Source organism: Candidatus Tisiphia endosymbiont of Ditula angustiorana, assembly GCF_964026425.1.
Taxonomy (GTDB): Bacteria; Pseudomonadota; Alphaproteobacteria; order Rickettsiales; family Rickettsiaceae; genus Tisiphia.
The window spans coordinates 2,018,501-2,076,171 of the sequence record NZ_OZ032143.1 but is presented as its reverse complement, the minus strand read 5'-3'; the positions used below and the strand labels follow the sequence as shown (position 1 = coordinate 2,076,171).

Sequence of the window (57,671 nt, the reverse complement as noted above, 5' to 3'; positions counted from 1 at the left end):
TTGACCTGATATTGATATTTGCATAAAATCCCCTTTAATTTAGTTAAGTCAAATATTATATGTAATAGAAAATATCTATCACACACCCAACTACCTATCTATACAACTAATGTATAATCATGTGAATTTCAAGCCATTATTTTGAAATTTTTATAATGGCTTGATAATTGCTTTAGATAGAATATAAGCTTATAACTCTTACTTCAAATTGTTTTTCAGTTAAAAAGCGATTCTTTGCCCGTAATTTTACCTAAATTGTAACATTTTATAGCTAACTTAAATAAGGTTATAATTTTGTTCTAAATAACGTTTTTTTTGTTTTTACTATCTACCGGGTTTTGTTGTGATGGCTTTCTAAGCCTAGATTTATCCTTATGTAGCTTTATAATTGCTTTGGTTACTCTTACTACAAAAGATGGCTCAATCCCACCTTCTAGACAAGTTTCTTTAAAAGATTCACTACCACCAAAAATCCATGATTTTGCTTCTTGTTCTAGCTTTTTTGCTGTGCGGAATTTTGATATATTGGTTGCGTCAATAATTGCCTGAGTAATATAGTAAAATACATTGAATTAGGTGACAAAGAACATAGAAATAGCTTCGAATAATTTACTAGTTTCTGTTATCTTATTTTTAATCCATTTTTTCATATTAGCCCAAAATTTTTCTATTGGATTTAAGTCTGGTAAATATGGGGGTAAAAAAATAACCTTACAACCTACTGATTCTATTAATTCTTTCGTCTTCTTTGATTTATGGAAACTAGCATTATCCAGTACTACAACCTGTCCTGCTTTTAATTCTTTAATTAAAAACTTCTCAACCCAATTATTAAATAGTTCTGTATTACAAGTTCCATTAAACACAAAAGGGGCTATCGGCTTATTATTTACCAAACCAGCTATGATATTAGTTCTTTGATACTGTTTACCACTTTTTTGTCCTAGCAACAATTCTCCTATCTTACCCCAACCTCTATCTTGGCAAATAGTCCTATCTATACCACTTTCATCAAGATATACTATTTGCTCTTTGTCATATTTACTGACCTTTTCTAAATATTCAGATCGTTTCTCTGCACTTGCTTCCAAATAGCTAAAGGTTTTTTTTTATAACTATAGCCTAACTTCTTTAATATTCTTCCAACTTGAGTGCCTGTAATCCCAAATTTCTTACCAATATCTTTTAGCGTAATATTTGAATTATTTTTGACAAAATCTTCTAATTGTTGCTTGTCAACTTTACTTTTAAATCCTAATCTTACTTTTGCTAATATTGTTCCTTCTTTTTTCTTCCTTACCTTCCAACGACTAATTGTATTCTCGTGTATATCAAATATCTTAGCAGCAGATCTTTGACTATTACCTTTTTCTATATAATTTATTACTTTTTCTCTTAAATCTTGACTATATGGGCTTGTTGACATTTTTTCTCTTATTTATATCATATAAACTCATCTAATTCAATGTGTTTCACTATAATAGCTTTACGTAAGATAACATCAGGTGAATTAGTGTATGATTTAAGACGTTCAAATGGGGATTGGAATTTAATAACATTATATATATTTACTTTGTTGACCATAAATTTATTACCATATATTGATTCTAATTAAGTTCTGCGTGCAGAACCTAAGAAGTATAATGATTTTTATGCGTGTACTAATAGTTTCAGGGTAAAAATGTATAAATATTTTAAACTATCTTAATAATTTAACCTGAATTCGATGTAACAAGTTAATATTACGCATACATGTCAACTATTGGTTTTGACTTTTAAATTACCCTATCACACTACAGGGCAATTTAAAAGTCACGCTTTAAAGTTGAAAAACTGAAACAATTTTAGGTAGATATGTGCTTACAAACGTCATTGCGAGGAGGTTGCTTGCTGCAACCGACGAAGCAATCCAGCAAAAATACGATAATTTTATTTTTTTGTTTCCTGGATTGCTTCGGCGGCGCTTCACGCCTTCTCGCAATGACGTTTGATGTTCTTAATAATTACTTATTTCAACTCTAGAGTGTGACTTTTAAATTGCCCTATCACACTAAGCCAATGCACACACTGTCAATAACATTCTAAAATGTCCGGGTTTTGTAACAAGGTAATTGTCCGTTTTATTGTGAATCTTTTTTTTAAATTCTTAAAAAATATTTTTTAAAATTTAGATGGTTGTGGTTGTGGAATTGTGGGAAACTTCGTTAGAAGTTATCCATAATTCCACAACCAGTTAAAGTTAGTGATTCACAATAACTAGCTCACTTTAGGCTGCAATATTGACGCTATCAGCCTTTTTGCTTAACTTCACAATTACCTTGCCACTTGCATCATATTTTGCTACTCTCCTAGCACCATGGAAAATAGCCAGTTCTCCATTGGTGTATTCATGTATCATTACTCTACATTTTACATAATGATACCTCTGGTCATTACTTGGGATTTGCAAGAGTTTTTTGTTATAGGAAACAGTATTATCTTTTGCTACTACTCTTTCCTCTTGAATCGATAATATATCTTGTAAATCCCTTCCAGTATAGGGGATAAACGCACTCTCCTTAAGCTCTGGGGTCACGCAAAACTGCTCATTATATTCTGGAACAAAAACTTCCTTAAGATAACAATTTGCCTCTCTAATCGTTCTAATACCAGCTACTCTGAATTCTTGTGGTAACCGCTTCTGAAGAGAGCCAAACATCCTCTCTGACCTACCTCTCGCCTCTGGGGAATAGGCATGGATAAGCTGAATGCCAAGTTGCTTGCACGCTCTTCCTACTTGTGTCGGGTTATTCTTATCTACCTTACCACCGGCTATTGCCGTGTAAGCATAATGGCTACCTCTATCCACATACAGAGAACTAAATAACCCTTTAGCTTCTATGACTTCTGTCAGGGCTATAAAACAACTTGCTGTTCCTTCTTCTTCTATTAAAAATGCTGAATATATTTCATTGCTAGCATCGTCCATTGTCACTATCAAATCCGGATGATACCCTAGTCCATAAATCCACTCATGTGTAGAACCATCCTGATGCAGCATCATGCCAACCATGGGCTTCCTAGGTCTTTTAAGACGATGGTGAGGTTTCTTATTAGTAAGTTTAGTTACTAATCCACATCCTTGCAGCGATATCCTAACAAAATTATAACTATGCTTAAATTTATGTTTCTTTACTAGCTGTTCATGAAAATGCTTAGATGTAAAATCATAGTATGTTTCTTCGTATAATTTTAGCATTTGCTCTACTTCATCTACTGCTACTTTGTTAGGTGGCATATGACCTATCCTTCTATCTAACAGACCAAAAAATCCACTTTCTTCATACCTCACTTTCTTTCGTCTAAATGTTCTCTCACTACATCCTAATAAATCTGCTGCAACTTCGTTGCTAATTTCTCCTCTATCGTATCTGTCGTATATTTCTTCAAATCGCATTTTTATAACCTCTTGTAATATGTTTGTCTTACTTGGCATAACCTCTCTCTTCTAATTGAGAGAGACTTATACTCTATTTACGGACAATTACCTTGTTACCAAATACGGTCATACACCTTGTTATCGACATAAGCCAATGCACACACTAGACTCATTGGTTATTTTGTGGTACAATGTAAATGTTTTGGTATACTCGAATGTGACTTCCGAATTGGATTTGAAAATGAAGGACGAGCGAACTAGGTGTACATGAGTACGCGAGTTCCTGATATTTTCAAAAAACAATTCGTAGGAGCAGAAGAGTATAAATAATCTATGGTTTTAAAGTATTATGTCTGTGTTACCTATTGTGACTGCTCCAGATTCAAGATTAAAACAAAAATCTTTGCCAGTAAGCATAATCGATGATAACATAAGAAAGTTGATGGATGATATGGTTGAAACTATGTATCACGATCATGGTGTGGGGTTAGCTGCCATTCAGATTGGAATAGCTAAGCGTATATTGGTAGTTGATTTGCAGAATAATGATGATACAGAAAGACCAGTTGGTTTTTATCCATTATTTGTCGCTGACCCGAAGATAATAGACAAATCTAAAGAATTAGTTGTGGCAGTAGAAGGATGTTTATCTTTACCGGAACAACGGGTCGAGGTAGCAAGGTCTGAGTCTATAACTATAAGATTCTTAGATTATAATAATAGCCAGCAAGAATTAAAAACTGATGGTTGGCTTGCTAGGGTTATTCAGCATGAGATGGATCATTTAGATGGTAGGCTACTAATTGATTATTTAAGTAATATGAAAAAGGACGTAGCATTACGTAAATTAAAAAAGCTAAAAAATAATATTTTGTGAAAGTAATTTTTATGGGTACGCCAGAATTTGCTGTACCTACTCTTAAGAGTTTAATTAATAGCAAAGATCACCAAGTAGTTGCTGTATTCACTCAAGCCCCAAAATCTAAAGGAAGGGGGCTAAATGAGGTAGCATCACCTATCCATAGTTTGGCATCAAAATATGATATTCCAACTTATACCCCTAAAACCTTGAAAACCGAAGAAATAACTAATTTAATTAATTCAATTGATGCGGATATAATAGTAGTAGTTGCTTATGGGTTTTTGATACCACAAATTATCCTACAAGCCAAGAAATATGGATGTCTTAATATTCATCCCTCAAGTTTACCACGTCATAGGGGAGCCGCTCCATTGCAGCATACTATTATAGAAGGAGACCCTGAAACTTCTGTATGCATAATGCAGATGGATGAGGGTTGGGATACTGGTGATATTATATTGCAGCATTCGTTTTCACTCTCTCCTAGAATAACCTTACCAATTTTGCATGACCAATGTGCAGAAATAGGGGCTGATTTATTGGTTAAAACTCTAGATAATATTGATAACTTACCAAGGATTGTCCAAGATAAAGATGGAGTAACTTATGCTCATAAACTCAAGAAAGAAGAAGGGAAGATAGATTGGTATGAGACTGCTTACAAAATAGATTGTAGAATTCGAGGTATGAATCCATGGCCTGGAACATATTTTGAATATAGAGGTAAAGTTATAAAGATCCTAGAAGCGTATTATAATGATTTGGATGTTAAATTGCCGCCTGGTACTGTAGTTAATAATAGTGTCTTAGAGATAGCTTGTGGTAAGGGTACTTTGATTATCAAAAAATTACAGCAAGAAGGAAGAAAAGCTTTAAACGTTGAAGAATTTATACGTGGGGTACAAATCCCCCTAGGTATACTTAAATGATCCTACGAATTGGATTTGAAAATGAATGGTGAGCGTGCTAGGTGTACATATAATCATATCTTTACCCACATCTTTTAAAAGTGGCATACTTATTAGGCTTTAAAAATACATCTTTGATATTAAAACCTGATATGTATAACCTCTTCAGAAAGATGTGGGTAAAGATATAACTCTTCATTTACGAGCAGTATATAGCTAAAACTCAATAAGTATTTTAAAGAGAACTAATGTGGTAAATTTTAAGATAATAATTTTGCTAGCCGTGTTATTGATGAAAGCAAGTATCGTTAATGCTTCTGGTTTTACCTATGAAAAGAGAACGAAAGGGAAGCATATTATTCATATCGTTACTATTAATCCTAAAGATTATATAACTGCAATTGTAAAAGCTAATGATGGGGCTATTGGTCGTGAGACTGTTCCGGCAATTGCCAAACGATCTCAGGCTACAATAGCAATTAATGGGGGATTTTTTGAAATTGGTGGTAATAAAGATGGCATGCCAAGTAAAACTTTAATTATTAATGGGCATCAATATAACATAATAGATGAAAAACAATCCATTATTATGGTAAATTCAGGAGTAATGTCCATTATGGTATTAAATCCTAAAAATTATCAAACAAGTGAAGTATCTATTCTTTCTGGTATCCCATTGTTAATTGATAATAACAAAATTCCACAATTCCTTAATGATAAAAATAGTGATAATTTTATGTAAAACCTAATGCACGCACGGCTATAGGAATAAAAGCTAATAATACTATTGTTGTGGTGATAGCAGAGCATAATTATTCTAGGGATATACTTGACATTACTATAGGAGAGGTACAATCTCTTATGAAAAAAAAGGGATCGGTATTTGCTAATAAATATCATCATCAAAACTATGGATCTCTCACTTTTGATCAATTGAAAAAAGTTCTTAAAGAAGAATTCTCATCAGATGATGGGATACAAGGGCTAACTATTTTAGAGCTTGCAACATTAATGAAAAATCTTGGTTGTCAACATGCTATTAATTTAGATGGTGGTGGTTCTTCTACTTTATGGATTAATGGTAAGGTAGTAAATTTAACTATTGGGGATAAAGATGAAAAAGAAGGAGTACAAACAGTACGCCCAGTTTCTGATGTTATCATTTTTAAAAAGAAATGATATATCGTTTTAATTTATTAATTATACTTATTAAGTTTTACCGGTTCTTTATCTCCCCCTTACTTGGAGATAATTGTCATTTTTATCCATCATGTTCAGAGTCATATCTTTACCCACATCTTTTTGAAGAGGTTATACATATCAGGTTTTAATATCAAAGATGTATTTTAAAGCCTAATAAGTATGCCACTTTTAAAAGATGTGGGTAAAGATAACACTAGTACATGAGTACCGCAGGTCTTGGACAACGACAACACAATTGTTGATTTTCATCGAGTATATGTACGCTCCGGTGTTCGACACTCGTACCATAGTACCCTACATTTTTTATATAACCACTATTAAAATGGCTGCTGATCGTCATTGCGAGGAGTCGCTGAAAGCGGCGACGCGGCAATCTAGGATACGCGAAGCGTACTAGAAAAAACAGCTTCGCTGTTTATACTACTCATAAATGAAGAGTTGCAAAGATAGGAGAGATATTATAAAGTTTAGGACATTATGAGTAAGAATGTATTGACAGAAGAACAAAGAGAAAAGTTGAAGGAACGTCATAAGACAGAACGAGACGGACGCATACGTGATCGTATTAAGGCAGTTTTGATGTATGACGATGGGTATAGTAATGTAGAGATTGCTAAGGTACTACTCTTGAGCCACGAAGCGATAAGAAAACATATTGTTGATTATCAAAAAGCCAATAAGCTTAATACCGACAATGGGGGTAGTGCAAGCAAATTAAGTGATGGTGAGAAGACAGAATTAGTGACTCACCTAGAAGCAAATAATTATGTTTATGCGAAAGATATTATGCATCACATTGAGAACAAATATGGTGTGACATATACGATAACGGGAGTAACAAAATTACTATACAAACTGGGATTTGTTTACAAGAAGCCGAAAATAGTACCGGCTAAGCTGGATTTTGACAAGCAAGAATTATTTAAGTTAAACTACAGTTTGCTAAAAGGGAATCTCAGAGATAAGGAAGCTATATATTTTATGGATGGTGTTCATCCTCAGTATCAAGCAAGGGCAAGGTGTGGTTGGATAAGAAAGAACCAAGATAAAACCTTACCAACATTCAGTGGCTGGAAAAGAAAGCACATGATTGGTGCTATTAACCTAGCCGATTTGCAGTTAGTAAGTACAGAGAACCCCAAAATAAATGGGGAGCAGATAGTTAATTTTTTACAAAAGTTAGAAGAGGAGAATAGTGACAAGGAGAGAATATATTTAATCTGTGACAATGCTAGTTACCACAAATCCAAGAAAGTCAAGGAATACCTAGTAAATACGAAAATAGAGCTAGTATTTTTGCCACCATATAGTCCAAATCTGAACCCAATTGAGAGATTATGGAAGTTTATGCACCGTATTACAACTAATAATAAATTTTATCATAATTTTGAACAATTTTCGGAAGCAATAAACAAATTTTTTAGCAACATCGGTGATTATAAAGATAGGTTACGTACCTTAATAAACGATAATTTCCAAACTATTACCGTTAACCATTTCTGCAACTCTTCAGGTTAATTGAGTATACCTGGATCGCCACGGCATCTTTAGATGCCTCGCGATGACGATTATAGAAAAATGTAGGGTACTATGCACTCGTACTCCTAGTGCTAATTTAGTTTTGGGAATTGGTATAACTCTGACCACTCATCTTCATCAATAATTTTAATTCCAAGCTCCTTAGCTTTTCTGAGTTTACTACCGGCATCAGCACCAGCTACCACTAAAGCAGTAGCAGACGAAACACTACTACTTACTTTAGCTCCTAACTTCTCTGCCTGAGATTTTGCTTCTGCTCTTGAAAGAGTTAGTAGAGAACCGGTAAATACCACAACTTTGCCAGTTAATGCGGTTTTAAGGGCTTGATCACTATAGTCTTGAATTTCTAAAATTTTACTTAGCTGATGAATAATTTGTAGATTTTCTTTAATATCAAAGAAGTCGATAATATCCACCAAAATCTTATCTCCTATTCCTTCTAGATCATTTAACCTTTGGTACATAGGCTGATCACCTTTTAATAAAGATTCCATAGCTTCTATAAAATTACCATAATTCTGAAATTCTCGAGCAAGTAATTTGGCATTTTGTTCGCCAATATGCCTAATTCCTAAGGAATAAATGAATCTGTTTAAGGAAACATTTTTGGCTTTGTCGATATTTGCGAATAAGTTTTCTACAGACCTTCGCCCCCATCCTATCATATTTTCAAGCTTGACTAAGCTTTTTTCATTATTATTTTGCAAATAAAAAATATCCACTGGATTTTTTATTAAAGACTCTTTCAGTAGAAACTCTATTTGCTTTTTTCCTAAACCGTCTATATCTAAAGCATTTTTAGAGGTAAAATGACAAATTCTTTCATAATTCTGAGCAGGGCAATTTAACCCATTATCACAACGAATTATTATTGTCTCTTGATTATAATGTAAATTAGAACCACAAGACGGGCAAAGTTTTGGCATATCGATTTTTTGTGATTCACTAGAACGCCGAGTAAAATCTACGGCAGTAATTTGAGGTATGACATCACCTGCCCTCTGCAAAAACACATAATCATTAATCCTTATATCTTTTCTTATGATTTCCTGATAATTATGTAATGTAGCTCTTGATACCCTAACTCCCCCTATAGAAAGCGGCTCTAACTCAGCAACAGGCGTTAATACACCTGTCCTACCTACTTGTAGAGTAATATTAATTAGTTTAGTTTGACCAACTATTGCAGGGAATTTATGAGCAATAGCAAATCTTGGACTTCTTGCAATAAACCCCATCCTTTGTTGCAGAGCAAAATCATTTAACTTATACACAACGCCATCAATTTCATAAGGCAATTGATCTCTAGATGAATTCAAATATTCATAGAAAGATTTCAGATCATCTTCAGAATAAGCTAATTTTCCTATATTATTAATAATAAATCCTAAATCTTTCAGTTTATGTAATAAAGCATCTTGAGAATCAGCTATTTTGCTACTACTACTTCCTACGGCATAAACAAAATATTGTAGTGGTCTACTTGCTGTAATGTTTGGATCTAACTGCCTTAATGATCCGGCAGCAGCATTACGTGGATTTGCAAACTTATCTTTCCCAGATAATTCCTGTGCTTGATTTAATAATAGGAAATCATTTTTATTAATATAGACCTCACCTCGTGCTTCCAAAATTTCGGGGCTTGATACTATTGAATGAGGGAAATACTTGATAGTCTTAATATTTTCAGTTATATCTTCTCCAATAAAACCATCACCTCTTGTCGCAGCAGTGGTGAGTATACCATTCTTATAGGTAGCAGAAAAAGATAGACCATCTATTTTAGGTTCACAAAAGATAGGTTGAAAACTATCAAGACGTAAGAAATTCTTTATTCTATTTATAAATTCTGATACATCCTCATTATCAAATGCATTACTAAGAGAAAACATTGGATTTATATGTTTTACTTTAGAAAATTTCTCTGCAGCTAGGCTACCGATTTGTTTAGTTGGACTATTTGCCAGCACAAGATGAGGAAATTTTTTTTCAAGTTCAAGATTTAAATTAAATAATTGATCATATTCAGCATCAGAAATCAGAGGAGTATCTTCTTGGTGATATGCTTTATTATATTTTTCTATCTCACTTGCCAGTTGTTTTAGTAAGTTTTCTACCTCTAATTCAGAAAGATGTTCAATATTGGTTGGAATATTTTGCATATTAATCGTAAAAGTTTGAAGATTAGATTTAATTTAATAGCCCGATGTCATTCTCAGCAACGACGGGAATCCAAAAAATAACCTGCAAAGGCTATTACTCGATAATCAATTTTTTTCTAAGGCATACAATTCAGGGTAATTTAAAAGCCATAATTAATAGTTGTTATAGATATAAATTCAACCACCATCGATGTCATTCCCGCTTCGGTCAGGAATCTACCGTCTTGCTAGTCAAGAAAAAAAGTAGATTATTATTCATAAATTTTATTATTTTTTACCATAGAATTTAAACAAATAATTATTTTACGCATAACGGTTACTAAAGCGACCTTTGCTTTTTTACCAGTATTAGTCATACGTTCATATAATGCCTTCATTTTGTCATTATGACGCATCGCTACTAAAGCAGCCATATACAAGCTTTTTCGAACAAAAAACCTGCCCCCTCTAATATGAGCCCCATTAGTTTTTTGACCGCTTTGGCTTGTTTTTGGGGCGAGTCCAACTAAGCTTGCAATTTCCTTATTGCTCAGCACACCAAGCTCTGGCAGTTCTATTAGCAAAACACTAGCTGTTTTTTCACCTATACCTTTATAGCTTATGAGTAAATCATTTTTTGCCTTTAAACTCTTATCTTCCTTTATAGCAGCCTTTATATCTTTTCTAATTTCCTCAAGCTGTTTTTTGCCACACTTTATCATTTTTTCGAGATATTTCTTAGCCTTCTCGGATGCAACTTTTGTTCTGCATTGATTAGCATGTATATCTTCTTCTATATTACGTTCTATGCTCCTTAGAGATTGTAATTCTTCTTGTATAACAGAAATTATTTGGTCTCCTTTCTCATCATTAGCAATAAAAGCTGCATATTTCTCAAGTAATAACGCATCCAATTTATCAGTTTTAGCAAAATGGTTACAGACCTTAGCAAAAGCGTGAACTCTATTAGGATGAGCTCTATGCACAGCAAGCCCGGCTTGTTGCAACATCCTCATAACCAAACGTTCATAACCGCCAGTAGATTCCAAAACAGTAAGCACAATATTTCGAGAAGCTATTTCTGATTTTATAAAATCAGAAATAGCTTTATCTGTATTTTTAATCTTACAATGAATATTGTTCATAGATATATCAAGCGTATTTTTTGAAACATCTATTCCCATAAATATCTTGCTTTTTTCAGTCATTTGCTTTACCTATAATTAGTGGTTGTTTTGCAAAGTTTTGATACATGATTGTAAATTCGATCTCTAAAGGATCATCCTACCGTTCGTATTATACTTTGCGATTCAAGGAAGGAGTGCACCAAGATTCCCTCGGTCTTTAAAGACCAATCTAAATTAAACGGCGTCACTCCTTCCGACCATATTAACTCCATATTGAGCTAATATTCAAGATACAATCTATAATACTTAATAGTCTTTCAGGCTTATTTTTTTAGATTCCCGCCGTTGCTAAGAATGACATCTTCTCGACTTCTTTTCATGACTTTTAAACTGCCATGAATCATATAACTCAATAAAAACTTGATTATCGAGTTTTAGCTTTAGAAAGGTTTAAAATGCATTCGCGTTAGCCGCTTTAAGAATGCATTTTTCCTTATATTAAAGCCAATTCGGGATAAGAATTAACTAATTCTTATCCCGAATTGGGGTATAACCTAATAAGCATAATACCCTACATTTTTTATATAACCACTATTAAAATGGCTGCTGATCGTCTATTAGCGAGGAGTCGCTGAAAGCGGCGACGCGGCAATCCAGGATACGCACAACTGTCGAAAGTTAGAAGAGGAAGGGGTTTTAAATAGGGTAACGTCATTGCGAGGAAGACCGTAGGTCGACGAAGCAATCCAAAAAAGTAACCATAAGTGGATTGCTTCGTCGACTTACGCCTTCTCGCAATGACAGCGGTTATAAGCCGACAACTTTTAAACTGTCATTATGACTTCTAAAACCGCTTCCTCTTCTAACTTTCGACAGCTGTGCTAGGATACGCGAAGCGTACTAGAAAAAACAGCTTCGCTGTTTACCTAGATCGCCACGGCATCTAAAGATGCCTCGCGATGACGATTATAGAAAAATGTAGGGTATGCCTAATAAGACCTATTTAAAGTAAATTCTAGTAAAGAAGCTAAATGATCTTTATAAATATTCTGTATAGGGATTTGCTCTAATAAATTACTAGCCTCATTCTTAATATTTGCTAGATGGTCGATAATTTGTTGCTTAATACCATGTTGTATCATCAAACTCCGTATTATCTCAAATTCACTCTCAGATCTATTATCCGCCTTAATCATTTTTTGAACTTTTAATTGCCCGGTATCATCAAGCTTCTTATATAAAAAGATTAGGGGTAGAGTTATTTTTCCTTCTAAAAAATCATCACCTATATTCTTGCCAATATCATGACTATTCCCTAAATAATCAAATAAATCATCAATAATTTGGAAAATATTTCCTAAATATCTACCAAAATTTTGCAAATTTTCACATATCTCGTTAGATTGACTAGAAATAATTGCTCCTACTTCACAAGATACTCCAAATAACTCTGCAGTTTTAGCCATAATTATTTCATTATATTCTGTTTCGTCAATAATTCTCCGCTGATTCAATTTCACAAGCTGAGAAACTTCACCTTCTGATATAATTGCTGAAGCTCTTGATAAAGATTTCATAGCTTTAACAGATTTGGTATCTACCATTAGCTGAAATGATTGACTAAATAAAAAATCTCCAACTAGAATACTAGCCTTACTCCCCCAAACAACGTTAGCAGTAGATTTGGATCTTCTCATTGTACTTTCATCTACTACATCGTCATGAAGTAAAGTTGCTGCATGAATAAATTCTACAGCCCCAGCAAGTTTTATATTATCTTCACCGACATAACCAAACATTTTACTAGTTAAAATTGTTAGTAATGGTCGGATTCTCTTGCCACCAAATTCCAGTAAATATTTACCTATTACGCCAACTAGTTGTTCTTTGGCATCTAAGTGGGTCATAATAAGTTTATTTAAGCTAGACAGTTCTACTGCTAAATCTTTATGTATTATTTTTATAGTATCCAATTTACATCTCTAATGCTATTTTAACCTCAGTTCGATATAAGAATTATTAATTCTTATATCGAACTGACTTTGTTATTTTATGATTTCCTGCCAAACATCACTATCAACCTCCAAAAAAGGCTGGATCATTAATTGTTTTAACAATGAATGATGCTCATTAAAATCAGGTACTAGTTCTTGTATCCTTTTTGTTACATTATCACCAATATGTATTTTTTCCGAGGCTTTTTTGTATAATGCTAGATAATATAATGGCAAAAATTTATTAAAGTCTACGGAGCCTATTTTGCCTTTTTCTATATTACTTGAATCTAATTTATACTCAAAACTTATGTCACCTGAGTTAGAATCAGGATGATCTGATATGGTTCTTAAAAAATACTTCGTACCTTCTTTGTATACAATACGACTATCTTCTGAGAATGTTTTAAACCTACCCAAGTTAAAGAAATAATTGGTTATAATATCCGTTGCCTTTAAATAATTATTGAAGACAACAAGCCCCTTAATATCAAATTTTCTAAATGCATCTAGCCTGCATTCGCTTGATAATCGAAATCCGGTATTATTAGAAAACAAACTAAGATTATTTATTTGAGCCCTCATTATATCTTTTTTTCTAGCAAAAAAATTTATATCTAAATCAAAAATATATTGATGGTTCTCTAACTCAGTCAAGTTGAATTTATCTTTATTACTGTTAATATACTGTAATTCTTCTATTAAAGATGAACTATTAGGGACTAGCGATACATATGACAACAAGTACTGTATAGAATTCAATATATTATCGGAAAATCCTGGCTTCAAATCAATTTTTGATTCAACTTTAAGATGACTATCCTCACTACCTTCTTCCACTTTACTTTGATACAATAAAGTAGTCAAAGATTCTTGGATACTACTTGAAAACTTGCTTGATATCATTTTTATTTCTAAATCTTTAGCAAAGTCACTATATAAAGATTTATTAGTTTTTATATAAAACTTACCTTCAAAACTAAAAGGCATCGGCCAAGCAAATCTATATAATAAAATACCAGCTGGTACTCTTCTGTTTATAATATTACTCTCTAATATTTTTGTTGAATAAGCGATATTTAATTTTTGTGGCATATTATTTTTAAAATCTTCTATATCAGTATAGTATTTATTCCTTTCTAGTGAAAATGAAATAATTGTATGATCTTCATCGTATAGTTTCTGCCCGTCAACTAAATCAAAAATTTTTGTCTTGTCAGATGTTAATTCTAACTTTTTTATAAAATTTATAATTTCAAACGGATCTTTTTTTTGTATAAAAATCTTAAGTAACTTAAAGCTTAAAGGAATTTTTGCTATAAAAGAATAATTACCACTTTCGAATTTTGTACCAAATCCCAACTCAATAGGTTTATAGCGACCTGTTGCGTTACCAAAATAACTAACAAAGCAAGCCTGTTTCAGTAAATCATAACCTATATAAATCGGGGAATTAAATCCAATTATACTATTCTCTCCCTCTTCATGCCAACCAATTACTTGCAAGGCAATTTTAAACGGAAAACCATAGCTAGCAACTTTATTAAATTTAATGAAATATTTTTGTTCACTATCTATCGAATTAGCAGCGATGTAACGGTTACTATATTGCCCATTAATCTTACTAGCTATAGAAGTAATAATTACCAACCATGAGATGGTATAAATCAATAGGATTACAGCAATTATAACTGATATATATATTAACTTTTTTCGCATGCTCATTAACCTCAATTTACCTCAGTTCGATGCAAGAATAATTATTATTCTCTGCACGCTCGATGTCATCCCTGCGAAAGCAGGGATCTAAAAATGTTTAAACACTTAATCCTTGCTACTTCTTTAGACCCCTGCCTACGCAGGGGTGACATCACCACAACTGTCGAAAGTTAGAAGAGGAAGGGGTTTTAAATAGGGTAACGTCATTGCGAGGAAGACCGTAGGTCGACGAAGTAATCCAAAAAAGTAGCCATAAGTGGATTGCTTCGTCGGCTTACGCCTTCTCGCAATGACAGCGGTTATAAGCCGACAACTTTTAAACTGTCATTATGACTTCTAAAACCGCTTCCTCTTCTAACTTTCGACAGCTGTGGTAACATCACCCCAATTCGGGATGATACTAAGCTTAGTATTAACTTGTTATATCGAATTCAGGTTCAGGTTAATTACATAACTTCACATATTCACGATTTAGTTGTACTATATCCCAAAACCACAAAATAACTATAATAATAAAAATTGTTAGTAAATAAACTACTATTGAATCACATGTGGCAGTAGGCACTATAATAAATATAAAAGACTGGATAAAAGCTCCTAAGGACTTACCAAATTTAATACCAATAACCTCAACAGCAGCTTTACCTTTTGTTCGAAGCTCTAATGATAAAGGAATATATGCCATTTCCTTTGTTGAATCAAATAACGAATATTTAGTTGATTTACTTAAAATATTTTGCACTCCTCCGATAATTACAGCCGCATAAATTGGATTAAAGTCTTTTATACCAAAACTTATATATTCTGAGAAAATAACAAAGATAAAAAACATTAAGCCAGTTATCAAAAACATTAAGGGTGTTAATAATGCTGAAATTAACCAAGTAAATTTCCTAATCACATTACTACCAACTATCATAAAAGTAACGCAGGAAATTCCCATCCAAATATTAAACCTACCCATAAAATGTATATAATCTAACGTATTGGGATTAAGCTCCCTTACCTTAGCTTTCCACGGACCTTCCACTACATTAATTAGTAGTGCATAACAAATTATCAATAAAGCAATGCGTCCAATATATTTTGAGTTAATAACCAACCTTATACTATCCATAAGTGATAAGGAAGTTTTTGCCTGTATTTGAACTATTTGGAAATCAGCCTTTAGCATCTCGTCATTCAAAATAAGATAATTAATTAACCTAAATAACACCATGGAAATTATACCGACAAACACTATTATAGAAATAACAGGTTGTAGCATTAGTTCTGAATTATATTGTAAATCTTCATTTATTATAACTTGAGCATCGACTACCCCTCGTACATTTGAAAAAGCTACTAATACATTGCCAGCTAAAATCAGACCAACATTACCTACCATTCCTAAAATTGGATAGAAACGTTTCGCTTTACTGGTATCAAAAATATTATTAGCAAATTGCCAAAACATTAGATTAATAATTACTGCACTCCATAATTCTGCACAAACATACATGAGAGCATAACTCCACTTACCCATTATCTTGATAAACCATCGAAAATTAGGATATAATGATACTAAATGTTCTACCTGCTCAGCATTTGGATGATAAAACTCCTGATTAGGGTAAATGATATAAGCAAATATCAGGAAAAAAAGCAAAAAACTCGAAATTACTATATAAAAAATATATTCAAAACGTACGTGATTACTAAGTTTTACATATATTATAGTAAATAATATAGAGGAAGGAAGAACAAACCAAAGTTTTAAAAAACTAATAACTTCTGCTCCTATTGATGGTATAACTAATCCGTCTTTAACGGACCTAAGTGTTCCAAAATTAAAAAGAATACACAGCATCATTAATGCCATAGGCAAAAAAAGTTTCAATTCCTCTCTTTCTATAGGCCAAATGATTTCCTGAATTTTAGCAAAAATACTTTTGAATGGTAACATTATTTTATACAAAAAATTACCTAAAGATTGACATTATTAATATAACCTGAGTTCGATGTAACTTGTTTACTTCCCTCGATGTCCCAGCGAAAGCTTTGCCAACGTGGATCACTAGTATGTCATTCCCGCGTAGGCGGGAATCTAAAATGTCTAAAGCACCCTTCCTGTCTATTTTTTTAGATTGTATCTTGAATATTAGCTCAATATGGAGTTAATATGGTCGGAAGGAGTGACGCCGTTTAATTTAGATTGGTCTTTAAAGACCGAGGGAATCTTGGTGCACTCCTTCCTTGAATCGCAAAGTATAATACGAACGGTAGGATGATCCTTTAGAGATCGAATTTACAATCATGTATCAAAACTTTGCAAAACAACCACTAATTATAGGTAAAGCAAATGACTGAAAAAAGCAAGATATTTATGGGAATAGATGTTTCAAAAAATACGCTTGATATATCTATGAACAATATTCATTGTAAGATTAAAAATACAGATAAAGCTATTTCTGATTTTATAAAATCAGAAATAGCTTCTCGAAATATTGTGCTTACTGTTTTGGAATCTACTGGCGGTTATGAACGTTTGGTTATGAGGATGTTGCAACAAGCCGGGCTTGCTGTGCATAGAGCTCATCCTAATAGAGTTCACGCTTTTGCTAAGGTCTGTAACCATTTTGCTAAAACTGATAAATTGGATGCGTTATTACTTGAGAAATATGCAGCTTTTATTGCTAATGATGAGAAAGGAGACCAAATAATTTCTGTTATACAAGAAGAATTACAATCTCTAAGGAGCATAGAACGTAATATAGAAGAAGATATACATGCTAATCAATGCAGAACAAAAGTTGCATCCGAGAAGGCTAAGAAATATCTCGAAAAAATGATAAAGTGTGGCAAAAAACAGCTTGAGGAAATTAGAAAAGATATAAAGGCTGCTATAAAGGAAGATAAGAGTTTAAAGGCAAAAAATGATTTACTCATAAGCTATAAAGGTATAGGTGAAAAAACAGCTAGTGTTTTGCTAATAGAACTGCCAGAGCTTGGTGTGCTGAGCAATAAGGAAATTGCAAGCTTAGTTGGACTCGCCCCAAAAACAAGCCAAAGCGGTCAAAAAACTAATGGGGCTCATATTAGAGGGGGCAGGTTTTTTGTTCGAAAAAGCTTGTATATGGCTGCTTTAGTAGCGATGCGTCATAATGACAAAATGAAGGCATTATATGAACGTATGACTAATGCTGGTAAAAAAGCAAAGGTCGCTTTAGTAACCGTTATGCGTAAAATAATTATTTGTTTAAATTCTATGGTAAAAAATAATAAAATTTATGAATAATAATCTACTTTTTTTCTTGACTAGCAAGACGGTAGATTCCTGACCGAAGCGGGAATGACATCGTTTTTAGTCCTGTAAATACCATTACTTACGTTAGCGTTTTTGATCCACGCGGCAAAGCCTCCCAGCAAAAACTGAGATCCAAAACTATATAACATACCTTCTATGCTATTTTTTTAGACCCCTCTACCTTCGCGGGGGTGACATCACTCTTAACAAGGATAATACTGAATCTAGTATTAACTTGTTACATCGAACTCAGGTTATTTAACATCGATAATGTAATGAAGCTGAACTAAATCTTTTAAAGCTCTATGGCAATAAAGTCAATGAAAATAAGCATATTTTTCTATTAACAAAATATTTATGTGACAAAATTATAGGATATATAGCTAAAAACGAGACATAACTTGCCTTGTAGGAAAATTTTTAATATGCTACAAAAGATTAAAGTAAATTGATAATATTATGTCCATTAGGTCAATATTAGCCCTATATTTATTGTTTCTTTTTCCGTTATATTCATATGCTAATATAGACGTAGAAATTGCTGAATCACATAAATGTTCAAGGATGTTTCCTTACTTTGAAAAGGTACACAAGATTCCTCCTAATACGTTACACTCGATAGCTTTAAAAGAATCTGGCAAAAAACATACTGAATATAAAATTAAAGTGGTTTGGCCTTGGACTGTCAATGTTGAAGGTAAAGGCTATTATTTTAATACTAAAAAAGAGGCAATATCATTTGTAAAAAAACAAATTATTCAAGGCAAAGAAAATATTGATGTAGGATGTATGCAAATCAATTTAAAACATCATTTAAATGCATTTAACTCTTTAAATCAAGCTTTTGATCCTAAGAAAAACGTCGCCTATGGTGCTAAATTCCTAAAAGCTAAATATGATCAGTTAGGTAGTTGGCACAAAGCAATTGCTCATTACCATTCAGCCACCCATGAGTTTGGCTCTAGATATAAACAAGATGTTATCAAAATTGCTAACAATATGGACTTGTATAAAAACTCTATTAACATGTATAGTGGGTACAATTATTATAATAATACACCTACTCTACCAACAAACATGCTTTTGAGGAATAAACAGAGAGCTTCATTTGAAAGTAATATTAGGAAATATAAGAGTAATATTATGGTAGTATTACCAAGAGCTAGCTAGAGGTAACAATTATATTTGATCGTGAGAAGTTAAAATCTAATCGTGACAAAGTGGTGGATAATATCGCTGAGTGTTCGTTCCTTAAATATGCAGCATTCGATATTATTGAGCGTCTAAATATTATTGATAAAGAATTTCCTGATATTTTAGATTTAGAATGTCGTACTGGTATACTAACTAAACTATTAGTGCAGAATTATAACTATGCTATAATTGTAGCGGCTAGTGCATCAAATGTTATGTTACAATCGTTTGACCATACTCCCAAATTACTAGTTGATGAAGAAAACTTACCATTTAAGGCAGCTAGTTTTGACCTAATAACTTTTTCCTTGGGTCTACACTGGATCAATGATGTACAAAATTTTCTGTTACAGATAAAACGTATTTTAAAACCAAATGGCCTATTTATTGGTAATTTTATCGGTGGTAACAGCCTAAAAGAACTACGAATGAAATTCATTGAAGCTGAAATAGCATTAAGTAGCCCTCACTTTCAACATGTTTCCCCTTTTATCCATTTTGACCACGTAACACCTTTACTAGGACAGGCAGGATTCACAGAAATTATCGTTGATTATGAAAATATTCAGCTGACCTATAAAAGCCCTTTAGATTTCATTAGAAAATTAAAAAATATTGGAGAATCTGGAGCATTATTAAAAAACTCTCATAACATGATATCGAAGCAAATGCTTTCTATTCTAAGCAATGATACTAACACTTTTACCGAACAAATTAATATAATTAGCTTCATTGCCTCTCCTAGTAAGAATAGTATAAAAACAACTCATAATTTAAAATAGCAGGAAAATAAGCATTTATAGCTTGCTCTTACTTTCTCCTTACATTATTATAATATTGGTATCTTATGAAAGCACAGTGCTCAACAGTTACAAGTAAGGGACAAGTTACTATCCCATCATACATTAGAAACAAGCTACACTTATCTTCTGACAGTAAATTAGAATTCATTATGCAAGATGGCTCTTTTATAGTAGTGCCAATTAATAAGCCAGTTAAAAATTTAAAAGGAATACTTCCCAAACCAAAAACACCATTAAGTATCGAAGATATGAATGAAGCCATTAAGAGTGGATACGATCGGAATTGATACTAATGTTTTAATTCGTTATTTGATTCAAGATGACGAAGTACAGAGTAGCAAAGCCACAAAATTAATTGAATTAAATTCAAATTAGCTATTAGTGTTCGTATGTTTATGGTTTATAATGCCATTAATTATTATAAGTAAGGAAAAATATATGCAAGAATTTGATTTAATAGTAATTGGTAGTGGTCCAGCTGGTTATACAGGGGCAATAAGAGCAGCACAGCTGGGTATGAAAGTTGCATGCATAGAAAAAAGGCCAACGCTTGGTGGTACTTGCCTAAATGTTGGATGTATTCCTTCAAAACTATTACTAAATTTTTCTGAAAAATTTAATGAAGTATCAAACCATTGTGCTGATATTGGTATTATGACCTCAACCAAACTTGATTTACAAAAAATGATGACTAAAAAAAGTCAAGTAGTGTCAGACTTATGCAAGGGTATAGAAAGTTTGTTTGTAAAAAATAAAATCACTAAATTTAGTGGAAGTGCCAAGTTTATTTCAACCAATCTTGTAGAAATTACTAACGGTAAAACAGTTGAATCGATTTCGGCTAAGAATATTTTAATTGCTACTGGCTCTGATATTATTGAAATACCCAATATTGTTGTAGATGAGGAATATATAGTTTCATCAACGGGAGCTTTGAGCCTTCCTAAAGTTCCAGAAACTATGATAGTAATTGGCGGTGGTTATATAGGTTTAGAGCTTGGTTCGGTATGGAACAGGCTTGGTTCTAAAGTAACGGTTATTGAATATGCTGATAGCATTGTCCCAGCTTTAGATAAAGAAATTATTAATCAATTTACCAAAATCCTACAAAAGCAATCCATTGAATTGCGACTGAATAGTAAAGTACTGTCTGCTGAAAAAAAAGCAGGAAAAGTCACTTTAAATATACAACAAACATCTGCTTCCTTAGTAGAGCAAATTACTACTGATATAGTTTTATTAGCTGTCGGCAGAAAAGCCCATACAACAAATTTAGGTCTAGATAAATTAGCAATTCAAACAGACAAACAAAACAGAATTACGGTGAATAGCCAATTCCAAACAATAATCCCTAATATTTATGCCGTTGGTGATGTAATTGCAGGACCTATGCTTGCTCATAAAGCAGAAGAAGAAGCTGTTGCTGCCGTCGAAATTATGGCGGGTCTAGCTGGTCATGTTAATTATAATCTTATTCCAAGTGTAATTTATACTTGGCCAGAAGTAGCGAGTGTTGGTTTAACTGAAGAACAATTAAAAGAAGCCAAGATTGATTACAAAGTTGGTAAATTTCCATTTTTGGCAAATAGTCGGGCGAGAAGCACAGGTTCTACTGATGGGATGGTGAAGATATTAGCTGATAGCATAACTGATAAAGTACTTGGAGCACATATAATAGGACCTTGTGCTGGAACTATGATTGCAGAACTTGTAGCATTTATGGAATTTGGTGCTTCTTCAGAAGATATAGCAAGAACTTGCCATGCCCACCCTACCCTAAGTGAAGCTATAAAAGAGGCGGCTCTAGCTGTAGATAAGAGGGCTATTAATTTTTAGGATTTTACTGTGCTTATACCATTTCCCATTATTAACTACGATAATACTACAGTTGTAGTTACTACCCAAAGCTGTCATTCCCGCTTCGGTCAGGAATCTACCGTCTTGCTAGTCAAGAAAAAAAGTAGATTATTATTCATAAATTTTATTATTTTTTACCATAGAATTTAAACAAATAATTATTTTACGCATAACGGTTACTAAAGCGACCTTTGCTTTTTTACCAGCATTAGTCATACGTTCATATAATGCCTTCATTTTGTCATTATGACGCATCGCTACTAAAGCAGCCATATACAAGCTTTTTCGAACAAAAAACCTGCCCCCTCTAATATGAGCCCCATTAGTTTTTTGACCGCTTTGGCTTGTTTTTGGGGCGAGTCCAACTAAGCTTGCAATTTCCTTATTGCTCAGCACACCAAGCTCTGGCAGTTCTATTAGCAAAACACTAGCTGTTTTTTCACCTATACCTTTATAGCTTATGAGTAAATCATTTTTTGCCTTTAAACTCTTATCTTCCTTTATAGCAGCCTTTATATCTTTTCTAATTTCCTCAAGCTGTTTTTTGCCACACTTTATCATTTTTTCGAGATATTTCTTAGCCTTCTCGGATGCAACTTTTGTTCTGCATTGATTAGCATGTATATCTTCTTCTATATTACGTTCTATGCTCCTTAGAGATTGTAATTCTTCTTGTATAACAGAAATTATTTGGTCTCCTTTCTCATCATTAGCAATAAAAGCTGCATATTTCTCAAGTAATAACGCATCCAATTTATCAGTTTTAGCAAAATGGTTACAGACCTTAGCAAAAGCGTGAACTCTATTAGGATGAGCTCTATGCACAGCAAGCCCGGCTTGTTGCAACATCCTCATAACCAAACGTTCATAACCGCCAGTAGATTCCAAAACAGTAAGCACAATATTTCGAGAAGCTATTTCTGATTTTATAAAATCAGAAATAGCTTTATCTGTATTTTTAATCTTACAATGAATATTGTTCATAGATATATCAAGCGTATTTTTTGAAACATCTATTCCCATAAATATCTTGCTTTTTTCAGTCATTTGCTTTACCTATAATTAGTGGTTGTTTTGCAAAGTTTTGATACATGATTGTAAATTCGATCTCTAAAGGATCATCCTACCGTTCGTATTATACTTTGCGATTCAAGGAAGGAGTGCACCAAGATTCCCTCGGTCTTTAAAGACCAATCTAAATTAAACGGCGTCACTCCTTCCGACCATATTAACTCCATATTGAGCTAATATTCAAGATACAATCTAAAAAAATAGCCTAAAAGACTATTAAACATTATTAGATCCCAGCTTTCGCTGGGATGACATCGTTTTGACATTAGTACTACAACTGTAGTGCTAAATAGCGTAGTTAATAATGGGAAATGGTATTACATGGTAAAAAAGATATCACCCTTACGCCTTTTATGCCCCCCTGCCTACGCAATGGGGCATAAAAGGAGAGGTAGGGATTGACATAGTGGCTACTTAATACCCTAATTCGGGATAAGAATTATAATTCTTATCCCGAATTAGCTGTGATATAAAGAAAAATGTACTCTTGAAGCGGTTCTGCGAGTACATTTTAACTTTTTTACCGTTCAATAGATGATTTTAATAATTAAAATCATCTATTGAACGCAAATGATATTTTAACAATCAGGTGGGCAGCCGCTTCAAACCTGATTGTTTCTATATATACAGCCGAATTTGGGATAACTTGTTATCCCGAATTCGCGTAAATTGGTTTTTTACACAACAAAACCAAATAATTTTTTGATTTCAGTAAGAGTTTTAGCAGCAGTAATTCTAGCTTTATCTGCTCCTTCATGTAGTGTAGTTACTAGATAATCTTGGTTTTTCATTAGCTCTATATATTGAGTATTAATGGGAGTTAAAGTTGTGATGATAATTTCAGCTAGATCATCCTTAAATTTGGCAAAACCACTATTTCGGTATTGATCAACTATTTTTTCAATATTAGTACTAGATAAATTGCAGTAAATGTCAATTAAATTGCTGATTTCCGGCCTATTTTGACGATCATAACTGATTTCAGCTAAATGATCTGTTTTAGCTTTTTTAATTTTTTGGTAAATTTGATCCCGGCTATCATTTAAATTAATACGAGATAAATCAGATGGATCAGATTTACTCATTTTTCTACGACCATCTTTTAAACTCATTATTCTTGCTCCTGATCCTTGAATTAATGGCTCAGGTAATTTTAGAACTTCTTGATTAAATTTTCTATTGACAATAGCCGCAATATCTCTGGTAAGTTCTAAATGCTGTTTTTGATCATCGCCAACAGGTACTATATCAGCATTATATAATAATATATCAGCCGCCATTAATACTGGATAAGACAATAACCCTAAACCAGCACTTTCTTGGTCTTTTCCAGCTTTGTCTTTAAATTGAGTCATACGTTTAAGCCAACCAAGTGGGGTAACACAATTTAATATCCAAGCAAGTTCCGTATGTTCTTTCACCATACTTTGTGCAAATATGGTAGTTTTCTCTGGCACAAGCCCTGTTGCTATATATATAGCAACAGTTTGCAATATGGAGGAGTTTAGCTCAAGAGGTAAGCGATCTATAGTAATAGAATGCAAATCAGCTAAAAAGAATAAGCAATTATACTCATCTTGAATCTTAAGCCAATTAGATATTGAACCAAGATAGTTTCCTAAATGCAAAGCCCCGGTCACTTGCACTCCAGATAGAGCTGTTTTTTTCATTTAATTTCCCCGAATAATTATACTATGGATAGAAGTAACCTTATGTGCTATTATATATCTGTTCATTATTAACAAGTGAGTTAACCAACTATGTTTTGGCGTTTAAGAGTATTAACATTTTATGCATTACTTGCTATATTTACCATTACATTCTTCCTTATATGTTACATACCCGTAACATTTTTTAATGTCAACTATTATATACGTTACAGGATTGGAGTTATTTTTTCCTATGTATTTATTTGGTTGGCTAGAATCTTTTGTGGTTTAAAATACCAAGTTTCTGGTCTAGACAAATTACCTCTAGTTCCTTCTTTAGTATTGTCTAATCACCAATCATGTTGGGAACAAGTATTTATACAATTAATTATACCTGAACATTCTTGGGTATTAAAAAAAGAGTTATTTAATATCCCCTTATTCGGTTGGGGTCTGCAAATGGTTAAGCCAATTGCCGTAGACCGTAATGTTAATATCTCGGTTAGTCAAATTTTAAGAGAAGGACAGGAAAAGATAAAAGATGGTTTATGGTTGGTTATTTTTCCTGAATCTACTAGATTTAGACCAGAACAAAATGCCAAATTTAAACCTAGTGCAGTAAAATTAGCATCACTAGCAAAAGTACCGATCGTAATGATGGCTCACAACGCAGGGGTATACTGGCCAAAGGGTTTTTGGATTAAGAAACCAGGGGTAATCCAAGTAAAGATTATTAATGTTATTCCTGTAGAGGAAATAGAGCAATATGATGTTCGAGAATTGACAAGCAAGATAGAACAGGTAATCAATACCGAAAAGCAAATATTATTTGAACAAGCTGGTATACTCAAATGATTTAAAGAATTGGATTTGAAAATGAGGGACGAGCGAAAGTACGCTAGTCCTTGATACTCCGATAATCAAGTTTTTATTGAATTATATAATTCATGGCAGTTTAAAAGTCATGAAAAGAAGTCGAGAAGATGTCATTCCCGCGTGGATCACTAGTATGTCATTCCCGCGTAGGCGGGAATCTATAATATCTAATAGCCTTTGCAGGTTATTTTTTGGATTCCCGCCTACGCGGGAATGACATACTAGTGATCCAACGCGGGCAATGCCTCCCCGCAAAGACATTGCTAGCGTAGAATGACATCACCCCTCTAAACAGCTTTTATTACAGCAATTCTGATTAAGCTGCATGTTCAAGGCCACCTGCTAACTCAACAGCACCTGTTAAAGTTACATGATTAGGGTGAAGTCCATCTAAAACAAATTGACTCGCCTCACTCCATTCATTTGGAGGGGATTGTTCTGGAACATAACGTGCATTAAATTTTTCAAACCAAGTTGTGGTTTTGTCACCACATTTTCCATCAGCTTCAATACCATAACCATGGTCTTTTAACTGTGTTTGAACATGAGAGACTTTTTGACCTTCATCATCTTTTCGTATTAATATCTGTTCTGCTTGTTCTTTCGTAGTAGGTATAAATTTACCAAAACCAGCATCTGCAAGTTGCTTCCAAGGGAAAAATTTTCCGGGTGCTACATGCCTTTCAGCAACTTCACCAAGCCCTACAAGATTCTCCTTAAGATTCAAGTTTGGATATCTAACTGTAATATCTTCAAGTAATTTTATTACTTTATTTATTTGAGATTCTGTAAAAGCACTTTTTGCATCATTAATAAACATGATGCCTATACCAAAGTCATTAACCTTTTCTTGCCCTTTCCAACTACTCTTACCGGCATAAAAGGCTTTTGATTCTAAGTCATTATGGTATTGGTATTGCTGTTCTTTTTTGTTGTTTGGTTCTTTATCTATTATGTAATGTACGCTTGTTCCATTATATTGCAAAGTGTCTATTGCAGAATTTAATGTATTACCAACAGAATAGGTTAGTACCACGCAACTTGGTTCTACTCCCGATTCTCTAGGTGCAAAAAATTTACTATCATTAGTAGTGCTAACACCCTTATTTTTACTCATTACGACCTCCATTAAATAATTTTAACTTAATTAACCTCAAATATTGATGTAATAAATTAATAGTAGGCTCAAGTAATCATCGCCATTAGAGGTGATGTCACCCCTACTCACCATTATGTCATCCCAGCGAAGGCTGGGATATAGAATATCTAAAGCACCCTTCCTGTCTATTTTTTTAGATTCCGCACTGAAGCAGGAATGACATCATTTCATCGTATATGTCATCCCAGCGAAAGCTGGGATCTAAGACTATATAACATACCTTCTATGCTATTTTTTAGCCCCCTGCGTAGGCAGGGGTGACATCCGAAGGAACAGGGATGACATCCTAGGCTATTAAACCAATGTCTTACATCAAGCTCAGGTTAGCTAGGTTTTTATATCTAGAAACTACGATATAAAAACTTAGAACCTTCATTTTGACATTGTCTTTTTATTAAGTCAACACAATTAGTTAAAATACATTAATTAAAATACTTACGCTCCTTAGTTACAACTTCATCTTCATTAGAGGAGGATGGTTTGTTATTTTGCCATTTTTTTGCAGATTCGCGTTTATTACCATTATTATCGCTGTTATCTTTATAAGACTCAGACTTTTGATTATTTGTAACGTCCTGAGTAACTTCAGCATCGATATTTTTTATGGTTAATTTTGCTTTGCCCTTATTGTCAAAACCAATAAGTTTAACTTTTACTATATCTCCATGTTTTAAAACACTAGATACAGATTCAATACGTTCTTTTGAAATCTCACTAATATGTATGAATCCATCACGATTACCTAAATAATTGATAAACGCTCCAGAGTCTAATATTTTAACAACAGTTCCATTGAATATGCCACCAATTTCAGGATCAAAAGCAATTGACTTAATTTTCTCGATAGCCATATCTAGCTTCTCTTTGCCTATAGCCGAAACAGTTACATTGCCATCGTCGCTTATGTCAATTTTAGCCGATGTCATATCACAAATTTCGCGTATTACTTTGCCACCCGGTCCTATGATGTCTCTAATTTTATCTTTATCAATTTTAAAACTTTGAATACAAGGTGCATACTGGCTAATATGGTTATTGGTTTTATTAATAGTCTTATCCATTTCTTGTAAAATATGAACAAGACCAAGCTTTGCTTGAACTAAAGCATGTTTCATTATTTCAAACGTTACTCCAGATATTTTTATATCCATTTGTAGTGCGGTTATGCCTTCCGTACCACCAGCTACTTTAAAATCCATATCTCCAAGATTATCTTCATCCCCCATAATATCGGATAACACTACAAACTTATCACCTTCTTTTATCAAACCCATAGCAATACCTGCTATAGGAGTTGTGATGGGTACTCCAGCATCCATCAGAGCCATTGAACTACCACAAATAGTAGCCATAGATGACGAGCCATTACAGGAGGTAATTTCTGACACTACTCTAATAGAATAAGGGAATTGTTCTTTAGTTGGCAGTATGCGGTTAATGGCTCTCCATGCTAGTTTACTATGCCCTATTTCTCTACGACCAGGAGCTCTTACTGGGGTTGCTTCGCCTACTGAATAAGGAGGAAAAATATAGTTAAGCATAAAACGCTCTTTATATTCCCCGTCTAAACTATCAACAATTTGTTCATCTTGACCAGTACCTAGTGTTGTAACTACTAAACTTTGTGTTTCTCCTCTAGTAAACAAGCTTGAGCCATGTGTTTTTGGCAATAAAGCCACTTCACAAGCTATGTTTCTTATATTTTCCGGTTTTCTACCATCGATACGAATATTGTTCTTTAATACGTTTTGCCGTAATATTTCTGATTCTACTTCTTTAAGAGCGAACTCAATCTGAGCATTAGTAAGATTATTATTAGCAATATCTTCGGCAAAATGTCGCTTAATTATATCAGAAACATGTTTTACCGCTAAGACTCTTTCTTGTTTTAATTTGATAGAAAAAGCATGCTGAATATCTTCTGATGCGATGCTTCTAATTTGTTCCTTTAAGCTAGTAGGGAATAAATCGGTAAGCTGTAATTTAGGTTTTCCAGCACTTTTTACTAAGTCATTAATCAATTCAATTACAGGCTGTAATGCCTTGTGACCAAACTCAATAGCTTCCAACATTTTTTCTTCGGACAATAGATCAGCTTCAGACTCAACCATCATAACTGACGTCTTAGTTCCTGCCACTACTAAGTCTAGCTTACTAGTTTTTAACTGGCTAAATGAAGGGTTTAATATAAATTGATCATTTATCAAGCCAACTCTGCTAGCTGCTACTATATCTTGATAGGGTGCACTAGACAAAGCCAATGCAGCCGATGCTCCAATAATTGCTAATATATCTGTATTACATTCAGGATCGTATGAAAGAACAGTACAGATTACTTGCGTTTCATTAAGAAAGGCTGGGTGGAATAATGGTCTAATCGGTCTGTCGATCAAGCGTGAGACTAATACTTCTTTTTCTGACCCTTTACCTTCTCTTTTAAAAAATCCTCCAGGTATTTTACCAGCAGCAAATGCCATTTCTTTGTAGTGTACAGTAAGAGGAAAGAATCCTATCCCTTCTTTTGCTTCTTTACTACTCACGGCAGTACATAATAAGACACTTCCTCCCATTTTTACCATAACTGCTCCATCAGCTTGACGAGCAATTTTACCAGTAGTTAATTCTAGTAGTTTCCCACCTAATTCTATCGTTTTAGTTATTTCTTCAAACATTCTTATTCCTTATTTTATGAACAAAAAACCCGGCTAAAATTTTGATTTTTTGACCGGGCTTTATTTTACTTTCTTATTCCTAGTTTATTAATCAACGACAAATATCTGCTTAGACTTTGCTTCTTAATATAATCCAACAATCGACGCCTACGACCAACTAACATCAATAATCCTCTTCTCGAAGAAAAATCTTTGTGATTAGTTTTAAAATGCCCTGTTAAGTTATTGATTCTTTCGGTTAGAATTGCACATTGTACTTCACTAGAACCAGTATCGTTTTCTTTAGTAGCATATTCTGTAATTAATTGCTGCTTACGCTGTGCTGTAATCGACATCATTAATCTCCATGTTTATTTTTATTAGGTTAAATACTCGAAAAGAATTAAAGCAATTTTCACTCAAGCTACCAATTGCTAAAAGAGAGCCATGATATCGAATCCAAATTAATTCAATATTTTCAGGATAATCAAAATAGCATTTCTGACCATGAATGATTTTCTTAGCTTGGTCAGTAGTAGCATCAAGCACCAGGATGTCGTCCAGTACCGCTTCAATCTTTATAGCTTTTTCTGCAAGAAACTGTTTCATTTCTTGCTTTTGTATATCAAGTTCTATTAATTTAATAGCATTGCATGCTGTAAATATTCCAACTTTAGTACGCTGTAATTCTACCACAAATCCTAAACTTTGCAAGGATAAAGCAATATCTTCTGCTAGAGTCCTTACATAAGTCCCTTTAGAGCATTCAACCTTATAAGTAGCTTGATTATTTTGGTGGTTGAAATTAAGACATTCTAAATTATATATTTCAATATTTCGAGGAGTTAATTCTACTACCAAATCTTCTCGTGCTAATTTATAAGATCTAATACCGTTAACTTTTATAGCAGAAAAGGCAGGAGGACGTTGTTTTATTGTAGCTATGAATTTTTTACATATATTATGGCAATCAATTGAAGTGGGAATATTATCAGTAACCTTTATTATTTTACCTGAAGCATCTGCTGTATCAGTTTGCCTACCAAACTGCACCGTAAAAATGTAAGTTTTCTTTGCATCTACTAGAACTCGTACTAATTTTGTTGCTTCACCAATTGCCAAAGGTAATACACCTTCAGCTTCAACATCCAAAGTCCCGCAATGACCAACTTTAGCCCCTAAAAGGTTTTTCTTAATGATAGAAACAAGCTTTGCTGAGCTTATACCTTTAGGTTTATAAATATTAAGCCAGCAATTATTAAGGTAAAACGTCATTTGTTCGGTTATTTACGAATACTGTTAGCATAAGAGTAATTTAAATCTTAGCATAATGCTATCCTATGAAAAAAACACTATTTTTCTTTTGCATATTATAGTAATAATGGTTCTTATGTAGCCTAAACTTTATGATTTGGGTACACAGGGCATTTAAACATTGCAGCTTATCCAGCCATATTATATAATAGCTATCTTAGAAGTTACTCTAATTCGGGATAAGAATTATAATTCTTATCCCGAATTAGCTGTGATATAAAGAAAAATGTACTCTTGAAGCGGTTCTGCGAGTACATTTTAACTTTTTTACCGTTCAATAGATGATTTTAATAATTAAAATCATCTATTGAACGCAAATGATATTTTAACAATCAGGTGGGCAGCCGCTTCAAACCTGATTGTTTCTATATATACAGCCGAATTTGGGATAACTTGTTATCCCGAACTCGCGTAAGTTGTTTCGGTATTTATGAACAAATGGATCTATTATTTTGGTACTAACGGCGGGGAAGGCAATGCCCAAATGAAAGACATACTTGGTAGTAAAGGAGCTGGTCTTGCTGAGATGTCTAACTTAAATTTACCTATTCCCGATGGTTTTACTATTACTACAGAACTTTGTAATTATTTTTATAAAAATAATTACAATTTGCCTGAAAATTTTAATAAGGACTTAGCGGTAGCTGTTAAAAATTTAGAAAATACTACTGGTAAGATTTTTGGGGATCATAAAAATCCACTACTACTATCCGTCCGTTCAGGCTCAAGAGCTTCTATGCCCGGCATGATGGATACTATACTTAATCTTGGGTATAATGATCAAGTTTGCGATGTGCTATCCAGTACTGGAAATGAAATTTTTGCTCTTGACAGCTACCGAAGATTCTTAGAAATGTACGGATCAACAGTATTATCCGTTTCAAACGGATTATTTAAGAATGCATTTGAAATGCATAAGAGCAAATGTAATATTTATCAAGAGAACGAAATTACTGGGGATTTCCTAAGAATAATAGTTGAAGAGTTTAAAAAGATAATCTTTAATCATTGTGGTGAATCGTTTTTTGACCCATATACACAACTAGAAGAATCAATAAAAGCCGTATTAAAATCTTGGACAAGTGATAGAGCAATAACTTATAGAAAGCTACATAATATACCCAATAATTGGGGTACAGCAATTAATGTACAGTCAATGGTTTTTGGTAATCAAAACAATAATTCTGCAACAGGTGTAGTATTTTCACGTTGCCCTGCAACTGGTGAAAATAAACTTTTTGGCGAATATCTAGTAAACGCCCAAGGTGAAGATGTAGTGTCAGGGACAAGAACTCCAAGCCCTATTATGTCAAACGATCATAATCTTGATTGCTCAATGCAAACAGTTATGCCACAAATATTTGATCAATTACAGGAAATTTGTAAGAAGTTAGAACTACATTACTTGGATATACAAGATATAGAATTTACCGTGGAAAATGGTAAATTCTATATCTTGCAAACACGTACTGCTAAAAGAACAGCTTTAGCCAGTATTAAAATTGCCACGGATATGGTACAAGAAGGACTGATTACTAAACAACAAGCAATAATGCGTGTAGATCCGGAATCGCTAACTCAACTTCTGCACACGGCTATTGATTATAGCAATATTCTAAGCCCCATTGCTAAGGGACTACCAGCATCTCCTGGGGCTGCTACTGGTATAGTAGTTTTTTCTCCATATGATGCCGAGAAAATGTCGCATCACCATAAAGTAATTTTGGTACGCCATGATACTAGTCCTGAAGATATAAATGGCATGTATGTTTCAGCCGGTATTCTTACAGCTAGAGGTGGAATGACATCACATGCGGCTGTAGTCGCTAGAGGACTAGGAAAACCATGTGTTTGCGGGGCAAGTGATGTGGTAATAGATGAAAAAAAACAGCTCTTTAAAATAGGAGAAACTATCATTAATTATGGTGACTTAATAACTATAGATGGTGGAACAGGAAAAATTTTTTTAGGGGAAGTACCACTTATTCAGCCTAGTTTTACTAAGGAATTTCAAACAATTCTAGATTGGGCAGATGAATTTGCTACTTTAAAAGTTAGAGCCAATGCTGAAACTATTTTAGATGCTGGTGTTTCCATGAAATTTGGGGCATGTGGAATTGGACTATGTAGAACAGAACATATGTTTTTTGACCCTGATAAAATTCCATTAGTACGAGAAATGATAATTGCTCCTGATATAGAACGGAGAAAACTTGCGATAAATAAATTATTGCCCTTACAAATTCGAGATTTTAAGGCATTATTTCAAATTATGCATGGTAAAGCCGTAAATATAAGACTACTTGACCCTCCTTTACATGAATTTTTGCCAACAACAGAGATTGATAAAAGAAACTTAGCAGATGTTATGAATCTACCTTTAGCTGTTGTGGAACAACGTTTGCACGCATTATATGAAGTGAACCCCATGCTTGGACATAGAGGATGTCGCCTAGGTATTTCTTATCCTGAGATTTATCAAATGCAAATAATGGCAATTTTTACTGCTATCAGAGAATTGCAAATTGAAGAAAATATAAATATTATTCTAGAGTTAATGATTCCTTTAATCAGTGACGTTAATGAGCTAAAAGCTTTAAAGATACATATACAAGACGTGATCATTGACATGGAGAATACTAACCAATGTAAGTTTAATTTTACTCTTGGTACTATGATCGAGTTACCAAGAGCTGCTTTAAAAGCTGGAGAAATTGCCAAGCAGGTAGATTACTTTAGCTTTGGTACCAACGATTTAACACAAACAACTTACGGCATTTCTAGAGATGATGTAGCGTCATTTTTTCCAGACTATTTGGAAAAAAAAATCTTTGCATTTGATCCTTTTAGTAAATTGGATGAGGAAGGGGTTGGTGAGTTAATAGAAATTGCTATAAAACGCGGGCTAAAAAACAACCCTACATTAAAACTTGGCGTATGCGGAGAACATGCGGGCAATCCTGATTCTATAGAGTTTTTTCATAAAATTGGTTTACATTATATATCCTGTTCACCATACCGTATTCCTATCGCAAGGATTGCTGCAGCTCAAGCGGAAATAAAGGCGGAGCTAGCTCAAGTATTGATGTAAGATTAATAGACTAGGGTGTCATCCCTGCACCTTCAGATATCACCCATAGTACCCTACATTTTTTATATAACCACTATTAAAATGGCTGCTGATCGTCTATTAGCGAGGAGTCGCTGAAAGCGGCGACGCGGCAATCCAGGATACGCGAAGCGTACTAGAAAAAACAGCTTCGCTGTTTACTTGGATCGCCACGGCATCTAAAGATGCCTCGCGATGACGATTATAGAAAAATGTAGGGTATGGATATCACCCCTGCTTGCCATTATGTCATCCCAGCGAAAGCTGGGATCTAAAACTACATAATATACCTATCTATGCTATTTTTTAGACCCCTGCTTACGCAGGGGTGACATCCGAAGGTGCTGGGATGACATAATGGCGGTGACATCATCCCTAATGGCGATGATTACTTGAGCCTACTATTAATTTATTACATCAATATTTGAGGTTAGCTAGGGTATATATATGACATCCTATAAACCTAGAAATGTGGGTAAAAATATCCCGGTAAATCTATATTAATTATTATTTCTTTACCAAATATTTTCTCTGGTAAGATTATTCTTTTGGCATGTAATAACATTTCCTTGGACAAAGCTATTGCTTCTTGAGTGCCATATTTTGTGTCACCTATTATGGGACAACCCAGCATTTTCGCATGAAATCGAAGTTGATGCATCCTGCCAGTAAGAGGAGCGAACTCAACCAGCATCAAACCATTAATAGACCTCTTGCATAATTCTACTTCTGCTGGTAATTTGTGCGTCGCTCCGGTACTCGAATCCTCACGTACGCTTAAGTACGCTGCGGTTCTGCGTTCCGTGGCTCCTGCAAATTCCCTAGCAGAAGCGAATTCTGCAAGAGGTCTATTTAAGTTTTTCAGTAATTTATAGCGAGTTATGGCTAACTTGCCATGTTCTTCATCATTTTGTACAGTCTCATACGCCCCTCCCCTATTCTTCCCTATCATACCACTAATTTCTCCTTCATGTTGCGGAAGGTTACCTAAAACTACGGCAATATAGGTTTTCTGAATATTCTTTTCCTTAAAGGCTTTCACTAATTTTATACTACTCGCATAATTTTTAGCGATTAGTAATATACCTGAAGTATCTTTATCTAACCTATGTACTAGTTTAAAATCTGCCCCTTGGCTATTTAAATATTGTAATGCATCATCTATAGATAGGCTTATTTTACTACCACCTTGGGTTGCAAGACCTACCGGCTTATTAATTGCTATAAGCCACTCATCCTGATAAACTAGGTAATCCTTCATTAACTTACCGGCTAGTATAACTGCCGAACTCGAAAAAACCCTATCAGAAGCTTTTTGAGGTTCTAAATTTAAACTATCCTCTATAAAAATTTGATCACCGGCATTTATTCGCAAATTTGCCGCTACCTTACAAGAATTAACCATTATCTGTTTAAACCTTAAGGCACGCTCAACCATCCCTTGGGTAAGGCTAGGATATAATTTCTTCAAGTAACGATCCAACCTACAAGGTAGTTCTATATCTACATTTAATATTGCCACTAGCTACTCTTTAACAAAAAATACCCCCATAATATACATGATAATAGTATAATAGCAAAAATCTGATGCACTAAGGCCATTAATATAGGTACTGAATATAAAATGGTAATTATGCCAGCTAACATTTGTAATATCAGTACACCAACAATATAATAAGCAACTTTGTTTAATTTAGGATGCTTGGTTTTTATTAGACTCAACACCAACAAACCAACACTAGTACAAACAATATATGCTCCAATTCTATGGATAAACTGAACAAAAACAGCATCACTTAAACTATCTCTACTCAGTAGTTTAAAAGCTATTTCTTGAGGTATAAAACTATTCCCCATTAACGGAAAGCTATTATATACAAGCCCTGCATCAAGACCTGCAACTAGACCACCTAAAAAAATCTGTATATAAACTATAATAATAGTTAATATACAAAAGAATTTTGCTAAATTTAAACTTATTGTCCGTTCAACTAGTAAAATATCAAAACTATTTTTCATCAGCTGATAGAACAGTAAATTATAGATAATAACTGCAATAACCAAATGACAAGCTAAACGAAAATGACTGACATATGGCTGCAAAATTAGACCACTTTTCACCATATACCAGCCCATAAATCCTTGGACTGCAAATAATAACAATATCGCCAAATATACAGGCAGTAACCTTGTATCAATCCGTCCACGTATAAAAAAATACAGTAATGGTACTAGATACAACAAACCTGCTACTCTGCCAGCAAAACGGTGAATAAATTCAAGCCAAAAAATAAATTTAAACTCTGAGATAGTCATATTAGTATTTTTTTGCTTATATTCGACAGATTGTTGATATTTAGCAAATTCATCCTGCCAGTCAGCATTACCCAGCGGGGGAACGACACCTGAAACCGGTTTCCATTCAACAATTGATAAACCAGCATCAGTAAGCCTAGTGAGACCTCCTAAAAAAATCATAAATATTACCATGCAGCAGCATACCACCAACCAACGCTTTACTAATATGTGTGACATTAGACCCGCTACCTTTAATATCTATAATATAGCATAATATAACAGATTTTTATCGTCCACTAATACTCTTTTTCATTATGGGCAGGACAATTTAAAAGTCGGGTTGTAAGCCTAATAGATAAGGGAAAAAGTGCTTAATATGTACTTGATGTCATCCCAGCGAAAGCTGGGATCTAAAAAAATAGCCTGAAAGACTATTAAGTATTATGGATTCCCGCCTACGCGGGAATGACATCGATGGTGGTTGAGTTTATATCTATAACAACTATTAATTATGACTTTTAAATTACCCTGCTTTATTTCATGAATTAAAAATACCAACGTAAGTCCATTACTTACGTTGGTGTTTTTTACCTCAATATTCTATCAATAACAGTACCAACATCTAATTCTTCTATTTTTCCTGTTTTCCGACCTTTTAGTTCGACCACATTGTTGCCAGCTTTTTTAGGACCAATAATTATTTGGTACGGTGATCCTATAAGATCATGGGTGGCAAATTTGCTACCGGCTCTTTCATTGGTATCATCGTATAATACTTCTATTTTACTTGCCACAAGTTTATCATATAGATTTTGTGATAGTTCATTGCATTTGCTATCAAGTATGTTCAAATTTAATATTGATACCATAAAAGGAGCAATATTTGTAGGCCATATAATCCCTTTATCATCGTGACTTGATTCGATTATGGCAGCTAAAAGTCTTGAAATACCAATACCGTAAGAACTCATTTCCACTGGCACAAGATTACCATTATTACTATTTACTAAAGCATTCATGGCTTTGGCATATTTTGTGCCAATATAAAAAATATGCCCAACTTCAATACTCTTACTACTGGCAAGATCATGTTCTGATAACAGGCATTTATCAGGGTCATGTTTTTCTTCTGCTGCCGCATATAAGGTTTGTAATTTTTCAATATCTAAACTTTCCTGGTCTGTTAAAGATAGGAATTTTTTATCATAAAAAATTGTACTCTCACCATTATCAGCAAGAATATGGAACTCGTGGCTTAAATTGCCACCAATTGGACCATTATCAGCAAGTACTGGAATTACAGTTAAACCCATATCACGAAATGTTTGCATATAGGCTAGATACATCTGATTATAGGTTTTTACAGCACTTATTTGATCTATATCAAAAGTATATGCATCTTTCATTAAGAATTCTCTACCACGCATAACCCCAAAGCGAGGTCTAATTTCATCCCTAAATTTCCATTGAATATGATATAAGTTTTTTGGCAAATCCTTATAGGACTGAATATTATTTCTAAAAATATCAGTAACCATGTCTTCATTAGTAGGCCCAAACAATAACGTATTATCATGGCGATCTTGGAATTTTAGCATTTCTTTGCCATAATTCTCAAATCTTCCAGATTCCACCCATAAAGATGCTGGTTGAATACAAGGCATTAATATTTCAATAGCACCTACCTTGTTCATATTAAGTCGAACGATATTTTCAACATTTTTAAGGGCTTTTAAGCCTATCGGCAACCAGCTATAAATCCCAGCAGATTGCTGTCTTATCATACCGCTTCTAAGCATCAACCGATGAGAAACCACTTGTGCCTCCACTGGTTCTTCCTTCAGCACAGGTAAAAAATATTTTGATAGTAACATGAGTTTACCTTGGATTATTTTTTGGAAATAATATTTAGGAATTCGTGGCGGTACTTCTGCTGCTCTACATATATGCCAGTATAATGCATAGTATTCATAATACTATCATTCTGCATAACTCCCCTAAGAGTCATACAGCTATGTAATGCAGAAATCTTAACCGCAACACCTAGGGGCTTAATATATTTCTGTAATGTTTCAGCAATTTGTACAGTCATCTTTTCTTGAATCTGTAGTCTCCTAGCAAAAACATCAACTATCCTAGCGAGCTTGCTGATACCTATTATACAATTATCAGGTATATAAGCTATATTTACCGTACCAGTTATCGGTAACATATGATGTTCACAAAATGAATTAAAATGTATGTCTTTTAATACTATGAAATCCTGAAAGTTACAAGTATCATAAAATTTAGTCGTTAATATTTCTTCCACATCTCTATCATACCCAGAAAACACTTCTTGGTAAGTTTTTATTACTCTATCAGGAGTTTTTAGTAGCCCTTCCCTATTTGGATCTTCACCAATAAATCGTAATAAAGTTTTAACTGCCTCTTTGGCTTCTTTTGCAGTAGGTTTTTTCAAGTCCATTATTTTTATTCCAGTTACTTAAACACCCCAATTCGGGATAAGAATTAGTTAATTCTTATCCCGAATCAGCTTTAACATAAGGAAAAATGCATTCTTAAAGCGGCTAACGCGAATGCATTTTAAACCTTTCTAAAGCTAAAAACATGATTTTAATCTTTTAAAATCATGTTTTTAGCAAAATATTAATTTAACAATCAGATGCAGAGCCGTCTCAAATCTGATTGTTTCGATATGACAAGCTTCATGGATTGCCACGCTCACGTACGTTCGCTCGCAATGACATATACGTCTATAAAACGTCATTGCGAGGAGACCGTAGGTCGACGAAGCAATCTATAACTTCACCGAATTCGGGATAAGAATTGGCAAATTCTTATCCCGAATTCGCGTTTAAACAAGATCCTTCTACCACAAATAATAACAAACATCAAGCCACCAACAATAGCAATCCCGCCTCCACCACCCATGATGCCCATAAGTAACTTATTGGTAACCGGCATTTCTACCCAAGGTGTTTTGCGTAACACTCCATACCCACCAGCAAAGAGCAGAGCTATAATATGTAACATCTGCCCTATAGTTATCGTCATAATTGCTGCTGAAAAATATGAATTCTTCTGCTGTTTATCGTCACATAAAAGAAAGCAGAAACCCATAAAAGCTACACTGATCCCGACAATTGAACCATGATAGTGTGCAGGAATAGTGACATTCATACCTGTAATTAATATACCAATAAATCCTCCGGACAGAAATAACATACTGGAGCAAATTATGGTTGTCTTTATATAACTAACCCGACTATTAGTATTTATCCATAGTAAACTGGTGTCCGTCATTGCGAGAAGTGCATAAGCACGACGAAGCAATCCATTTCTAATCAATGTTCTAGATTGCTTCGTCGCTACTAAAGTATCTCCTCGCAATGACGGAGTAATGTTAGTCGGATTAACTGTAACTAACTCATAAAACATTACTATCAAAGACAAAACCGGTGCTATTCCTCCTCCATATTTCATTTGTTTAGTGTAATATTCTTTGAATTCAGCATCTATAATATCATATAATAAGTGTCCACTAATAGCTGCACTTATAACAAAATTTAAATATAATAGTGCAAGGTACAACTTTTTAAATCTTAATTCCTTACCTATCCAAACATGGAATAACACTGTCATCACTAATATCAAAATTTGCGTATAAATAAATTGTAATAAATGCCCGCCGCTCCAAAAAAGCAATTCATAGTAAAATTCTATATCAACTGGTACAAGTTTAATAATTTCTTGTAATTGGCAATAAGACCAAATAAAACATACCCATACTAACACCCACATTATTGCAGTAGAAAGAATAGTAAAATTAATGAGGGAGTTAAAGTAAGATATTTTGCAACAGTTCCATAATGTATATAAGGCAAATAACAATACAGATACACCAAACAAACTAATTCCGAGAATAAATATTATATTCTCCAGCATTGGTATGTAATTGTTCATTACGGGAAAATTTTGCCCACAAAATGGTGATAAAGCTATTAGTGCAGTAGAAATAAATGCTATTATTACACATGTTATGCTGAAAGTCATCGACTCTAAATTATAGCTCCAAACACATGCTGTAACTGACATCAACCAAACTAGGATTGATAAATTAACATGAATAACCAAAGCTGATCGAAAAATTTCTGTATTTAGAAATAAGTTAACTAAGATTGGAGTACGGAGCATTACCAATATTATTGAATACACCCCAGCAAGAGCAAGCGAAAATATACCATTTCTAAGCCAGTAAATAGCTAACTTATTACGGCTTAATTGTGGAATTATATTCTCAAGATTCATAAAGAATACTTACGAATGGTGGGTTTGAGAAGACTTGAACTTCCGACCTCACGCTTATCAGGCGTGTGCTCTAACCAGCTGAGCTACAAACCCATTAATACCCTTAGCATTTCAAGTGTTAGCAGTGTCATGCATCAGATATACTTTTTTAGCTGGCTTCACTTGGGATTATAAACCCAACATACGCAGATATGTTTATGGTTTTAAGTACCCTAAAGTGGTGGGCTCGCCGGGATTCGAACCCGGGACAACCTGATTAAAAGTCAAGTGCTCTACCAGCTGAGCTACGAGCCCTAAATACGCTCTCGATATCATTCCTAGCTAAAAGCGGGAATCCATGCTTAAGAGCTATGTATAACAAGCTTTACTTTATCGTTTAAAAATGTTATCTTGTCAACACTTAATTTTAGTAAATAACCTCGAGTATCGATGTAATAAATTAATAGTAGGCTCAAGTAATCATCGCCATTAGGGATGATGTCATCCCTACTCGCCATTATGTCATCCCTGCGAAGGCAGGGATCTAAAAATGTTTAAGCACTTAATCCTTGCTACTTCTTTAGACCCCTGCCTACGCAGGGGTGACATCACCCACAATAGAGATGATACTGGGTCTAGTATTAACTTGTTACATCGAACTGAGGTTAAGATAACATTAACAGATATACTGCTATGATTTCAAGAGTTGGTAGACGAGAGTATAACTTCAAGAAGAGCTAGGAGTGTCAAAGTCGAGCAGCAGAGCGTACATGAGTCAATTGAGAAGACAACGCTACCTACTTATCATCAATTGACTATATCATGAACGATAGGGGCAAATTCCTTAACTACAGCTTTATAAAGCTTGCGTTTAAAGGGAATTATAATTGACAATAACTCATCAAACCTAGCCCAACGCCATTCCTCAAACTCTGGGTTACGAGTATTAATATTAATATCTTCGTTAGTACCAGTAAACCTAATTAGAAACCATTTTTGTTTTTGACCTCGGAAATTACCATCCCATAATTTAGGTATTAAAATTTTAGGTACATCATAACTATACCAATATTTGCTTTCTGCAATAATATAACCTTTATTACAACCTATCTCTTCGAACATTTCTCTAAGGGCAGCAACACTGGGCGTTTCTCCTAGATCTATACCACCTTGAGGCATTTGCCAAGCTGGTATTTTAGTATCTATTCTTTTACCAACAAATACTCTATTAGTACTATCTATTATCATCATGCCTACACTTGGTCTATATGGCAACTCACGATAACATTTAGAAATAGTTTCATTTTTCATGATCTTAGGTTTTTATATGAAAGGTAGACTTATTTAAGAATTACCCTCTCATAAGCTAGTGTTACAATAAATTTAATATACCTGATTAATCTTCATTTGTGTATCTAAATTATTCTTATCACTTTATTTCTTCCGTCCTCCTTTGCTTGATACAGAGCTTTATCGGCACGTTCTATAAAATCACTAATAGATTCCCCCATTTTATATTCAGTTACTCCTATGGAGATAGTTTTCTTAATAGGATCTTTTTGTGTTTTAACTTTAAAATCGATAGACTCCTCTCTTGTTCTTGCACGCTGTGCTATATACATAGCTTCGTCAATCGTTATGTCATTTAAAAGGATAGCAAACTCCTCTCCACCATATCTAGCAACCAAGTCTGTAACCCTAAAAATACTCTTCAGAACATTAGCAATGGTTTTTAGCACTATGTCTCCTGCTTGATGACCATAAGTGTCATTAACTTGCTTAAAATGATCAATATCACACATAAGTAAGCATAAAGGTCTTTTACTATCAGTAGATTTTTTTACCATTTGCTTTATGTGTGTATCAAAATAATGACGATTAAATATGCCTGTCAAACCATCTTTGATCGACAAATTTACGCTTAACTCTAAATCATTGCGTAAAGTATCTTGGTAATGTTTTCTTTTCAATTGAGTTCTGATTCTAGCTAATAGCTCGTTTTTATCTACTGGGTATGTAAAATAATCATTAATACCCAGCTCTAAACCTTTGATAACTATCGATGTATTTTCTTCTTCAGCTTGTAATATGAGTACCGTATCGTGGAATTTAGCATCAGACCGTAACATCACGCTTATTCTTAAAGGATCTCCTTGCTCTAATTGGCAGCTGATAATTACTAAATCCGGGGTATATTCGGTATCTTTCTCCAATTCATTGATATCAGATATTATTTTGATATTGGGGGTAAGGCTTAGAAGCATTTTATTTATGTTTCTTGCCTGCACTATATCATCGTTAACTAAAAGTATTTTACTATCTGAAAAATTATCTTTTATCTCTATAACGTCACCACCTAATTCAGCATTAGTAGTGTTTCTAAGTTTGAGTTCATCAATAACCGCCTTCATTCTAGCAAGAGATCGTACCCTTGCAAAAAGAGCAGTGTCATCAATAGGTTTTGTTAAGAATTCATCAGCTCCAGCTTCAAGACCTTTTATGCGATCCTCAGTATCAGAAAGGGCCGTAACCATAATAACTGGTATATGAATAGTGTAAGGATTAGACTTAATTCGTTTGCAGGTTTCAAATCCATCTATATTAGGCATCATGGCGTCAAGCAATACAATATCAATTCTATTAAGAGCAAGAACATCCAATGCATCTTTGCCGTTACTGGCAGTAAAGACTGTGTAATATTCTCCTAAAAGTTTAGCTTCCAGTAATTTAACATTTGATTCTATATCATCAACTACTAGTACATTGGCTGTCATAAAGTAATATATTTTTCTACAGACTCTTCAAATCCTTACACGTAAGTGAATTTTGTAATAGGTCTCATGTTTCTTGGAAAAAATTTTTTTTATTTTAGCATAATTTTTCATAGCACTAAGTAATATTACTCAAAACTTATTTAAAATACTAGCCCTATCTACATAAAAGCTAATTCTTCAGTAAAATTAACTACCCTGTTAAAAATTACGCTCTAATTCTTTAAATCATTTGAGTATAGATGATTTAAGAGGATGACGATCCAAAGCCTGTTTTAGATGCTTTGTTTGTATATGTGTGTAGATTTGGGTAGTACTAATATCAGCATGTCCAAGCAGTTCTTGAATTACCCTAAGATCTGCACCGCCTTCTAGCAAATGGCTTGCAAAACTGTGACGTAAAGTATGTGGAGAGATATTACTTGGGTCTAGCCCAGCCTTAATAGATGCTTGTTTTAACAGAATTGCAAAATTCTGCCTAGTCATATGACCACTAGTTGAAGAAGAACAAAATAAATAAATTTGACTTTTAGGGTGTTTTTTGCTTATAAATTTACTATGAATAGTTAAATAATCAGACAAACTCATGGTAGCCTGTTCATTGATTATCACCATTCTTTCTTTATTACCTTTACCGATTATTGAAAATATTTTTCTAATATTTTGGGACATTTGATTTACTAAAATATCAGTTAACCTTATACTGACAAGCTCAGAAACACGTAACCCACTTGCATATAATAAATGAATCATTGCTTTTAGGCGTATGGAATCAGGATTTTTGTCTTGATCACAATAGAAAAGTAAATCTTTGATTTTATCAATTGATAATGTAGAAGGAAGTTTAGTTTGATATCTTGGTAGATCTACCATCAAAGCAGGATTATAATTGGTATGCTTTTCGCTAATTAAAAATTCATAATAGTTTTTTATAGTAGATATCTTCCGGTTAATTGATCTTGCCTGCAAGCCATTTCCCGCCAAATATTCTATCCAGTCTCTAATATTTTCAGCTTTAATATTCAGCTCTAACAATTTATTCTGTGATAAAAATTTCTGAAAATCTAACAGATCACCTTTGTAGCCAAGTACAGAATTATTAGCTACACCACGCTCCGCTATCATCATTTCTAGGAATTGTTCGATAAACTCTACCATATTACGTACAGTTTGTTTTAATGGAGGCCAGGGCCGGAATCGAACCGGCGCATTGAGGATTTGCAGTCCACGGCATTACCACTTTGCTACCTAGCCTAAAGGCTTTAGATCCTAACCAATATTAGAGCAAAAGGCAACTTATTTTTCTTTTGTTTTAGGCAGGGTAATTTAAAAGTCACAATCAGTAGTTAATATATATAGAAGCATTAGCTATCAACAATGTCATTCCCGCTTCGGTGAGGAATCTATAATATCTAATAGCCTTTGCAGGCTATTTTTTGGATTCCCGCTTTTAGCTAGGAATGACATCGTTTTTGATCCTGTAAGTACCATTACTTACGTTGGCTTTTTGATCCACGCGGACAATGCCTTCGCGGGAATGACATTGAGAATGGTTAAACTTATGTTTACACTAACTATCGATTGTAACTTTTAAATTGCCCTAATATTTTTTTATAACTTATACTTTGTTATCCTTCTAAAATATGCTATACTACCACAGGGTAAAATTAGTCTGTATTGTATACTAATTCTGTTTCGAAGAATTGTTATTTGAAAATATCAAGGACTCACGTACCGTATGTACGTCTAGTGTGTTCTCTCCTCATTTTCAAATCTAATTCGGAGTCACATTCGAGTATATTTAGGGAGTGTTATCTTTAGTATTGTGATTTGCAAAATATCTATAGTTAGGATTTAATTATTTGCAACTCACTGACACAAATTACCCTAATTCGGGATAAGAATTATAATTCTTATCCCGAATTAGCTGTAATATAAAGAAAAATGTACTCTTGAAGCGGTTCTGCGAGTACATTTTAACTTTTTTACCGTTCAATAGATGATTTTAATTATTAAAATCATCTATTGAACGCAAATGATATTTTAACAATCAGGTGGGCAGCCGCTTCAAACCTGATTATTTCTATATATACAGCCGAATTTGGGATAACTTGTTATCCCGAATTCGCGTAAATTCAAATCAATTGACCATGGTCTAAGTTTTTATAATGGAAAGGAGTAAGCATGTCAACATCGTCTGAATTTAAAGTAGGAGAAAGAATTGTATATCCATCTCATGGAGTTGGAGAGATAGTAAATGTAGAACACCAAATCATAGCTGGTACTGATATTAAGGTTTATGTAATATCGTTCCCTCAAGACAAAATGACTTTGAAAGTACCGGTAAATAGAGCTGCTGTTTCGGGTCTTAGAAAACTTGTTAGTAAAACTGATTTAGCTGTAATATATTCAACGCTTCAAGGTAAAGCTAAGCAAGGTAATAGGATGTGGAGCAGAAGAGCACAAGAATATGAGGGTAAAATAAATTCTGGTAATGTAGTATCTGTAGCAGAAGTGGTACGGGATCTCTATAAGAATGTTGATAGTGACCGGTCTTATAGTGAAAGGACTATTTATGAATCAGCCTTAAATAGGCTAGCTGGGGAGCTTGCAATTCTTGAGAACATAAATCCCGAGGAAGCAATTAATAAATTAATTGAAGTATTGAGAGATAAACTCGCTGCGTAAATTGGAAACTCATTTCCCCAAGGAGATACACTGCTATGATTTCAAGAATTGATAGACGATAGTATAACTTCAAGAAGAGCTAGGCAGTAGCAAAGTCGAGCAGCGTAACGTACATGAGTAACGGAGTAGTTTCGATCTTTAGGTCGCGGGAATCTTAATTCTTGAAGTTCTACCTAAATATAACGAATTTATTTAAACATTATCTCCAGTAATTCGTACTATATTTGCCCCGCAACTGGTTAGTTTTTTCTCCAATGTTTGGTATCCACGGTCTAAGTGGTAAATTCGGTGTATTTTTGTTGTATCGTTGGCGGCAAGTCCAGCTAATACTAGGGATACTGATGCTCTGAGGTCACTTGCCATTACTTCTGCTCCTGTCAAAAAAGGTACACCCCGTATTATAGCACTCTTTCCGTTAACTGTTATATTTGCACCCATTCTGCATAATTCAGGAACATGCATAAAGCGATTCTCAAAAATGTTTTCTGTAATTATAGAAGAACCTTTGCAAAGAGTCATAAGGCTCATAAACTGAGCTTGTAAGTCTGTTGCAAAACCTGGATATGGGTTTGTATGGATGTCCACAGGGTTTAATTTACCTACATAAGAGACTCTTAAACCATTATCAATAGGCAAAATTTCTATACCAGCTTCAATAAGTTTTAATACTATATTTTCAACGATATTATTGCTGATTCCGTAAATATTTAAATTGCCTTTAGTAATAGCAGCAGCAATCATGTAAGTACCGGCTTCAATACGATCCGGCATAATTGAATAATTGACATTTTTTAAATGACATCTACCAATTATTCTTATTTCGTTTGTAGCAATTCCATCTATTTCTGCACCCATTTTGCTAAGACAATGGCACAGATCAATGATTTCTGGTTCTCTAGCACAGTTAAATAATATTGTTTCTCCTTCGGCCAAAGTAGCAGCCATTATGGCGTTAATTGTTGCTCCAACAGATATTTTATTAAAAACAAAATGTACAGCTTTTAATCTACCTTTAATTGTAGCATTAATATAACCATGATCGACGTCAATATTTGCCCCCATAGCTTGTAGAACTGCTACATGTAGATCCACTTGTCGAGCACCTATAGCACATCCTCCAGGTAAGGAAACCTTAGCTTTAGAAAATCTAGAGAGTAGAGGACCTAGAACCCAAATAGAAGCACGCATTTTACGTACTATATCATATGGTGCAGTAAAATTATTAATATTGCTGCTGTCGATATCCATGCTCAATTGATCTTGATGATCAGTTACAGTAACAACGCTACCTAAATTCTCAAGTAATTTTTTCATTGTGAGAATATCAGTAAGCTTGGGAATATTGTTAATACTAAGCTTATCTGTAAGTAGCGCTGCAGTCATAATTGGTAAGGCCGAATTTTTAGCCCCACTAATGCTAATACTACCTTCAAGAGGGATACCACCCTTAATTATTAAACTGTCCATAGGGGGTCCTTATATAGGATAACTTGAATTTGATATAACTTGTTATATCAAATTCAGGTATAAGTTAATTAGGTTTAAAGCGGTATAGCTAATCCGAATAAGTTATTGATATTCTAGGCGTCATTGCGAGACCACGTAGTGGTCGTGGTAATCCATTTCTAATCACTTTTTGGATTGCTTCGTCGCTACTAAAGTAGCTCCTCGCAATGACGGGAGTATCTAAAACCTTAACGGGTTAGCTATAAAATGCATACGAAGAATCGTTTCCAGTAATACTCAACATCATTTTGTCTTATCATCCTTACTATCGTCAAGAGCTGTTCCAAGTATGTCTCCTAGACTAGCACCACTATCAGCAGAGCCGTATTCTTTGATAGCTTTTTCTCTCTTTTCTATTTCAAGTGCTTTTATTGACAAAGTAACTTTACGAGATGCCTTATCAATGGTAATGATTTTTGCATCAATTCTGTCATTAGGGACAAATCTTTCAGTTTTTTGATCAGCTTTTTCACTAGAAAGATCAGCTTTTTTGATGAAACCCAGTATTTTGTCATCTAAAATAACTTCTATCCCATCATCTTTAACTTCAGTAACTGAACAAGTAACGACCATATTTTTTTTGTACATGTCAAATTCATCTTGCTGCGAGTCAAAGCTTAGTTGTTTAATACCCAAGCTTATACGTTCCTTTTCAATATCAATTGATAAAACTTTACACTCTATTTGATCATTCTTTTTATATGTTTTTAACAGCTCAGTACCATTGCCTTCCCAACTTATATCTGTTTCATGAATCATACCATCAATGTTGTCATCAAGTGCTACAAACATACCAAAGTCAGTGATATTTCGTATTGGTGCTTTAATTATACTACCTATTGGATGACTATGTGCAAACCCAATAATTGGGTTATCTTGACACTGTTTAATACTTAGAGATATTCTATGTTTATCGGTATCAACTTCTAAAATTGTGAATTGAACCTCTTGACCAATAGTAAGCATTTTCTTAGGATGTTGATTTGATTTTACCCAACTAATTTCGCTTGAATGAACGAGTCCTTCAATACCATCTTTTAATTCAATAAATACCCCATAATCAGCAATATTTGTTACTTTGCCAGTCATTATTTTGCCAACTGGGAATTCTTCTTTTATACTTTGCCATGGATTATGATCAAGTTGCTTCATACCAAGTGAAATTCTCTTAGTTTCTTCATTAAATTTTATAACTATAACCCTAACTTTTTGATCTAGAGATAAAACTTCAGAAGGGTGATTTATTCTGCTCCATGAAATATCAGTAACGTGCAATAGACCGTCTACATTACCTGAATTACCTAAAGCAATAAACGCACCGTAATCAGTGATATTTTTTACTGTACCATCTAATATTATTCCTTCCTTAATTTTCGATAACATTTCGTCTCTAGCCTCAGATCTTGATTCCTCAAGTATAGCTCTTCTAGAAACTACGATATTACCAAGTTTCTTATCCATCTTTAAAATTTGGAATGGCTGCTTGATACCCATTAACGAAGAAATATCTTTTATTGGTCTAACATCTACCTGACTTCCAGGTAAGAAGGCAACAACCCCTGATACGTCAACAGTAAATCCACCTTTAACACGTCCGAATATTACACCATCAACAAACTGTTTATTGGCACATGCAATTTCTAAATGTCCCCATGATTCTTCTCTAATGGCCTTTTCACGACTTAGTATAGTTCTACCGTTACGCCCTTCAATTTTCTCAATATATACATCAACTATCTCGCCAACTTCTGGTAAAGGTTGATTACTAGCTAGAGCAAATTCTTCTATAGGAACTCTGCCTTCATTCTTTAATCCAACGTCAACTATGATAATACCTTTAGCAATCCCTACTACTTGACCTTTGACAACAGTACCTTCTTTTACGTGACTAGTACTTATGGCTTCAAGCATTTGTGCAAAATCTTCGTGAGATTGAATGCTAATTTCAGCAAGTTGAGAAACAAATTTTTTCTTAAATTTTTGCATATTATTCTCTAATACTAGTTGTGCCGTCTAGTATAAAAATTATAGTTAATTGACTTGAATTTGCATAAGCGAGTTGTTCTTCGCCTTAAGTAATCAAATTCAACTGAATTAACTATGAAGGGTTAATAAAATGTAGATAAAACAACCTATGGCACATAAAATATGTTGATGTTACCTAACTGAAATAAACTCCATGATCTTATCAATCACTTCTTTTGGTGATAGATAAGAAGTATCAATTTCTAAAGCTCCTTGTGGGGGAAGAGCTGGAGCAATATCACGCTCTATATCCCGTTTGTCTCTTATTTTTAGTTGTTCCAAAACTGTATCAAATATATATTCTCCCCCTTTTTCTTGCAACTCTTTATATCTTCTCTTTGCTCTAATAACAATATCTGCTCTGATAAAAATCTTTAAGTCAGCATTTGGGGCAACTACTGTTCCAATATCTCTACCTTCCATTATAATTCTAGGAATTGTTTTTATTAATTTTCCTAGATATTTTCCTAGGTTATTTCTTACTTCCGGTATAATAGCAATTTTTGAGGCTACATTACCTACAATCTCACTATCAAGTTCTGAATTTTGTACATATTCCGTAGATTTGGATAATTCAATTATTCCATTTATGTCAGTAAGATCAATTTTTTGGTTTATACAAGAAATAGCAAGGCTTCTATATACAATACTTGATTGAAAGTAAGTAAGCTTAAGTTTTTGTGCTAACATTTGCCCAATTGTACCCTTACCCGATGCTGCTGGACCATCCAGTGCCACTACAAAATTATTGCTAATATCAAAAGCTTGAGATTTTAAGGTCATTTACTTATAATTTTATGCCGGATTCTAGCTGAATATTTAAAATAATGCAAATAAAACTTGAAATTGAAGCTATTATAGATTAGACATGTTACTATGAAAACTTGATATATATTTCAAATGATTTGAAGAATTGGAACAACAAACAAGGGGTAAACCGACTAGGCATACATTTGCTACGTGAGTACGCGATAGACTCCGCAAGTATTTGAAAAACCAATTCTTTAAAGCAGAAGAATATACTTTGTTGTTTTAAGTATAAAATTAAATCAGAGAAGCAAGGGCGGTTAGCTCAGTTGGTTAGAGCATTACGTTGACATCGTAAAGGTCGGTGGTTCGAACCCACTATCGCCCACCAAACTTTCATTATATATTAACATCAATTTGTATTTAGGTTGTTTTTGGCGACAGAACCTAAATACAAGTTGATGTTAAATATTGTTAAGAAAAGATCTAGGTGGTATTAGTGGTCAGGTATTTTTGTGTTATACTGTTGTTAGTTGCTAACTTCAATAGTTATGCAATAGAAACTATAGTTATAGAACGAGGACATGTTGATCCAATACCGATAGCCATTAATAAATTTGATGCAGATGATAGTGCGAATAATGTAATTGGTGCTGATATAATTAGTGTAATATCTAATGATCTAAAGATTTCCGGCATGTTCCGCCCAATTTCTACTGCTTCTTTTATAGAACAAATTGTGGGGATAAAACATAAACCTCTTTTTGCTGCTTGGCGACACATTAATGCTAATCTTCTGATTAATGGTGAAGTTATAAAGCTATCTTCTGGTAAGCTAAAGGTTAGTTTTATATTATGGGATGCAAGCTTAGAAAAAGATCTTATAGGTGAGATTTTTGAAATACCACCACATTTATGGCGTAGAGTAGCACATAAAATAGCTGATAAAATTTATGAGAAAATTACTGGAGACTCAGGTTATTTTGATACAAAAATAGTATATGTGTCAGAGAGTGGACCTTATCTAAAACGAGTAAAGAAAATAGCTATGATGGATCATGATGGTGCTAATCATAAATATCTGTCAGATGGTAAAAATTTGGTCCTTACTCCAAGATTTTCACCACAAGCAGATAAGATCATGTATCTATCCTATGTTCACAAGCAAAAACCACATGTTTATGTTCGTGATCTTAAAACAGGTAAGGAAAGATTGGTTGGTAATTTTCCTGGTATGTCCTTTGCTCCAAGATTCTCACCCCAAGGGGACAAAGCTATAATGTCGATAGCAAGAAAGGGAGCTACGCATATTTTTGAAATTGATCTGAATAATATGGCGACTAAGCAATTGACCCATGGTGTTGGTATTAATACTTCTCCTAGCTATTCACCGGATGGCAGTAAAATAGTTTTTAATTCTGATCGAAGTGGATCAAGACAATTATATATTATGAATTCTGATGGTTCAAATGTGGAACGTATCAGTTTTGGCGGGGGAATGTATACTGCACCAAGTTGGTCACCTAGAGGAGATTATATAGCCTTTACTAAACTTTCTAAAGGAGAGGGTTTTACCATTGGAGTGATGAAAGCACCTTCCTATGGTGATGAGAATAGTGAAAGAATTATAACTAGTGGCTATCTAGTTGAAGGTCCGTGTTGGTCACCCAATGGTAGGATAATTATGTTTGCTAAAGGCTGGCCTCCTAGAAACAAAACAGCAGGTAAAAATCGTATATATTCCATTGATTTGACTGGTTATAATGAAAGAGAGATTCTCACTCCTCAAGATGCTTCTGATCCAGAATGGTCAAGAATGTTAAATTGACTAGATTCTTATAACTACTTATAACATGTTTTTAAGATATAAGAACCTAGAGCTAACCTATTGCCGGTATAGCTCAGCTGGCAGAGCGACGCATTCGTAACGCGTAGGTCGGGGGTTCAATTCCCTCTATCGGCACCATAAATATTGTAATACAATAATATCACCTTATTAACTTAATATCTGCTTGTTTGATTTCTAAATTATCCCAAGCTTTATCAAAAGTATATATAGTGAAACACATTGAATTAGATGAGTTTATATGATATAAATAAGAGAAAAAATGTCAACAAGCCCATATAGTCAAGATTTAAGAGAAAAAGTAATAAATTATATAGAAAAAGGTAATAGTCAAAGATCTGCTGCTAAGATATTTGATATACACGAGAATACAATTAGTCGTTGGAAGGTAAGGAAGAAAAAAGAAGGAACAATATTAGCAAAAGTAAGATTAGGATTTAAAAGTAAAGTTGACAAGCAACAATTAGAAGATTTTGTCAAAAATAATTCAAATATTACGCTAAAAGATATTGGTAAGAAATTTGGGATTACAGGCACTCAAGTTGGAAGAATATTAAAGAAGTTAGGCTATAGTTATAAAAAAAAACCTTTAGCTATTTGGAAGCAAGTGCAGAGAAACGATCTGAATATTTAGAAAAGGTCAGTAAATATGACAAAGAGCAAATAGTATATCTTGATGAAAGTGGTATAGATAGGACTATTTGCCAAGATAGAGGTTGGGGTAAGATAGGAGAATTGTTGCTAGGACAAAAAAGTGGTAAACACGTCAGTTTGGGATAAGATATAGATGAAATAGTAATAGATAAAAGGATTGTCAAAAAGGAGTGCCTGCAGTATTTATATTTTTAAACAAAAAAACAAACTACAGGCATGAAAAAAGATATCACAGAATTATATAGTTTTATAGATGATTTTTGTAAAATTTATTTGGAGTATGAACAGAGAAAGTTATTACCATCAAATAAGCAGAGAAATCGCTGTTGTAGCATGAGTTTAAGTGAAATGTTAACAATAATAATTATGTTTCATACATCCTATGCTAAGAATTTTAAATTTTTCTATAAAAGTTATATAGAGTGCATGCATAAGGATGATTTCCCTAAAGCCTTGAGTTATAATAGATTTGTTGAATTAATGGCACGATTATTCATACCGCTAAATATGTTGATTCATTTGTTGTTTGGTGAGGAAACAGGTATTTATTTTATTGACTCTACAACGATTAAAGCTTGTCACAATAAAAGGCGTTATAGCAATAAAGTTTTTAAAGGATTAGCCAAACATAGTAAATCCTCTATGGGGTATTTTTATGGTTTTAAATTACATGTAACAATCAATAATAAAGGGGAGTTTATGGCATTAAAAGTGACCAAAGGCAATGTAGATGATAGGATTCCAGTACCGGAGTTAACAAAAAGATTAACTGGAATTATAGCAGCTGATAAAGGTTATATTAAGCAAAATTTGTTCTTAAATTTATATGAAAGAGGCTTAAAAATGATTCATGGAATTAAGAAGAATATGGAAAATAAATTAATGGATTTGAAAGAAAAAATCTTACTTCGAAAGCGTAACTTAATTGAAACAGTTTTTGATTATCTAAAAAATAAAATGAACCTTGAACATACTAGACATAGATCACCAATAAATGCCTTTGTCCATATATTATCTACTCTTGTTGCTTATGGGCGATGTGAGGTTATATATATGATTGTTTAACTATGAAAATTGATTAAACCTGTTGTTCTACCAACAGTAGCCTACTGGTACATGCATTGAAGTAATTCTTTGTTTGAAGCTACCAGGACAATGTACTCGGCTTTTAAAGAGAATCTAAGCTGTGAGGTAAAGATTAAACTGCAAGCATCATGTGGTTAGAGGCTAGGCTTAGATGGTATGGTTAACATATGTGAACTACTGATAAATGTCGTTACAGTCGTAAGGAGCTAAAGATGCTGATAAGCTCTGTCCAAAAGGATAAGTGATCTGGTTATTGTGCTATAGGCTCACGATACGTAGACTTTATGATCACCGGCAGAAAGGTAGAACCTAACCTATCTATGTCATATATATAGAACACAGTAAGCCTGTATTTCTTCCCGGACTGGGAAAGTAAGCCGTAAGGTAAACTGATAGGGATGCAGGTAGAGGAGAGACGGAGAAAGCGAAGGCTGTTTTGTAATGAGGCAGATAAGGGTTGTAACATTATCCTACGCGAAAGCGGGCAGACTTCCGTTATGGTCTCTTATTACGAGAGAATTTGATGAAACTTTTAAAGGAGAAAAGCAAATGGTGGTTACAAATCAAATTGTAGCTAGTGCATCTACTGACAGCAATGTGAGTTGGCACAGTATTAACTGGAGTCGATGTAACAGAGTTATTAGAAGTCATCAGATGCGTATCGTAAAAGCAATACAGGAAGGTAGATGGGGTAAAGTTAAAGCTTTACAACGACTATTAACCCATTCTTTTAGCGGCAAAGCTCTTGCAGTTAGAAGAGTGACTGAGAATCGAGGAAAAAGAACTGCGGGTGTAGATCAAGAAATTTGGCATACACCTGATCTTAAATCTCAGGCAATAATAAACTTGAGGCAACATGGTTATAATCCATCCCCTCTTAGAAGGATTTATATACCAAAGGTGAATGGTAAGAGACCACTTGGTATACCTACTATGAAAGATAGAGCTATGCAAGCTCTTTATAAGCTAGCATTAGAACCAGTTGCAGAAACAACAGCAGATAGACATTCGTATGGGTTTAGAGCAGAAAGATCAGCTGCAGATGCCATAGAACAGTGTTATATAGTCCTTTCTAGGAAATGCGCTGCTCAATGGATACTGGAAGCTGATATTGAAGGATGTTATGATAACATTAGTCATCAATGGCTTCTAGATAATATTCCAATGGATAAAACCATATTAAGAAAATGGCTAAAAGCTGGATATATGGAAGCTGGTAATATCTACCCTACTGAATCTGGCACTCCGCAAGGTGGCATCGCTTCAGCATTACTTGCGAATATGACTCTAAGTGGATTGGGTAAGTTACTAGCTGAAAAGTTTCCGATGAAAATATCCTCAAGAAAACCGGCTCATAAGATCAACTATATTATCTATGCTGATGATTTTATTATCACAGGTCGATCCAAGGAACAATTAGAGAATCTTGTTTTACCTATTGTAGAGCAATTTTTACAAGAGCGAGGATTGAAGCTATCTAGTACTAAAACCAAAATTACTCATATTGATCAAGGTTTTGATTTCTTAGGACAGAATGTACGGAAATATACTCGATGAAAATCAACAATTGCGTTGTTGTTGTCCAAGACCTGCGGTGCTCACGTACTAATGTACGCTGTGCTCCTCGGCTTGGACACTCCTAGCACTTGTTGATTTTGATCTTCGTCTACCAACTCTTCATTTACGAGCAGTATATAATGGCAAGTTTCTTATCAAGCCATCTAAAAACAACTTACAAAACGTCATAAGAAAGATAAGGAAAATTGCTAAGATAATAAGATGATCAAACAAGTTTTATTGATAACTATGCTCAACCCTATTATCAGGGGTTGGACTTTATATCATAGACATATAGTTGCTAAAGAGAGTTTCAGTAAATTAAGGCACGAGATATTTAAGATTGTATGGCGATGGTCTAAACGTCGGCATCCAAATAAGAGTAGTAACTGGGTTAAGAATAAGTATTTTAAGTTTATAAGAGGTGATGCTTGGAGATTTGCTTGTATAGCTGACAAGCCAAAATTAGGGGAAGAACCAATTATTTATAAGCTTATTGACCCAGCTAAACTACCTATTAAGCGACATGTAAAGATTTTGTCCGAAGCTAATCCATATGATAAGCAATGGGATGATTATTTTGAAAAAAGATTAAAACATAAAATGTATGAATCTTTATCAGATAACAGAAAATTATTAAGTCTATGGAATAAGCAAAAAGGTAAGTGTCCGAATTGCACGCAAATCATCACATTAGAAACAGATTGGGATATACATCATGTTATCCCAAAATCAAAAGGTGGTGATAATAGGAGCTCAAATTTGATGATGCTACACATCAATTGCCATAAACAGATCCATAATCGGAGATTCAATGTTGAAGCTGGTTCTAAATAAATTGGGCTTTAAGAGGCTTGAGCCGTATGATGCGAAAGTATCCTGTACGGTTCTTAGGGGATGGGAGAAAGGTAACTTTCTTTCATTACCCGACTATTATACAATTCTTGGCAAATCTCTGCTTCATAACCTCCAGTAGGCTCACATACTATTATCTTAATTTCTTGCTCTTTTATTAATTTTATCAGTTCTTCATGCCCTAACTTATCATTGGAAAAACGATTATATATCGGTTTATTGTTAGACTCATATAAACATATATCTAACCATTTTTTACTTACATCTAGACCTATTATTTTACTCATGATATAATCTCCTTCGTCTTATTGTGCAAGGCTGCTGCTTCCAGCACCTTCTGCAATTTGTTCAAGGTAAACAACTAAGAGGGTACTTATTCTGTTCACGACTATTTCAGTCCAGTGTCTATCAAGTCACCCTCTTACAATTACTTATATCACATTTTAAAGATATAAGTGTGTTACTTAGTTGTACAGGGACGATAGGTAAGGTTGCTATAAATAAAATTGCATTAACAACTAATCAGCAAATAAATAGTATTGTATGTAAAAATATTCTAAAACCTGAGTATCTTGGATATTTTTTTGAAAATAAAACTAATTCTTTAAGTGTTTTAACAGATAATGTTGGAGTAAAACACGTCAATACTCAAATGTTAAGAGATTTTTTAGTTCCTCTCCCCCCTATTGAAATCCAAGAAAAAATTATAGGAGAAATCACAGAAATTGAGAAAAAAGAAAGTGAAGCAAAGCAAAAAATTAATAAATTACAAGACAGAATTAACAAGATATTCGAATATCAAAAAAACACTGTAAGTGCTAAAGAAATTGCAATTAAAGATATTGCAAAAAGTTTATTTGCTGGAGGTGATGTTCCGAGAGATAATTTTTCAAAATCGAAAACAGATGAATTTCAAATACCGATTTATTCCAATAATGTAACAAAAGCAATATATGGTTATACAAACATTGTCAAAGTTAATGAGCCGTGTGTTACAATAACTGCCCGTGGAACAATAGGTCATGTTGAATTTAGAAATGAAAAATTCTATCCGATAATTAGATTAATTGTATTAATACCAAAAATAGAAGTAGCAAATCCTCTGTATCTGAAATATATCCTAAGTAGAATAGGAATTAAAAATACTGGTTCAGTAATACCCCAATTAACCATACCTAAAATATCTGATGTAAAAGTCCAACTACCATTACTTAAAATCCAAGAAAGAATCGTAAAAGAAGTTGAAGAAATTGAACAAAAAACTGAACGAGCAAAACAATTTTTAATAAATGCAAAAGAAATGAAACAAAAAGTATTAAATAAACATTTGAAGTAATTCACCTTACGCAGGGAAAAGAAAAGCTGGATAAAAATAATGGTGTAAATATAGTTAGTTGTATCAAATAAAGATTAATTAAAATGCATGAGACCTTAGATATCTATAGTGATTATTTAATTTGCTAGAATA

The 57,671-nt window shown here is 33.8% G+C and carries 48 protein-coding genes, 5 tRNA genes and 2 pseudogenes (1 of these 55 cut by a window edge); 24 read left to right on the top strand and 31 right to left on the bottom strand.

Annotated elements, in window-relative coordinates; all coding sequences use genetic code 11:
- Positions 1 to 24: the start of a ribosome hibernation-promoting factor, HPF/YfiA family gene (gene hpf / locus AAGD29_RS10045; RefSeq protein ID WP_341758024.1), read on the bottom strand. The gene continues 561 nt to the left of window position 1, outside the view; only the first 24 of its 585 coding nucleotides appear in the window; the start codon lies at positions 22 to 24; the stop codon falls past the left edge of the window.
- A 291-nt stretch (positions 25 to 315) separates the two neighbouring features.
- Between hpf and AAGD29_RS10040 the strand changes: the two genes are divergently transcribed.
- Positions 316 to 549, top strand: coding sequence for a hypothetical protein (locus tag AAGD29_RS10040; RefSeq protein WP_341758023.1), 234 nt, complete (start codon positions 316 to 318; stop codon positions 547 to 549).
- Between the two features lie 23 nt (positions 550 to 572).
- Here AAGD29_RS10040 and AAGD29_RS10035 read toward each other — a convergent pair whose 3' ends face one another.
- The 4 genes from AAGD29_RS10035 to AAGD29_RS10020 form a co-directional block, all read right to left on the bottom strand.
- Positions 573 to 1,091 carry an IS630 family transposase gene (locus tag AAGD29_RS10035; protein WP_341758022.1) on the bottom strand — a complete coding sequence of 173 codons (519 nt, stop codon included), beginning with the start codon at positions 1,089 to 1,091 and terminating at the stop codon, positions 573 to 575.
- Positions 1,055 to 1,426 (bottom strand): IS630 transposase-related protein, encoded by a 372-nt coding sequence (locus tag AAGD29_RS10030; RefSeq protein ID WP_341757990.1) that lies wholly within the window; start codon positions 1,424 to 1,426, stop codon positions 1,055 to 1,057. Before AAGD29_RS10030 ends, AAGD29_RS10035 begins: the two co-directional genes overlap by 37 nt.
- A gap of 17 nt (positions 1,427 to 1,443) precedes the next feature.
- Positions 1,444 to 1,584, bottom strand: coding sequence for a hypothetical protein (locus AAGD29_RS10025; protein ID WP_341758021.1), 141 nt, complete (start codon positions 1,582 to 1,584; stop codon positions 1,444 to 1,446).
- Between the two features lie 682 nt (positions 1,585 to 2,266).
- Entirely contained in the window at positions 2,267 to 3,475 is a 1,209-nt protein-coding gene (locus AAGD29_RS10020) for an ISNCY family transposase (RefSeq protein ID WP_341757410.1), read from the bottom strand.
- A 292-nt stretch (positions 3,476 to 3,767) separates the two neighbouring features.
- Here AAGD29_RS10020 and def point away from each other — a divergent pair, with 292 nt between their 5' ends.
- From def to AAGD29_RS09995, 6 genes and pseudogenes are all read left to right on the top strand, one after another.
- Positions 3,768 to 4,295, top strand: a complete 528-nt coding sequence (gene def / locus AAGD29_RS10015; protein ID WP_341758020.1) for a peptide deformylase — start codon at positions 3,768 to 3,770, stop codon at positions 4,293 to 4,295.
- The gene (gene fmt, locus AAGD29_RS10010) at positions 4,292 to 5,209 is read left to right on the top strand and encodes a methionyl-tRNA formyltransferase (RefSeq protein WP_341758019.1); all 918 of its coding nucleotides are present in this window, start codon (positions 4,292 to 4,294) and stop codon (positions 5,207 to 5,209) included. The genes def and fmt overlap by 4 nt, the downstream gene beginning before the upstream one ends.
- Before the next feature lie 271 nt (positions 5,210 to 5,480).
- Positions 5,481 to 5,930 (top strand): hypothetical protein, encoded by a 450-nt coding sequence (locus AAGD29_RS10005; RefSeq protein WP_341758018.1) that lies wholly within the window; start codon positions 5,481 to 5,483, stop codon positions 5,928 to 5,930.
- 17 nt (positions 5,931 to 5,947) lie between these two features.
- Positions 5,948 to 6,367 (top strand): annotated as a pseudogene (locus tag AAGD29_RS10000) (phosphodiester glycosidase family protein); the annotation flags it as partial.
- Complete coding sequence (locus tag AAGD29_RS10420) at positions 6,364 to 6,519, top strand: membrane protein insertion efficiency factor YidD (protein ID WP_410521155.1); 156 nt, start codon at positions 6,364 to 6,366, stop codon at positions 6,517 to 6,519. The pseudogene AAGD29_RS10000 and the gene AAGD29_RS10420, both read left to right, overlap by 4 nt.
- 349 nt (positions 6,520 to 6,868) lie before the next feature.
- Complete coding sequence (locus AAGD29_RS09995; RefSeq protein ID WP_341757344.1) at positions 6,869 to 7,909, top strand: IS630 family transposase; 1,041 nt, start codon at positions 6,869 to 6,871, stop codon at positions 7,907 to 7,909.
- A gap of 92 nt (positions 7,910 to 8,001) precedes the next feature.
- Here the strand turns inward: AAGD29_RS09995 and ligA are convergent, their stop codons facing one another.
- The 5 genes from ligA to AAGD29_RS09970 all read right to left on the bottom strand — a co-directional run bounded on the left by ligA (position 8,002) and on the right by AAGD29_RS09970 (position 16,856).
- Complete coding sequence (gene ligA / locus AAGD29_RS09990; protein ID WP_341758016.1) at positions 8,002 to 10,092, bottom strand: NAD-dependent DNA ligase LigA; 2,091 nt, start codon at positions 10,090 to 10,092, stop codon at positions 8,002 to 8,004.
- Between the two features lie 251 nt (positions 10,093 to 10,343).
- The gene (locus AAGD29_RS09985; RefSeq protein WP_341758015.1) at positions 10,344 to 11,279 is read right to left on the bottom strand and encodes an IS110 family transposase; all 936 of its coding nucleotides are present in this window, start codon (positions 11,277 to 11,279) and stop codon (positions 10,344 to 10,346) included.
- 908 nt (positions 11,280 to 12,187) lie between these two features.
- On the bottom strand, positions 12,188 to 13,171 hold the full coding sequence (locus AAGD29_RS09980; protein ID WP_341758014.1) for a polyprenyl synthetase family protein: 984 nt from the start codon (positions 13,169 to 13,171) through the stop codon (positions 12,188 to 12,190).
- A gap of 72 nt (positions 13,172 to 13,243) precedes the next feature.
- The gene (locus AAGD29_RS09975; protein WP_341758013.1) at positions 13,244 to 14,911 is read right to left on the bottom strand and encodes a hypothetical protein; all 1,668 of its coding nucleotides are present in this window, start codon (positions 14,909 to 14,911) and stop codon (positions 13,244 to 13,246) included.
- A gap of 442 nt (positions 14,912 to 15,353) precedes the next feature.
- A complete protein-coding gene (locus AAGD29_RS09970; RefSeq protein ID WP_341758012.1) occupies positions 15,354 to 16,856 on the bottom strand; it encodes an Npt1/Npt2 family nucleotide transporter in 1,503 nt (500 codons plus the stop codon).
- A 396-nt stretch (positions 16,857 to 17,252) separates the two neighbouring features.
- On the opposite strand from AAGD29_RS09970, the gene AAGD29_RS09965 reads away from it, so the two are divergent.
- From AAGD29_RS09965 to lpdA, 5 genes are all read left to right on the top strand, one after another.
- On the top strand, positions 17,253 to 18,188 hold the full coding sequence (locus AAGD29_RS09965) for an IS110 family transposase (RefSeq protein ID WP_341757706.1): 936 nt from the start codon (positions 17,253 to 17,255) through the stop codon (positions 18,186 to 18,188).
- A 468-nt stretch (positions 18,189 to 18,656) separates the two neighbouring features.
- Positions 18,657 to 19,367 carry a lytic transglycosylase domain-containing protein gene (locus tag AAGD29_RS09960; protein WP_341758011.1) on the top strand — a complete coding sequence of 237 codons (711 nt, stop codon included), beginning with the start codon at positions 18,657 to 18,659 and terminating at the stop codon, positions 19,365 to 19,367.
- 62 nt (positions 19,368 to 19,429) lie between these two features.
- Positions 19,430 to 20,173, top strand: coding sequence for a methyltransferase domain-containing protein (locus AAGD29_RS09955; RefSeq protein ID WP_410521214.1), 744 nt, complete (start codon positions 19,430 to 19,432; stop codon positions 20,171 to 20,173).
- A gap of 65 nt (positions 20,174 to 20,238) precedes the next feature.
- On the top strand, positions 20,239 to 20,481 hold the full coding sequence (locus AAGD29_RS09950) for an AbrB/MazE/SpoVT family DNA-binding domain-containing protein (RefSeq protein ID WP_341758010.1): 243 nt from the start codon (positions 20,239 to 20,241) through the stop codon (positions 20,479 to 20,481).
- 151 nt (positions 20,482 to 20,632) lie between these two features.
- Positions 20,633 to 22,030 carry a dihydrolipoyl dehydrogenase gene (gene lpdA, locus AAGD29_RS09945; RefSeq protein WP_341758009.1) on the top strand — a complete coding sequence of 466 codons (1,398 nt, stop codon included), beginning with the start codon at positions 20,633 to 20,635 and terminating at the stop codon, positions 22,028 to 22,030.
- A 132-nt stretch (positions 22,031 to 22,162) separates the two neighbouring features.
- On the opposite strand, the gene AAGD29_RS09940 is transcribed toward lpdA, so the two are convergent.
- Positions 22,163 to 23,098, bottom strand: coding sequence for an IS110 family transposase (locus AAGD29_RS09940; RefSeq protein WP_341757706.1), 936 nt, complete (start codon positions 23,096 to 23,098; stop codon positions 22,163 to 22,165).
- Positions 23,099 to 23,799: 701 nt separating this feature from the next.
- Positions 23,800 to 24,792, bottom strand: a complete 993-nt coding sequence (trpS, locus tag AAGD29_RS09935; protein WP_341758008.1) for a tryptophan--tRNA ligase — start codon at positions 24,790 to 24,792, stop codon at positions 23,800 to 23,802.
- A 90-nt stretch (positions 24,793 to 24,882) separates the two neighbouring features.
- On the opposite strand from trpS, the gene AAGD29_RS09930 reads away from it, so the two are divergent.
- Positions 24,883 to 25,626 (top strand): lysophospholipid acyltransferase family protein, encoded by a 744-nt coding sequence (locus AAGD29_RS09930; RefSeq protein ID WP_341758007.1) that lies wholly within the window; start codon positions 24,883 to 24,885, stop codon positions 25,624 to 25,626.
- Between the two features lie 337 nt (positions 25,627 to 25,963).
- Here AAGD29_RS09930 and AAGD29_RS09925 read toward each other — a convergent pair whose 3' ends face one another.
- From AAGD29_RS09925 to truB, 4 genes are all read right to left on the bottom strand, one after another.
- Positions 25,964 to 26,764 (bottom strand): N-acetylmuramoyl-L-alanine amidase, encoded by an 801-nt coding sequence (locus tag AAGD29_RS09925; protein WP_341758006.1) that lies wholly within the window; start codon positions 26,762 to 26,764, stop codon positions 25,964 to 25,966.
- A 464-nt stretch (positions 26,765 to 27,228) separates the two neighbouring features.
- On the bottom strand, positions 27,229 to 29,478 hold the full coding sequence (gene pnp / locus AAGD29_RS09920; RefSeq protein WP_341758005.1) for a polyribonucleotide nucleotidyltransferase: 2,250 nt from the start codon (positions 29,476 to 29,478) through the stop codon (positions 27,229 to 27,231).
- 65 nt (positions 29,479 to 29,543) lie between these two features.
- Entirely contained in the window at positions 29,544 to 29,813 is a 270-nt protein-coding gene (rpsO, locus tag AAGD29_RS09915; protein WP_341758004.1) for a 30S ribosomal protein S15, read from the bottom strand.
- Positions 29,791 to 30,732, bottom strand: a complete 942-nt coding sequence (gene truB, locus AAGD29_RS09910; protein ID WP_341758003.1) for a tRNA pseudouridine(55) synthase TruB — start codon at positions 30,730 to 30,732, stop codon at positions 29,791 to 29,793. The genes rpsO and truB overlap by 23 nt, the downstream gene beginning before the upstream one ends.
- A 469-nt stretch (positions 30,733 to 31,201) precedes the next feature.
- On the opposite strand from truB, the gene ppdK reads away from it, so the two are divergent.
- Positions 31,202 to 33,862, top strand: a complete 2,661-nt coding sequence (gene ppdK, locus AAGD29_RS09905) for a pyruvate, phosphate dikinase (protein ID WP_341758002.1) — start codon at positions 31,202 to 31,204, stop codon at positions 33,860 to 33,862.
- Between the two features lie 481 nt (positions 33,863 to 34,343).
- Here the strand turns inward: ppdK and AAGD29_RS09900 are convergent, their stop codons facing one another.
- The 11 genes from AAGD29_RS09900 to AAGD29_RS09850 form a co-directional block, all read right to left on the bottom strand.
- Entirely contained in the window at positions 34,344 to 35,141 is a 798-nt protein-coding gene (locus AAGD29_RS09900; protein ID WP_410521213.1) for a pseudouridine synthase, read from the bottom strand.
- A 260-nt stretch (positions 35,142 to 35,401) separates the two neighbouring features.
- Positions 35,402 to 36,415, bottom strand: coding sequence for a COX15/CtaA family protein (locus AAGD29_RS09895; protein ID WP_341758000.1), 1,014 nt, complete (start codon positions 36,413 to 36,415; stop codon positions 35,402 to 35,404).
- 350 nt (positions 36,416 to 36,765) lie between these two features.
- The gene (gene proS, locus AAGD29_RS09890; protein ID WP_341757999.1) at positions 36,766 to 38,052 is read right to left on the bottom strand and encodes a proline--tRNA ligase; all 1,287 of its coding nucleotides are present in this window, start codon (positions 38,050 to 38,052) and stop codon (positions 36,766 to 36,768) included.
- 14 nt (positions 38,053 to 38,066) lie between these two features.
- Positions 38,067 to 38,639: a GTP cyclohydrolase I FolE gene (gene folE, locus AAGD29_RS09885; RefSeq protein WP_341758797.1), complete on the bottom strand. Its 573-nt coding sequence runs from the start codon at positions 38,637 to 38,639 to the stop codon at positions 38,067 to 38,069.
- A 347-nt stretch (positions 38,640 to 38,986) separates the two neighbouring features.
- Positions 38,987 to 40,489, bottom strand: coding sequence for a hypothetical protein (locus AAGD29_RS09880; RefSeq protein WP_341757998.1), 1,503 nt, complete (start codon positions 40,487 to 40,489; stop codon positions 38,987 to 38,989).
- Between the two features lie 16 nt (positions 40,490 to 40,505).
- Positions 40,506 to 40,582, bottom strand: a tRNA-Ile gene (locus AAGD29_RS09875).
- 125 nt (positions 40,583 to 40,707) lie between these two features.
- Positions 40,708 to 40,783: transfer RNA gene (locus AAGD29_RS09870), tRNA-Lys, on the bottom strand.
- 492 nt (positions 40,784 to 41,275) lie between these two features.
- Positions 41,276 to 41,779, bottom strand: a complete 504-nt coding sequence (locus tag AAGD29_RS09865; RefSeq protein ID WP_341757997.1) for an RNA pyrophosphohydrolase — start codon at positions 41,777 to 41,779, stop codon at positions 41,276 to 41,278.
- Positions 41,780 to 41,883: 104 nt separating this feature from the next.
- Entirely contained in the window at positions 41,884 to 43,242 is a 1,359-nt protein-coding gene (locus tag AAGD29_RS09860) for a PleD family two-component system response regulator (protein ID WP_341757996.1), read from the bottom strand.
- Positions 43,243 to 43,467: 225 nt separating this feature from the next.
- On the bottom strand, positions 43,468 to 44,397 hold the full coding sequence (locus AAGD29_RS09855) for a site-specific tyrosine recombinase XerD (RefSeq protein ID WP_341757995.1): 930 nt from the start codon (positions 44,395 to 44,397) through the stop codon (positions 43,468 to 43,470).
- 21 nt (positions 44,398 to 44,418) lie between these two features.
- A tRNA-Cys gene (locus AAGD29_RS09850) sits at positions 44,419 to 44,493 on the bottom strand.
- 930 nt (positions 44,494 to 45,423) lie between these two features.
- Between AAGD29_RS09850 and AAGD29_RS09845 the strand changes: the two genes are divergently transcribed.
- The gene (locus AAGD29_RS09845; protein ID WP_341757994.1) at positions 45,424 to 45,927 is read left to right on the top strand and encodes a CarD family transcriptional regulator; all 504 of its coding nucleotides are present in this window, start codon (positions 45,424 to 45,426) and stop codon (positions 45,925 to 45,927) included.
- Positions 45,928 to 46,119: 192 nt separating this feature from the next.
- Here the strand turns inward: AAGD29_RS09845 and murA are convergent, their stop codons facing one another.
- The 3 genes from murA to cmk all read right to left on the bottom strand — a co-directional run bounded on the left by murA (position 46,120) and on the right by cmk (position 50,241).
- Positions 46,120 to 47,394: a UDP-N-acetylglucosamine 1-carboxyvinyltransferase gene (murA, locus tag AAGD29_RS09840; protein WP_341757993.1), complete on the bottom strand. Its 1,275-nt coding sequence runs from the start codon at positions 47,392 to 47,394 to the stop codon at positions 46,120 to 46,122.
- Positions 47,395 to 47,676: 282 nt separating this feature from the next.
- Positions 47,677 to 49,419, bottom strand: a complete 1,743-nt coding sequence (locus AAGD29_RS09835) for a 30S ribosomal protein S1 (protein WP_341757992.1) — start codon at positions 49,417 to 49,419, stop codon at positions 47,677 to 47,679.
- Positions 49,420 to 49,590: 171 nt separating this feature from the next.
- A complete protein-coding gene (cmk, locus tag AAGD29_RS09830) occupies positions 49,591 to 50,241 on the bottom strand; it encodes a (d)CMP kinase (protein WP_341757991.1) in 651 nt (216 codons plus the stop codon).
- 278 nt (positions 50,242 to 50,519) lie between these two features.
- Between cmk and AAGD29_RS09825 the strand changes: the two genes are divergently transcribed.
- The 8 genes and pseudogenes from AAGD29_RS09825 to AAGD29_RS09790 all read left to right on the top strand — a co-directional run bounded on the left by AAGD29_RS09825 (position 50,520) and on the right by AAGD29_RS09790 (position 56,185).
- Positions 50,520 to 50,596 (top strand) — tRNA-Val (locus AAGD29_RS09825).
- 108 nt (positions 50,597 to 50,704) lie between these two features.
- Positions 50,705 to 52,033: a Tol-Pal system beta propeller repeat protein TolB gene (gene tolB / locus AAGD29_RS09820; RefSeq protein ID WP_410521154.1), complete on the top strand. Its 1,329-nt coding sequence runs from the start codon at positions 50,705 to 50,707 to the stop codon at positions 52,031 to 52,033.
- Between the two features lie 62 nt (positions 52,034 to 52,095).
- Positions 52,096 to 52,171: transfer RNA gene (locus tag AAGD29_RS09815), tRNA-Thr, on the top strand.
- Positions 52,172 to 52,313: 142 nt separating this feature from the next.
- On the top strand, positions 52,314 to 52,685 hold the full coding sequence (locus tag AAGD29_RS09810) for an IS630 transposase-related protein (RefSeq protein ID WP_341757990.1): 372 nt from the start codon (positions 52,314 to 52,316) through the stop codon (positions 52,683 to 52,685).
- On the top strand, positions 52,649 to 52,831 hold the full coding sequence (locus AAGD29_RS09805) for a hypothetical protein (RefSeq protein WP_341757989.1): 183 nt from the start codon (positions 52,649 to 52,651) through the stop codon (positions 52,829 to 52,831). The genes AAGD29_RS09810 and AAGD29_RS09805 overlap by 37 nt, the downstream gene beginning before the upstream one ends.
- A 90-nt stretch (positions 52,832 to 52,921) precedes the next feature.
- Positions 52,922 to 53,770 (top strand): IS982 family transposase, encoded by an 849-nt coding sequence (locus AAGD29_RS09800; RefSeq protein WP_341757988.1) that lies wholly within the window; start codon positions 52,922 to 52,924, stop codon positions 53,768 to 53,770.
- A 570-nt stretch (positions 53,771 to 54,340) separates the two neighbouring features.
- Positions 54,341 to 55,339: pseudogene (locus AAGD29_RS09795) on the top strand (reverse transcriptase domain-containing protein); the annotation flags it as partial.
- A gap of 231 nt (positions 55,340 to 55,570) precedes the next feature.
- Positions 55,571 to 56,185, top strand: coding sequence for a group II intron maturase-specific domain-containing protein (locus AAGD29_RS09790; RefSeq protein WP_341757326.1), 615 nt, complete (start codon positions 55,571 to 55,573; stop codon positions 56,183 to 56,185).
- 53 nt (positions 56,186 to 56,238) lie between these two features.
- Here AAGD29_RS09790 and AAGD29_RS09785 read toward each other — a convergent pair whose 3' ends face one another.
- Positions 56,239 to 56,490, bottom strand: a complete 252-nt coding sequence (locus tag AAGD29_RS09785) for a hypothetical protein (RefSeq protein WP_341757287.1) — start codon at positions 56,488 to 56,490, stop codon at positions 56,239 to 56,241.
- A gap of 170 nt (positions 56,491 to 56,660) precedes the next feature.
- Here AAGD29_RS09785 and AAGD29_RS09780 point away from each other — a divergent pair, with 170 nt between their 5' ends.
- On the top strand, positions 56,661 to 57,539 hold the full coding sequence (locus AAGD29_RS09780) for a restriction endonuclease subunit S (RefSeq protein ID WP_341757987.1): 879 nt from the start codon (positions 56,661 to 56,663) through the stop codon (positions 57,537 to 57,539).
- Positions 57,540 to 57,671: the final 132 nt, after the last annotated feature.

Coding starts and splice junctions, on each gene's coding strand:
- AAGD29_RS10030 (WP_341757990.1), bottom strand. CDS start 1,426: ATGTCAACAAGCCCATATAGTCAAGATTTAAGAGAAAAAGTAATAAAT.
- AAGD29_RS10025 (WP_341758021.1), bottom strand. CDS start 1,584: ATGGTCAACAAAGTAAATATATATAATGTTATTAAATTCCAATCCCCA.
- AAGD29_RS10020 (WP_341757410.1), bottom strand. CDS start 3,475: ATGCCAAGTAAGACAAACATATTACAAGAGGTTATAAAAATGCGATTT.
- def (WP_341758020.1), top strand. CDS start 3,768: ATGTCTGTGTTACCTATTGTGACTGCTCCAGATTCAAGATTAAAACAA.
- AAGD29_RS10005 (WP_341758018.1), top strand. CDS start 5,481: ATGAAAGCAAGTATCGTTAATGCTTCTGGTTTTACCTATGAAAAGAGA.
- AAGD29_RS10420 (WP_410521155.1), top strand. CDS start 6,364: ATGATATATCGTTTTAATTTATTAATTATACTTATTAAGTTTTACCGG.
- AAGD29_RS09995 (WP_341757344.1), top strand. CDS start 6,869: ATGAGTAAGAATGTATTGACAGAAGAACAAAGAGAAAAGTTGAAGGAA.
- ligA (WP_341758016.1), bottom strand. CDS start 10,092: ATGCAAAATATTCCAACCAATATTGAACATCTTTCTGAATTAGAGGTA.
- AAGD29_RS09985 (WP_341758015.1), bottom strand. CDS start 11,279: ATGACTGAAAAAAGCAAGATATTTATGGGAATAGATGTTTCAAAAAAT.
- AAGD29_RS09975 (WP_341758013.1), bottom strand. CDS start 14,911: ATGCGAAAAAAGTTAATATATATATCAGTTATAATTGCTGTAATCCTA.
- AAGD29_RS09970 (WP_341758012.1), bottom strand. CDS start 16,856: ATGTTACCATTCAAAAGTATTTTTGCTAAAATTCAGGAAATCATTTGG.
- AAGD29_RS09965 (WP_341757706.1), top strand. CDS start 17,253: ATGACTGAAAAAAGCAAGATATTTATGGGAATAGATGTTTCAAAAAAT.
- AAGD29_RS09960 (WP_341758011.1), top strand. CDS start 18,657: ATGTCCATTAGGTCAATATTAGCCCTATATTTATTGTTTCTTTTTCCG.
- AAGD29_RS09950 (WP_341758010.1), top strand. CDS start 20,239: ATGAAAGCACAGTGCTCAACAGTTACAAGTAAGGGACAAGTTACTATC.
- lpdA (WP_341758009.1), top strand. CDS start 20,633: ATGCAAGAATTTGATTTAATAGTAATTGGTAGTGGTCCAGCTGGTTAT.
- AAGD29_RS09940 (WP_341757706.1), bottom strand. CDS start 23,098: ATGACTGAAAAAAGCAAGATATTTATGGGAATAGATGTTTCAAAAAAT.
- trpS (WP_341758008.1), bottom strand. CDS start 24,792: ATGAAAAAAACAGCTCTATCTGGAGTGCAAGTGACCGGGGCTTTGCAT.
- AAGD29_RS09930 (WP_341758007.1), top strand. CDS start 24,883: ATGTTTTGGCGTTTAAGAGTATTAACATTTTATGCATTACTTGCTATA.
- AAGD29_RS09925 (WP_341758006.1), bottom strand. CDS start 26,764: ATGAGTAAAAATAAGGGTGTTAGCACTACTAATGATAGTAAATTTTTT.
- pnp (WP_341758005.1), bottom strand. CDS start 29,478: ATGTTTGAAGAAATAACTAAAACGATAGAATTAGGTGGGAAACTACTA.
- rpsO (WP_341758004.1), bottom strand. CDS start 29,813: ATGTCGATTACAGCACAGCGTAAGCAGCAATTAATTACAGAATATGCT.
- truB (WP_341758003.1), bottom strand. CDS start 30,732: ATGACGTTTTACCTTAATAATTGCTGGCTTAATATTTATAAACCTAAA.
- ppdK (WP_341758002.1), top strand. CDS start 31,202: ATGAACAAATGGATCTATTATTTTGGTACTAACGGCGGGGAAGGCAAT.
- AAGD29_RS09900 (WP_410521213.1), bottom strand. CDS start 35,141: ATGAAGGATTACCTAGTTTATCAGGATGAGTGGCTTATAGCAATTAAT.
- AAGD29_RS09895 (WP_341758000.1), bottom strand. CDS start 36,415: ATGTCACACATATTAGTAAAGCGTTGGTTGGTGGTATGCTGCTGCATG.
- proS (WP_341757999.1), bottom strand. CDS start 38,052: ATGTTACTATCAAAATATTTTTTACCTGTGCTGAAGGAAGAACCAGTG.
- AAGD29_RS09880 (WP_341757998.1), bottom strand. CDS start 40,489: ATGAATCTTGAGAATATAATTCCACAATTAAGCCGTAATAAGTTAGCT.
- AAGD29_RS09865 (WP_341757997.1), bottom strand. CDS start 41,779: ATGAAAAATGAAACTATTTCTAAATGTTATCGTGAGTTGCCATATAGA.
- AAGD29_RS09860 (WP_341757996.1), bottom strand. CDS start 43,242: ATGACAGCCAATGTACTAGTAGTTGATGATATAGAATCAAATGTTAAA.
- AAGD29_RS09855 (WP_341757995.1), bottom strand. CDS start 44,397: ATGGTAGAGTTTATCGAACAATTCCTAGAAATGATGATAGCGGAGCGT.
- AAGD29_RS09845 (WP_341757994.1), top strand. CDS start 45,424: ATGTCAACATCGTCTGAATTTAAAGTAGGAGAAAGAATTGTATATCCA.
- murA (WP_341757993.1), bottom strand. CDS start 47,394: ATGGACAGTTTAATAATTAAGGGTGGTATCCCTCTTGAAGGTAGTATT.
- AAGD29_RS09835 (WP_341757992.1), bottom strand. CDS start 49,419: ATGCAAAAATTTAAGAAAAAATTTGTTTCTCAACTTGCTGAAATTAGC.
- cmk (WP_341757991.1), bottom strand. CDS start 50,241: ATGACCTTAAAATCTCAAGCTTTTGATATTAGCAATAATTTTGTAGTG.
- AAGD29_RS09810 (WP_341757990.1), top strand. CDS start 52,314: ATGTCAACAAGCCCATATAGTCAAGATTTAAGAGAAAAAGTAATAAAT.
- AAGD29_RS09800 (WP_341757988.1), top strand. CDS start 52,922: ATGAAAAAAGATATCACAGAATTATATAGTTTTATAGATGATTTTTGT.
- AAGD29_RS09790 (WP_341757326.1), top strand. CDS start 55,571: ATGATCAAACAAGTTTTATTGATAACTATGCTCAACCCTATTATCAGG.
- AAGD29_RS09785 (WP_341757287.1), bottom strand. CDS start 56,490: ATGAGTAAAATAATAGGTCTAGATGTAAGTAAAAAATGGTTAGATATA.